Consider the following 57671-nt stretch of genomic DNA (forward strand, 5'->3'; position numbering starts at 1 on the left):
GATGCCGCCCAGTATGCCGCCGGCGTGATTGGACTTGAAGATCGGCCCATCTGGCCCCATGCGCATTTCGTCGGCATTTTCTTCACCGGAAAGTTCGGCCGCGCCGAAGCCTTCGCCGATCTCGACGCCCTTGACGGCATTGATCGACATCAGGGCTGAGGCCAGCTCGGCATCCAGCTTGCCATAAATGGGCGCGCCCCAGCCGGCGGGAATACCCTCGGCCTGGACCTCGACCACGGCACCGATTGAGGAACCGGCCTTGCGGATGCCGTCGAGATAGCCTTCCCACAGGGGGACGGAGGCCGGATCGGGGCAGAAGAAGGGATTGTTATCGACGGATTCCCAGTCCCAGTTGCTGCGCGTGGCCTTGTGAATGCCGAGTTGCGACAAGGCGCCGCGCACTTTGACCTGCTCACCCACTAATACTTGCAGGACCTTCAATGCCACCGCGCCAGCGGCCACACGGGCCGCGGTTTCACGGGCGGATGACCGGCCACCGCCGCGATAGTCGCGCACGCCGTACTTGGCGAAGTAGGTGTAGTCGGCGTGGCCAGGGCGGAACTGTCTGGCGATCTCGCCATAGTCCTTTGAACGCTGGTCGGTGTTTTCGATCAGGATCGAGATCGGCGTGCCGGTCGTGACGCCTTCGAAGACGCCGGACAGAATCTTGGCTTCGTCGGCTTCACGGCGCTGGGTGACAAAACGCGAACCGCCGGGTTTGCGGCGATCCATGGCCCACTGGATGTCGGCTTCGGATAGCGGAATGCCTGGCGGGCAGCCATCGATGACACAGCCGAGCGCCGGGCCGTGGCTTTCACCCCAGGTGGTGACGCGGAAGAGATGACCGAAAGTATTGTGGGACATGGAACAGGCCTGCAGATTTTCACTGGCTTTAGCCGCGTTTAACTGAGGGCGCAATTTTTTTAGTGTGCAAACCGGCAAACAGAAGGCCATATATCGGGCAACTGGTTACGCTCGAAAGTATTAGTATGAAATGGCTTGGTAAAATCCCTTTCTGGCTGAAGACCCTGGCGGCTTTTGTCGCCGGTATTGCCGTGGCGCTTTACTGGGGCAAGGATGCCTTGCCGTTCCTCAATCCGATCGGTGATACCTTCATTCGCGCCATCAAGATGCTGGTCGCGCCCTTGGTTTTTTTCACCATCGCCGCTTCAATCGCACGCCTGGGCCATAGCGAAGACGGAACAGGCGGCCGCGCGGTCAAGCTGGGCGCCCAGACCATCATCTGGTTCATGATCACTTCGGCCATCGCGGTCTCGGTGGGCCTGGCCATAGGCACTTACTTTCAGCCGGGCGCGGGGTTGGCTGGCCTGCCGCTGGTCGTGGAGGCGCACGATCCAATTCCGGGCCCGGTCGAGGTCATTACCGGCATCGTGCCGTCGAATATCTTCAAGAGCTTTGCCGACGGCAAGATACTCAGCATCGTCTTCTTTGCCATTCTGGTGGGGGCCGCACTGGGAGCTTTGGGCCAAAAAACCAAGGCCTTGTCGGATCTGGTTGAACAAAGCTCTCAGGTCATGTTCAAGCTGACACGCTGGATCATTCAATTGACTCCGATCGGCGTGTTCGGTCTGATCGGCTCCGTGGTGGCAAGCTACGGACTGGAGGCGCTCAAGCCGTTGATCCCCTATATAGGCCTGATCTATCTCGGTTGCCTGACGGAGATTTTCATCGTCTATCCGGTCCTGCTGAAGCTGCATGGTTTGCGCGTCACTGGTTTCTACAAGGGTATCTTCACGGCTCAGCAGACGGCCTTCTTTACCTGTTCCTCGATCGGCACCCTGCCGGTCTCGCTGGCGGTGGCGACAGAAAACCTCAAACTGCCGAAATCCTACGCCGGTTTCGCCCTGCCACTGGGCGCCAATATGAAAATGGATGGCTGCGGCGCCATCTATCCGGCGATTTCGTCGATCTTTATCGCCAACTATTTCCATATCGTACTGACGCCGCAGCACTACCTGCTTATCGCCCTGGCTTCGATCCTGGGATCGCTGGCGACCGCTGGCGTGCCGGGCGTGGCGACGGTCATGCTGACGGTGACGCTGTCTACCGCCGGCCTGCCGCTGGAAGGCCTGGCGATTCTGGCGGCCATCGACCGTATCCTTGACATGATGCGCACGGCGACCAATGTCACCAGCCAGCTTCTGGTCTCCACGATCGTGGCACGTGAAAACGGCATGGTCGAGAAGGACTCCCCCTTGCTGACGAAGCCGGCCAAGGCGGTGTCAGTGGCCGAAATCTAGAGCGGTATGGCGCTTAGGGGGTGACGTTGAACGCCATCCGCATCGAAATTGGCCGGATCGAGCCAGGCCTCCAGCCGTGCCTGGACCTGCGGCCATTCCTCAACTATGACTGAATACCAGGCTGTATCGCGGCGATTGCCATGGCTGATCTGATGGTTACGGAAAACGCCCTCGAACTGAAAACCCAGCCGCAGGGCGGCATGATTGGAAGGGATGTTGAGCTGGTTGCATTTCCACTCATAGCGCCGGTAGCCATGATCGAAGGCGTGTTTCATCATGAGGTACATGGCTTCCGTTGCCACGGTTGAACGCTGCAAGGCGGGGGAGAAAGTCACGCCGCCGACCTCGACGCTGCCGTGCGCCAGATCGTAGCGCATGAAGCTGGCATAACCGAGTGGCGTCTCATCTTTCAGGATAACAAAGGTGTGGAAGTCTCTGTTTTTCTGGTAATCCTGAATACTGGCGTCGATCCCGGCAGCGGAACTGAAGGGGCCGTAGGGCAGGTAACTCCACATCCGGCCGTCATCTTTCGCGAAAGCGGCGTACAGTCCTTCGTCATGGGATATATCGTAAGGCACGACCTCGCAGGTCCGGCCCTTAAGCCTTGAGTCCGGCAGACGTTGGCAGGCCTGCCAGTCGGGCAGGGCCTTACCGGCCGGATTGCCGAAACGGTCATGCTGAAGCCCAAGCGACGGACTGAAACGATCGTAGGTTAGTGACATCTGCGGCTCCCGGTGATGTGCTGCCCTATTGGCACACGGAACCGCCGCGCGAAAATCGTTTTTTTGTTTTGAATTACGATGCCCAGCGCTGGCGGAAGTCATCGAGGACATGTCCGGCCGGACGAACCGCGTCGGCGCAGGCCTCCAGCCGGACATGCAGGTCACCGGCGGGAGCCATATCCGTCGCGGGCAGGCCCAGGCCTTTCAGGCACAGGCTGGCGCCCGACTGGCTGCGGGGCGCGATATGGATGGGGTGCGGCGCATGGGGCGTATCGATCAGGACCTGACCACCCTGGCGGAAAATGCGGTTTTCCAGCCTGGCTGTCATCCAGATGTCATGGCCCCAGACACGGCAATCGCTATCGGTTTGGATCCGGATACGGAACAGGCGGTTGATACCGGCCGCACAGGCAAGGCTAATAGTCGTACCGTCACGCAGGCCTGCCGGTACGGTTAGACGGAGTTGCTTGGTCTGGATGAGTGAGGTCAGTGCCTCGTCCGCCGCGGCAAACTCCAGCGCCGGGACTTCCACGGTGACGCTGCCGCCGAAAAGCGCCTGATGCAGGCTGATAGGCAAGGGACAGGCATCGCTATCCAGGGCACTGCCGATATTAAATTCCTGAGACGGTTCCGTGATTTGACTCGATGTCCTGGGAGACGCTGTTAAAAGGTCACGTGCCAGGATCAGGCGCCGCAAACGGGCATCGGTGCCACCGTTCAGATCGGGATGGGCCTGTTTCAGACGCTGGCGAAAAGCGGTACGAATGGCCTCGGCGTGCGCCGTGCTTTCCAGCCCAAGTTCTTCGAGCGCCTCGGCCCTTGTTTTTAACCCCGACATCTTGAAGTTCAGGCCTCCGAAGTCCATTCTGAAACGCATGGAGCCGGCGCTGATTTTCAGCGCCGCATGACAAAAATTAATGCCCGATTATCCTTTTCAAAGTCTTAAGGCCGCTATGACCGATTCGCTGATCCCGCCTAGCCCCTCCGCCGATGAATATGCCGAGGCGCATGCAGCGCATGTGGCGGAGATCGATTCCGGTGAGCCGTTTGCCCTGTTCGGTCAATGGTTGAAGGACGCTGCCGCCAAAGAGCCGAACGACCCGAACGCCATGGCCGTCGCCACGGTAGATGCCGATGGCCTGCCGGACGTGCGCATGGTGCTGCTCAAGGATTTCGATGAAGCGGGATTTGTCTTCTATACCAATACCTTGAGCGCAAAAGGTCAGCAATTGTCGCAAGACCCGAAGGCGGCCCTGCTGTTTCATTGGAAATCCCTGCGACGCCAGGTACGCATTCGTGGTGAGGTCACGCGCGTCAGCGACGCTGAGGCCGACGCCTATTTCCAGAGCCGCGCGCGGCAAAGCCAGATCGGCGCCTGGGCGTCTGATCAGTCACGGCCGCTGGAAGACCGCTTCGCCCTGGAAAAGAAGGTGGCGGAATACGGCCTGAAGTTCGGTCTCGGCAAGATCGAGCGTCCATCGTACTGGACCGGTTTCCGTGTAGCGCCACTCAGCATCGAGTTCTGGCGCGACAAGCCGTTCCGCCTGCATGACCGGCTGCAGTTTCGCCGCGATACGCTGAGCGGCGGCTGGACGCAAAGCAAGCTGTATCCGTAATTACCAGTTCGCGGGATTGGTTTGGTAGTAGGGGCGGATATCGATCACCCGCATGCCGGCGCGATGAGCCGCTTCCACGCCTTCGTCAGTGTCTTCATAGACCTGAACGAAACGTGGCTTTATCCCCAAACGGTCCGCAGCGATCAGGTACAGGTCCGGGGCCGGTTTGCCGACACCAGAGTCTTCTATCGTCACGATCGTATCCATCAGGTCATGGACGCCGATAGATTTGAGGGTGGGGACCACGATATCCCTTTGCCCGCCAGAGGCGACGCCCAGTTTCAGCTTACCGTGGGCATTGCGCAAGATCTCATGCGTATAGGGAATGGGGCGAACTGAACTCAGATATCCGCCAAAGGCGACAGCGCTGCGGCGGGCCACATCAGCATCGTCAAAGGCCACGCCTTTTACTTCGGTCAGCGCCTCCAGCAACTGGTAGCGCGACAGGCCCAGACGCGCCTGGTAAAATTCGGCCTCAAATGTGACTTTATACTCAGCCAGAATATCGCGGAAGGCGCGGAAATGTGCGCCAAACGTATCGGCCAGGGTGCCGTCGCAATCAAAGATGATGGCCTGGATATCGGCGGGCAGGGAAGAGGCAGTTGTCATGGCCTGTCATCTGGTGGACAAGGCGGTGCAGGTCAAGCCTAATCGCTTGCCATCAAGGCAAAAGCGGCTTAGCCGAAGACGGTTTTTTGTATTTATCGGGGAAGCGTTGCGTGTCCTTAGGTCAGGTTCTGGAATATCTTAGCGAGGGCGCCGACGAGGTGATCGAAACCTCCTGCGCGCAGATCGTGTTGAAGGGGGACAAGGCTTACAAGATCAAGAAAAGCGTCGATTACGGCTTTCTCGATTTCACCACGCCTGAAAAACGGCGGACGGCGCTGATGCGCGAGCTGCGTTTTAATCAGCGCCTGTCGTCCGATATCTATCTCGGTGTCGAGGAACTGACCGGCGAGAGCGTCCTGGTCATGCGTCGTTTTGATACGGCCGGAGTCCTGGGCGAGCAAAGCGTCCGAAATCCCGACTGGACGCCCGATCTGGACGTGATGCGCGATCTGGGGCACTCGATCGCGCGTTTCCATGCCGCATCAGAGGTCTGCCAGGACGCACAGCACAACAACAATATCTATTATGTCATCGACTCAAACTGCAGGAATATCGAGGTCTTCAGGGAAGAACTCGGCGCCGTGGCGGTCGATGCCTATGACACGGCCATGCGTACCGCTTACGCAGCCCTGGAAGCAGACGTGCTGAAACGGTTCGCGGAGGGCCATGTCCGCCACTGTCATGGCGATTTGCACCTGGGGAATATCCTGATCGAACACGGCAAGCCCGTGTTGTTTGACTGTATCGAGTTCAATGATCGCCTGAGCCAGATCGATGTGCTGTACGACCTGGCCTTCCTGCTGATGGACCTGTGGGTGAGGGGGCATGAGGCGGCGGCCAATCTGGTATTGAATGTCTGGCTTGAACAGGCGGCGCGCCTGGAGGATGAGGCGGAAGCCGTCTACGCCGGCCTGAAGCTACTGCCGCTCTATATGTCGATGCGCGCGGCGGTGCGTTGTCATGTCAGTGCCAATTCGGCGAATGATCCGCATGGCGGTATGGAGAGGGCCCGCATGTACCTGCGGGCAGCTCAGTCCTTCCTGGACATGCGGCCGCTGCAGATGAAAGCCATCGGCGGCCTGTCCGGTTCCGGTAAGAGCACGCGGTCGCGCCGTGAAGCGCCGGGGCTGGGGCGGGCGCCGGGAGCGGTCGTTCTGCGCAGCGATGAGATTCGCAAGCGCCTGTGGGCCTGCCCGGAATTTGAAAGCCTGCCAAAGGACGCCTATACGCCTCAGGAAAATGTCCGCACCTATGAGCATATGTTCGCGCTGGCGAAGCAAGTGCTGGGCACAGGCCAGTCCGTAATTCTTGACGCCACCTTTCGGGACGCAACCTGGCGGGACCGTTGCGCCGAGGTGGCGCAAGGGGGCGGTGCGGCCTTTTCCGGACTGTGGCTGGATGTGACGGCAGATATTCGCGGGCAGCGGGTCGCCTTGCGCGAAAGGGATGCGTCCGATGCCACTCCAGATATAGCTGAGGGGCAGCAAGCTGTTGATCCATCTCAGATTTTGTGGCAGATTGAAAAGGCCTGAAAGCGGACCGTCCATGACTTTCCGGCAGTTGAATATTCATCCGTGCGTCAATGAAATTTCGCGTTTTGAAGGTAAGGCCGTGACGCCTGGACTTCAGGCAGTAGTCTGCGGCGCGATCAAGGCAGATGTTGCGGTGTTACGGGAGGTGCCGAGTGTCGGAACCATTTAACGAAAGCAGGCCGCTCGAACCGCCTTCATCTGCGGCGCCGAAAAAGGGCGGTTTCGCCTTTGCTCACCTGGCCTTCATGGTGTCCGCCATCACGGGCCTGTTTCTGCTGGGCACGATGATGGTGACGCATCTCGGCTATATCAGCCTAGACCTGGGCTTCAAAACCCTGACACTGGGAATCGGTCCGCGAATGGCAATGGTGTCCCTGGCGGTGGCGGTTCTTTCGCTGCTGATCTCCCTGTTCAAGTGCCCGACCCGGCGCGCACCCTGGGCTTTCGCCGCCGTGCTTCTGTCCGGAGGTATACTGGGTGGTTTTGCTCTGTATCACAATGCGCTGAAGGACTATCCGCCCATCGCCGATGTCGCCACTAACTGGGATCGCCCCTTGAGCTTCTCTGAAAAGATGATGGCGGAAAGGGGCGCCGATGCCTTGCCGATCGAGGATCTGCCACGTGTGCCGCGCAATGAATCCCTGGACTGGGGCGGCAAGACGGTGGCCGCGATTAATGAGGCGACATGCCCGGCCGCCAAGACCATTCCGGAACATATCATCACCGAAGACCAGATACCGGCGGTCGTGGCGGCGCTGAAGGGGATGCATTATACGGTCCTGGGCACATCGCCGTGGCGCATCGAGGCGACCTACCAGGACAATTTCTACGGCTTCAAGTCTGATGTGGTCATCCGCATCGATCCGCGCAGTGTCGATGTGCGCTCCGCCAGCCGGTATAATATACCCGATCTGGGTGCCAATTGCAGGCGCGTGACGGAAATCATACAGGCCATTCGCGCCATGCCTGTAACGGGTAGCTGAATACGGTATGGCCTATCCCTTGCTGCCTGCATGTCTGAGGCAGGAGCAAAGTCGTGGGCAACAGGCATTTTCTATATATTTCAAAGCGTTTTCAGCGCCTTGCCGCTGCGTTTATTAGTCTTGCTTTGATACATGTCCTGATCGCCGGCTGTATGCCGCAAACGCAGGCGCCGCAAAGCCTGCGCGTTTGGGTCAGGCATTGAGGCCAAAAGGCAACGAATCTGAAATTGGATGTCGTTTGGCTTAAAAAGGGGGAGGGGAAAAAATTTTGCGCCGCAAAATTTGGTAACGCAATTCTTCTCTGTTTTTCTCATATTGAGGAAAATTTAACCGTCAAGCGGAGGCGCTAAATTTCTCTTAATTTTTCAATTAATACTTTGATATGCAAGCATATTATGTGGAATTTAAGGGCTTCAATGTCAAGATTGAAAGAGATTAAATCGCCCCGAGGGGAAAAGTATCCAACATGTTGTCAAGGTTTCGGCTGTGACTTTATTGGAACAGGTTTCAAATGATATAGACAAAAATGTGTCGCGTGATTGACGGATTTGCGACGGCGGTCTTTAACTTCATTAACAGCGTGTAATGCTGGAAACTGCGGTGGGTGCGCCTACACCCTCATGTAACCCGGAGAAACAAGTGAAAAAAACATCTTTGCGATCTGGCCTCTTGGCCACGACGACGATTTGCGGTGCAGCTTTGTCGACGCTGGCGAGCGGTGCCCTGGTGGCGACCGTCGCCACCCTGCTCCCTGCTGCGGCCCAAGCCCAGGACTATACATCGGGCGCCGTTGCAATATTGGTCGACGATTCATCTGGCGCTCCTGTTGCTGGCGCCACGGTAATCCTCAAGTCACAAGCTCAAGGTATCAGCAAGACCCTGACGACTGACTCCTCGGGCGCGGCGACGGCCATCGGCCTGACGCCGGGTGAATATGATGTCACCGTTACGGCCAATGGCTTTGATGCTTATACCGGAACGGCCACTGTCATTGTGTCGCAATCGGTTAGCTATACCTACGCCCTGAATACCACTGGGGCGGCTCAGACTGTTATCGTTAAGGGAAAGCGCGTTCGTCAGGATTTCAATAAGACGACGACCGGCCTGCAGGTCGACCTGACGACCCTGACCTCACAGCAGCCGATTGGCCGAAGCATCGAAGCCGTTACGCTTCTGGCTCCGACGGTCGTGAACTCGACGGCGTTTGGTGAGCCCTCGATCGGTGGTGGTTCGGCGGCTGAAAACGCCTTTTACATCAACGGTCTGAACGTCACCAACCCGGATACCTATGTCGGCGGCGCGCAGGTGCCGTTTGATTTCTACAAGACGGTCGACGTTCAGACATCAGGCTCGCCGGCAGAATTTGGTCGCGCCACGGGTGGTGTTATCAACGCCACGACCAAGAGCGGCACCAACGACTTCATGTTCGCGGTTCACGGCAACTTCGCGCCGGAAAGCCTGCGCTCGGACCGCTTTGCACCGTCCAATACCACTAATCCGGTTAAGTTCCGCTCGGATGACGCCAATTCGATGGTGTTTGAATCGGGTGGTGCGTTGATCAAGGACAAGCTGTTCCTCTACGGTCTGGTGCAACTGCAGGACACCAAGTCGCAATTCTCCAGCTGGTCGAGTGGCTATCTGGAGCAGGACGAGAGCAAAGATCCGTTCTATGGCCTTAAAGCGGACTGGTATATCACGTCGGATCAGCACCTTGAGCTGACCTATTTCGATACTACCTCGACCATGAAGCAAACACGCTATGCCTATTCGTGTTCCTCCATGCAATTCACGCCTGGTCAGCCGACACCAGCTGGTTTTACGACTTGTAACCCGGACGGTTCGGACGCCATCATCGATTACTCGAAGGGTTATGGGGCGACGACCAAGACCGGCGGCGCCAACTGGGTTCTGAAATATACCGGTAATGTCACCGATTGGTTCACGATTTCGGCGGCTTATGGCGACACTAAGAACGCTAACGATTTCTCGTCCGACAACCCAAATGATTCTTACTCCGCCGAATATCATAGAGGGTACTTCCTACGGACCTCGACGAACCAGCTCTACAGCGCCGGTACGACGAAGGACGATTGGGAACGCAAGTTTTATCGTGCTGACGGTGATATCCGTTTCCAGGGCCTGGGCAAACACCACATCCGTTTTGGCTTCGATCACGAAGATCTGAGCATGACCAAGACGACCAAGCTGCCGGGCGACCAGCCGATCCGCTATCTGCTGCTGCCGGATTACAGCTACGGTTATATCATTTATGAAAGCCTGGGCGGTAAGGTCAGTTCCAAGGATACGGCCTACTATATCCAGGATTCGTGGGATATCAGCCGCACCCTGAACCTGCAGATCGGGTTGCGTAATGACGACTTCCAAAACTACAACCTGTCTGGTCAGCGTTTCCTCAACCTAACGGGCAACGTGGCGCCGCGCCTTGGTGTCAGCTGGAAGCCTTCTGAAGATTCCAAATGGCGCTTCTCGGCCTATTACGGCCAACAATATATCCCGCCTGCCATGAACCTTGGCTTCCGCGGCAAGGATTATTACTTCGCCAAGTACTTCCTCGTCCCGGGTTACGGTACGGCTGATCAGGGTTGGACGTTTGACGAGAACGGCATACCAACCTCGATGGGCGATCCTTTGAATGGTTCCTACAGCAATTGTCCGGAGATCGATATCAGTGGAGCGCCGGGCAACCTGGGTTCGACGACGGATACGGCCTGTACAGTATATGGTAACGGTACGCAGGAACCGGCAGCGGCCAAGGCAGCTATCGGCCTGAAGGCCACACGTGAGACGGAAGTCAACCTGGGTGCTTACTTCCAGGCAAACGATGAATGGTCGTTCGGCCTGACCTTCGTCAATCGTACGCTGGACCGTGTTTCGGAAGACACCGATTTTGCGCCACAAATCAATCAATATTGTGCTGACCATGGCATGACCTGCTCGTTCTCCAACGAGTACCATGTCTGGAACGTCGGTGACTCTGTGACCATCAATACGTTTGAAGCCCTGCCAGATGGTGAAACGCAGATTACGCTCACGAACTTGGGTTTCCCCAAGCCGAAGCGTAATTACTGGGGCCTGACTTGGGACTTCAAGCGTGCGTTCGACGGCAAGTGGGGCATTCAGGGCTCTTACACCTTGTCCCGCTCAACGGGTAACTACGAAGGTACAGTTCTCTCAACGGGTAGCGGCTCCGGTCAAACGGATGCTGGTTCGACAATGTTGTACGATTATGTCGGTCTGTCCGACAACTCCAGCGGCATCCTGCCGAACAGCCGTGATCATCAGCTGAAGGTATGGGGGTCCTATGCCATCACGCCGGACTTCCTGATCGGCGCGAATATTCAGGTCATGTCTCCCTATCACTACTCTTGCTATGGCCGCTATCCTGACAAGTCGAACCCGGCCTATGGCTATGGTCACTATAGCCACTACTGCCTGGTTTCCGACGGTGCAGGCGGTTATAAGTACGTAGATGCTCCGGCAGGTGAGGGCGGTGAATCGGATTGGACCAAAACGGTCGATCTGTCGCTGCGCTATACATTCCCGCATCCGATTGCAGGCGGCAAACTCGTTCTGCGGGGGGATATATTCAACCTGTTCAACGACAAGGAAGTTCTGCAACAAAACAACTCGTCTGATGCTGCCTACGGAAAGCCTAATCCGTTGTATGGTACGCCGACCGTCTACAATACCTCGCGTTATATGCGCGTCGGTTTTGATATGACGTTCTAAGACAAAAGAGAAGACAGAATGGGCGGTGGAAGGCAACTTCCGCCGCCTTTTTTATTGAGGTCGATTGATTGTTAAGGGCTGGCTCGATAGCCTTAGAAATAAATCATGCTGCTGCGCATTCCGGCGTGTCGGCTGTGTTGAAATAAGAGAATGGGAACGTATGAGTTTTCAACCGCGGTTTACGGAAATCATTGCTGCAAGAAAGAACCTCGATCGACGTGGCGCAGCACTGATTATCAAACAGGATCTGGAAGTCGGGCCGTCCTCAGGGGCGTTCTGGCGTGAAATAGGGCAATATGCCTCTCAACTGGGGGAGCAAACCCTGGCGCTGGAAGCAGCTAAAAGATTTGCGGCTACGTCTCCGCAGGAGATGGATTACGCCTTTTACTATGCGCTGACCCTATCCCGTTATGGTAAGCACGATTTGGCGCTGGCACAGATGGACAGACTGCCGGTAAAAGATCAGGGGCATCCGGCTGTTCTGCATTTTCGTGCCATGACGGCGACTCAATTGGGGGATTTCGAAAAAGCAGAGAGCCTGGTGCGTCAGGCGCTTGCCGTGTCGCCGGCGCCGGTCCAGTGGTTGGCGCTTTCTGTGGCTAAGAAGTTTAAGGAATTCGATTCCGATATCGTAGCCATGGAATCTATTTTACCTCGCGTTTACAATGCGCCACCAGCCGTAAAAGCTCAGTTGCTTTACTCTTTGGGCAAAGCTTATGACGACGCAAAAAAGCTGGATAAGGCTGCCGCATTCTATGCCGAAGGTGCGGCGCTTATGCGTGCCGCGGCGCCTCCGCCAGATATGAATGAATGGCATGAACTAGTCGATGGCCTGCTTAAAGAGTATACTGTAGATAATCTGGCACAGCTCAGGCCATCAAAAGCGGATGGTCGTCGGATGCTTTTTGTAACAGGATTTCCCAGATCCGGCACGACCCTGGTTGAGCAAATATTGACCAGTCACTCCGAAGTGAGTGCCGGTTCAGAGCTTAATGAAATCCCGGTTGCCTTGATTCCGGCAGGTGATCCTGCGGATATGGATGATGAAGTTCTGACGGCGGAAGCTAATGGGCGTCGTAATAAATTTTCAGGTCAGCTCACCATGGAACTGGCTCTGGATTACCAATCCCGTTCCGCCAGTCCTGATCCTTGGGGCGACTTAGGACGTGATTACTTGCATATGGTGGAAGACCGGTTTGGTTCAGAAGGCTACGCGGTCGATAAAACCTTGAATCTAGGCAGTTTCATGGGGCTGACCCTGCATATGTTGCCAAATGCTAAGGTCTTTTGGTTGCGCCGCAGGCCTGAAGACTGCGCACTGTCCAATTACCGCCTTTACTCTCAGCTTGGCACCTTGCCTTGGAGCTATAAGGCCGAAGACATCGCGGAATTCTTCAAATCTGAAGATAAATTATATGCGCATTGGTCAAAAATGTACCCAGATAGAATATTTACTGTACCGTATGAAGAATTGGTGTCGGATCCGGAAACATGGATACGCAAGATGTTGGATTTTTCAGGCCTGAAAGAAGAGTCGCAAGTCTTTGAACCACATAAATCTACTCGGGCAGTATCGACAGCCAGTATGGCCCAGGTACGGTCACCCATTTCAACAGCACGCATTGGCGCTGCCGAAGCGTACAAGGATTTCGTTGCTGCATTCCGCCGCGCTTATTACGACTAAACAAAAAAGCCCGCCGAATTCATCGGCGGGCTTTTTTGTTATCGCACTGTTGCCTGGTAAGCTTCCGGCGCCAGGACGCTGGCGCCTTGTTCGCGCAGACGTTCGTCGCGGACCTGGGACATGATAGCTTCGGCCTTCGGATCGCTCATGGCCCAGCCCAGGAAGGAGAGCGCCTTGAGGCCGCTCATGCCCATCTGTACGTTTTGCTTCGAGGCGCCAAACAGGCCCGGCTCGGTGTCGTAATTGACCAGCCGCACCTCAGCCTTGCTGTCGATCTTGGCCAGGGTTTTGGCCACTTCGACGGCGTCATAGAAACCGCCGAGCTTGTCGACCAGCTTCAGACCGAGCGCCTGTTCACCAGTCCAGACGCGGCCCTTGGCGATATCGCGGACCGTGGCTTCCGGCAGCTTACGGCCGGCAGCGACGTGGGCGACGAAGCCGTTATAGATTTCGTCGATCCAGCCGGAAAGGGCAGCACGCTGCGTGGGCGAAAAGCCCTGATTTTGGCTGAAGGCCTGGCTGTAGTCGCCGCCAACCGAGATATCGCGGTTGTCGACACCGAAGCGAGCCAGGGCGTCACCGATGGCAAACTTGCCGCCGAACACGCCGATCGAGCCGGTGAGGGTACTGGGATTGGCGACGATGGACGAGGCACCGGAGGACACCCAGTAGCCGCCCGAAGCGGCATATTCGCCCATCGAGACCACCACCGGCTTGCCAGCGGCTTTAGCGGCTTGCATGGCCTCGGCGATCTGCTCCGAGGCAGTATCCGAGCCACCGGGAGAGGATACGCGGAAGATGATGGCCTTGACGCTCTTGTCCTTTGCGGCCTTGTAGAAGGCACCGGCGATATCGTCGGAAATCATGTTCGGATCGCTGTTGAAGCCGCCGCCGCTGCCGGCACGGCCGGTCATGATGGCGCCTTCGCCGTCGATCACCGCAATGGTCTCGCCGGAGGCAGAGGGTGTCAGGGTGCGTTCGTAATCGGCGATGTCCATGACCTTGGCGCCATCGCCGGCGCGTTTGACGGCGGCGTCCTGAGCGTCCTGCACCTGCCCGAGCTGATCAATCAGGCCGAGCTTGAGCGCCTGTTCGGCGCCATAGGGACCGGCTTCGAGGGTGGTTTGCAGTTTACCAGCATCGGTGCGGCGGTCGGCGGCGACATTATTGATCATTGAGTGATAGATGCTGTTCATCCAGCCAAGCGTGGCTTCACGGTGCGCCGGCGTGTAGTCGCTGTAGAGATAGGGGTTGACCGCGTTCTTGAACTCATAGCGCTGCTCGTATTCGGCCTTGATGCCGTACTTGTCGAAGGCGCGCTTGAGGAACATGGTCGAGGTGGCGATGCCGGTGACCTGGAAGGAGGCATGGGGCTGCATCCACAGATTACCCGAGGAGGCACCCAGCATGTAGGAGGCCACCACCATCGTATCCGGGTAGAGGCCCTGGCTGTGGGCGATCACCGGCTTGTTGGCACGGCGGACATAGATGATAGCGTCGCGGATTTCCTCGGCGGCGGAGGGCGAGATGCCGCCTTCCGGTAGGCGGATGAAGACGCCCTTGACGTGAGAATCGTCAGCTGCATGGTGCAGGGTGGTGACGATATCCAGCGTCGACAAACCCTTGCCAGTCAGGAAGGAGAGGGCTGAATTGCGGCTCTGGTCGGTCATTTTCTGACGCAGATCGAGCGACAGGACGACGGCATCCGGCACCTTGGGCTTGGCGGCAGAGGCGATCATGACCACGGCGCCGATTGGCAGGGCGACAAAGACGATCAGCAACGCCACGACGACAGCGGCCAGCGTAATAAAGAACTGTTTCATGCGTAACCCAAGGCCCCCCAAAGATATCTGGACCATAGCATAGCTTTTAATACAGTCAGGTCAAATGAAGACCTTGTCATAACGGGATTTGAAGCAGGTATTAAAACTTGATACGGCCAGGACGTTTTTGCGTCGACGGACGGTCGTGGGCATGGGCGGCACTGCCTTGGCAGTGCGGACAGGACACACCCTTGATATAGCTGGCCTGCTGCTGGTCTTCGGCGGTCAGGGCGTGGTCACAGTGCAGGCAGAGCACCGCGGTTTGTGAGGGCTGGAGGCGATGATCGACGGCGATGCGCTCGTCGAAGACGAAGCATTCTCCTTGCCACAATGACTGTTCGGCCGGTATGTCCTCGAAATATTGCAGGATACCGCCCTTCAGGTGATAGACATCTTCGATCCCCTGGTCGATCAGCCACGAGGTATATTTCTCGCAGCGGATTCCGCCGGTGCAGAAGGTGGCGACCTTCTTACCTTTCAGCAATTCGGCATTATCGCGCGTCCATTGCGGCAGGTGCTTGAAATTGGGGATGTTGGGGTCGATCGCCTTCTCGAAGGTGCCGAGATTGACCTCGTAGTCGTTTCGCGTATCGATGATGATCACATCGTTGCGGGTAATCAGGGCGTTCCAGTCGCGGGGCTCGACATACTGGCCGAAATACTTCATGGAGACCGGCTCGCCAATACCGATGGTCTCCTTCTTCAGCCGCACACGCAGCTTGCCGAAGGGCTGGTAGTCGGCATAGGATTCCTTCCAGGTGATGGGCGCGCCGACCAGCTCGTTCTGCAGATAGCCGAGAAAGCTGTCTATGGCCTCACGCGAACCAGCCATGGTTGAATTGACGCCTTCGGCCGTTATCAGTAGAGATCCTTTGATGCCGAGGCCGTTCAAGCGGTCATAAAGCGGCAGGCGCATCTCTTCGAAGTTCGGGAAATCGAAGAAATGGTAGAAAGCTGCGATGACAACAGGGAGCGGGGTTTGCGCGGTTTCGAACATGTCGCGCAGGTATCATATTTCAGAGATATCGCCAATCCCGGATAAAGGCCGCCTGGCCGTAGCGGTGGCCATCCGCGTCGACGACATTCCACAGGACGGTGTTTTGAATGTCAAAACGCCGGCCGGTGCTTGAAATGCGCACACCGCAGTAATGATCGACCCAGCCCCTGGCCAGGGCCGCTCTCAGCAGAGCATCGCGGTCGGACTGGATGTCGCCGGCGGATTCGGCGCTGAGGCGGGAGGGCAGACGGGTGAAGCCGTCCCAGTCCATTTCCCACAGCCGGAGCGCTTGTGCATTGGCATAACGAAAGATGGGATCGGCTTATATGCCATGCGAAACGATGGCCTGCGGTGCATTGAACATGGCTTGCGCCAGTTCTACGTCATCCAGATCATCGGCATCCGTCGTTCCCAGGAGCGACTCACCGGCAAATCGCCGAAAGCTGTTGGCCATCAGTCGGTTATAGAGGGAAACGTTGGGGTTCAGGTGCACAGGCATGACTTATCAGGTCGTGAAAGCGACAAAAAGCAACGAATTTGCCCAATGATCCACAATAAAGCCGCGGGAGGGGGCCTGAGCATGCGAAAAAGTTGTTTCAGGGGATTGCTTTGGGCAAAACCTTGCGCTATCTCCACGCCTCTCGCGGCGACACGCTTCGCTGGCGAGACCAGCTTCTGCTGGGGAATGGTGTAATGGTAACACTCCGGTTTTTGGTACCGTCATTCTAGGTTCGAGTCCTAGTTCCCCAGCCACGCTCCTTTTTCTCCTTACTCTTCAAAAACATTAAGAAAAATAGCCTATTGTGGTCCGTAGTCGGTACATATGGGCAGGCCAAAGGCGCATCTAAATCTCCCTGAATACATGGCCAAGGTTGGTGCGGACTATAAGGTGAAGCGGCCCATTCCAGATCACGTTTGGGCTGGACTTCCTAGACTCAAATGCAAGGCCCGCATTAAGGTCGTTTCCCTTGATGCCGATGAACAAATCGCAAAACGGAAATTCCTTGCTGTAATTGAGGAAATCGAAAAATGCATCGAACGGTCGGAAATCAAAGCGCCCATGTCTGGCTCTCGGTCGGAGCCAAAGCTGTATGAGCCGAAGGAGATTACGCGTCGCGACAGGTCTCGTGCTTCGTGAAACTTTTGTTAAATATTGGCGCCCGTGTGTTCGGCCCACGTCCTTCTCAATGGGACGAGCAAAGTCCCTCGCTGACACAAGGGATTCAGACACATGAAATTTTCCAGCCATAAGGCCATGCTTCTCGCCACGGTCATGACTGCGGGCTTCGGCCTGTGCGTGCCGGTTTGGGCGCAGGACGCCGTCCAGACCACGGGATCGCAAGAGCAGGACAAGAGCACCACGGTCGTCGTTGTCGGCAAGCGTGCCGATGCCTCGCGTCTTCAGATGAAGAGCGACAATGTCGTCAGCGTCATGTCGTCGGACGATCTGGAACATACAGCGGTTCACAACGTCGCCGAGGCGCTGGCTCTGCTGCCGGGCGTAACCGTCACCAATACCGGGAACTCCTTCTTCGGCGGCATCGACGGCGCGTCGCGCGGCGAGGGCATGTTTGTCGGTGTGCGCGGCATGAACACGGAATTCACCCTGGCCCTGATCAACGGGAGTAATGTGGCCCAAGGCATGCCCTATTCCCGTCAAGTGCAATTGTCGCTGCTGCCGCCGTCGGGCCTGAAGACGATTGTCGTCAATAAAAACTCGACCGCTGAAATGGATGGCGACGCGATCGGCGGTACGGTCGATTTCCGCACACCGACCGCCTTTAATTTCAAGGACAACTATGCCTCTGTCACCGTATCGGGCCGCTTAGAAAGCCGCGCGCGCGATTATGGCGATGATGGCCTGGGCGGCGGCCTGTCCGCCGAGTTCGCCCGCAAGTTCGGCCAGAACAAGCAGTTCGGCCTCTATGTCAGCGCCTTCTACGACAAGCGCAACTTCACCAATTCCGAGGCCGCCGGCGTGATGGCGGCGCAGAATGACGGCGGCTGGGGATATCTGCATACCTCCGACAGCGCCGGTGAAAATCCGGCGAACGGAGATGCGGAAGCCAATCTCGTGCAGACCGGTATCAATCTCGGTGTGTCGGAAGGTTCCACCAAGCGTTACGGTGGCAACTTCTCGCTCGACTGGCGCGTTGACGATGACACCAGCCTTTACCTGCGCGGCTCTTATGCGCGCGCCGACACCGAACAGAATTCGACACTCGACCAGTTCGTCAACAGCCAGTCGCGCGTTTATAATTCGAGCACCGGGCTTTATGATCTGAGTCTGACCTCCTCGTCGGTGCGCGTCTGGTACGAGACCAACCCGGAAAAGGCCGATCTGAGCACCCTGACCTTCGGTGGCGTCAAGAAGGCTGGCGCCTGGACCTTCTCGCCGTCGCTCTTCTACTCCCAGGGTAATAACGACCGTCCGAACCACATTGAAGCGTCCGAACGCAACAACCAGTCGGATAATTACAATTCCGGTACGACCACGCCCTACAGCGGCCTGTTCATCACCTATGACAGCGACGGCTATGCGATCCCGTTGCTGACCGCCGCGCAATCCGATCTGGTCAACAATTCCAGCACGGCACTGATCGCCCGCCGTGCCGGCCAGCTGACGCGTTCGTTCTCGGGGCAGGAAAAGACGGGTTTCAAGTTCGATGCCCAGTATGATTTCACTTCTGGCTCGCTCCAATACATCAAAAGCGGCGTGAAATTCGTTTCCAGCCGCCGCCTGGTGGAAAGCCACGACTGGACCAATGATCATATCGGCAATCTGCTCGGCGAAGCGGGCGTGACCTGGGCAGATCTCGGCATTACGGACGGGTATTACAACTCGGTCTATCCTGGCCTTTATGACAATATCCGCGTCCCCAAGGTCAACCAGCAGGCCCTGCTCGACCTGTTCTACAAGTATTTCGACGCCGCCTCGGCCAGCACCGACCTGTGCTATCTGAACTGCAATACGCTCAAGGGGACGGAAAACGTCAGCGCCGCCTATGTCACCGGCAAGTACGTCTTCGGCAATCTGGATGTCATTCCGGGCCTGCGCTATGAACATACCGATATCCATAACACCTACTGGGACAACGACGCCGAGGCCTTTGCCTCGAACGAGACCCAATATAACGAGTGGTTGCCGAGCCTGTTCCTCAACTATCGTCCGCAAGGCAATGCGGTCTACCGCGCCTCGGTTACCCGCGCCTATATGCGTCCGGCCCTGGTGCAACTCGGCAATGGCGTGTCGACAAGCGGCGAGGGCGGCGACAGCCTGACGGTGACCCAAGGCAATCCGGACCTCAAGACGCTGAAGTCGTGGAATTATGACGCCTCGGCGGAATGGAGCAACTCGCAGGGTGGCTACGCCATGCTCGGCCTCTATTACAAGAAGCTGTCGGATTACATGTATGATAACGGCTCGACCCAGGTCAATTCGGGCGGCGATACGGTGGCCGGCGCCACTTATAACGGCGTCACCTATGAAAGCGTCACCTATGTCCACCCGACCAATGGCGGCGACGGGCATGTGGCCGGCATCGAGGCGCAGCTCTACCAGAAGTTCACCCTGCTGCCGGGCTGGCTGTCGGGCTTCGGCGCGGGCCTCAACCTGACGAAGCAATGGAGCCAGGTGGATATCGGCGGCGGCGAACGCCATCGCGTCCAGAACTCGCCGGACTTCATGGCCAACCTCAAGCTCAACTATGTCTATGAGCGGCTGTCGGTGGACCTGAACTACAACTACGTCGGCGAAACGGTGCTGTCCTACAACACGGTCGCGGGGCTCGATATCTGGACCCGTCCGACCCGTCGCACGGACCTGCACGCCGGCTACGATGTCGGTCATGGTGTGACGCTCGACCTGTCCGTGTCCAACCTGTTCAAGGACTATGGCTACTGGTCGCATGTCGGCAAGAACTCGCTGGCGATCTCGGATGTGGTCAATTCCGGTTCCACGACCCTGCTGAGCGTAAAGTACAGCTACTGATGCGCGTAAGGTCCGGCGCGGCGGAGAGTCCGCGCCGGATTTTTTTCAAAAGGACATGTTCATGAAGTCGGCAATCCGTCTTGCCGTCCTGCTCGCGGGAACCTTGAGTGGCTTTGCCGCCCATGCCGCCGAACCATCGGCGCATTATCGTCAGCTGATCGTGGCGGCGCGTCACCTGGACGACAGGGCGCTGCGCGAGGCCACTCTGGACGGGTTGTCCTCTCAGACCTGCATCCAGCACCGCGCTCGTCTGTCTCCGGACGATAAGGCGGAAATCATTCACACACTCATCGCATCAGGCTTTGTGTCCGCGGATCCGTCCGTTCCGGAAGGCGTGTTCCCGGCGGTTCGCGACGAAGGCAGCGCCTGTCCGCGTCTGTTGCAGGATTTTACCGCGGCGCCGGGCGGCAATACAGGCTCGCATCATGACTGGCCAGGCGGTCTCGTCGCCCATGAGGCCTTCAATCTGAAGGTGGCCATGGCCCTGACACGGCTATACCGGCAAGAGGGCGGCGAAACCATTGATCCGGATACGGTCAGTGCCGCAGTCTTATGGCATGACTGGGCCAAGGCGCTGATCTTCACCTGGAAACCCGACGGCAGCCTGCCGGAAGAGGTCCAGATCGCCGGCACGGGGGCGCACCACATACTGGGGCTGGCCGAAACCCTGTCGCGTGGCTTGCCGCCGGAAGTGGTCGTGGCGCAGGCCTGCGCGCATAATGCAGACCAGGTCCGGGTGCTGAACTGGATACGGGCTGCGGCGATCATCGCGCGCACGCCGCCGGAGGTCGTGGCGCGCCTTGAAGCGCAGGCAAAGGCGGGGCCGTCACGCGCCTGCCTGATCGACAACGCCGCCGACGCCAACTGGGTACATGCCGAAGCCGCCGTGCACAGCGCCGATGGGGCTCTGCGCGAAGAAGCCGCGCATTTCGGTTATGATCCGGATGACCAGGCACGGTATCGCACAGCTTACCGCAACCCGGTATTGCGGGAACTGGGCGCGGACCGGCTCCAGGCCCTTCGCCAGACGCGGGGGGAAGCGGGTGTCCGGCGCGCGCTTGAGAGCCTGCGATGCAAAGGTGTCATGTAATCAATAGCTGTATTTGAGACTGAGCACGATGCGGCGACCTGAATCGACGATATCGGACAGGGCCAGGCTGTGCTTGCCGACATGCGCCCAGTAACTGTAGGCGCCGCCCAGATTGCTGACGCTCAGGTCGAGACGGCTATGGGCAGACAGCCGGCGCCAGGCGCGCAGGTCACAGCGTGTCAGCGGACGCACCCAGGTATTGTCCCAGGTGCCGTCGACGCCGAGGCTGTCATATTCGGACAGATAGGCGCCTGTATGATTGCAACTGACATATATCGCCTCTGCATTTCGGCTGTAACCAAGCACCAGATTGCCAAGCCAGTTCGGCGCGCTCTGCATTGGCATGTTGTGACCCAGGCTGTCGCTGCCGAGATCGACATGCGTGAACTGCCGGCTGAGATTGAGGTCAAGGCTCAAGCGTCCGCCCGGATCAAATGGCGCCGGCCAGACCGCCCGCCACTGGGTCTCCAGGCCCGAGACGAAGCCACGGCCGCCATTGCGCGGTGTCACAATCTTCGAGATGGCATCATCACTAACAGTGTCCCCGCTGATCGTGCTGCCGGCTTCATAGAGATAATGATCGAGCTGTTTGGCGTAGGCGGACAGGGTGAGAGTTGCGTCCGGCGTGATCTGGGTCTGCACGGACAGGTCAAGATTGGAGGCATCCACAGGCTTCAGGTCGGGATTGCCGCGCGTGATTGTCGTGACGCCTGAGGCATCGGTTTCGATGCGCACGCCGCCGCCCAGTTGCAGGAAAGCCGGGCGGTTATAGGACCGCCACACGGCGGCGCGCCACAGGCTGCGGGTATTGGGCCTGAAGTTCAGGGTCAGGCTGGGCAGGAGTTTGTCATAGCGCGTCCTTGACTCCGCCCAGTGGCCGAGCGCGTCCGTGTCATCGGTCACGGGCAAGACCCAGAAGGTGTTGCGGATGTCGGTGTGCTCGAAACGCAGGCCGGTCGTCATATCCCAACGATCGTGATAAAACCGGGCTGTCACATAGGCCGCGTCCACGTCCTCGGTACCTTTCTGCGTATTACAGTTGAGGTTGTTGAGGTAGAGGCTGCCACAGGTATCGAAGCTGGCATCGGACAGATATTTATAGAAGTTCGCGACCAGGCTGTCGTGGTTCACCTTCGGCAGAGACCAGTTATACAGGCCGGGAAAGACCGAACTGTAGGTCCCACCGACGAAGCCGAGGTTGTCCCAGGTCACGCCGGCCTGGGCCAGCAGGTTGCCGTAATAGTCGTTTGTCCAGTCACGGCTGGTGACGTCGCGTGCGCTGCGCGAAATCTTGACGCCGAAGCCAATCAAGGGGGCATCAGTGGCTTGCGGCGCAAACAGCGTGTCAAAAGCCGCGCCATACCGATCCTGTTCACTGTACTGGACAGTGAGCTGGCCAGCGCGCCGCGCCAGAAGGGTGGCGCCCGCCGTATTCAGATCGTTGTATACGGCTTGGGTCAGGTTTGGCACTGGCAGGCCGTTTTCGTAAGTGACCAGAAGGCCGCTGAAGGCGCGTGCGCTGTTGCCCTGGTTATACGCGTCGTTCTGGTCGATCCGCGCCGAGGCCTCGATATGATTGGGCCGGGCACTGCCGCTGTGACTGTAGAACAGGGAGGGGGAGAACCGCCAGCCTGCCCATGTCTTTTCCGCGCCGAACTTTACGGCAGACTGGGTGATGCGGTCCGGATTGGTTTCATACCACACCCGGGTAGACAGGCCGTTGACCGACAGGTGATACAAGCCATCATCGCCCTTCGCATAGGTGTTGCCGGTGCTGACGATCTGGCTGAAGGTGGAGTTCTGCTCTGTATCGGCGCGCGCGGCGGTGGCGTGGAGATAGAGACGCAGATCGTCGGCGCCGCGCCAGTCGAGGGCCAGGCTATGGAACCAACTCGTGCTGGTTCCGGTGGAAACGCCGGCGTTCAGGCTGGTCAGGGTCAGGTTGTCCTCAGGCCGGGCCGGGTTGACCGCATGGCCCTCTGAATCGGCGGCTACGGCGTAAGCCCAGCCATTGTCGTTCTGCGCCCCCATAATACCGGCCAGCTCGGAATTGGTGTAGGGGTGGCGCTCATAGCTACTGCTCAAATAGATGCCGAGCCTGCCGCCGAACGCGTCACGGGTGCGGGCCAGCTCGAAACTGGCACCGCCGCCGAAAGCCGTGTCGCCATAATCGCCGGCGCGCGTATTGAGGCGGCCCGAGAGGTTCAGGGCCGTGTAATGGCCGCCGCTGAAATCCGCCGCCTTTGGCGTTGTGAAGTCGATCGCCGCGCCGATGACGTCCCCGTCCTGATCGGCCTGTCCACTCTTGTAGACGGTGACGGTCTGGAAACTGTCGGCGGGCAACAGATTGAGTTGCACGCCGCGCGAATAGGGCAGGCCCTGGGCCAGGGCCACGCCATTCATCATGGTCAGGTTGAACTCGGTATCCAGACCACGAAACGCGGTGAACATGCCTTCGCCGCGTGAAGCGGAATCGATGCCTCCGATGAAGGAACGGCCGGTATTGAGCACCGTCATGCCGGGGATCGTGCCCAGGGTCTCGCTGATATTCTGGCTGACCCTTTGCCGCGTCTCCGCGCGACTTAGGCTGTACGCGTTCCCGGCGGGGACGCCATCGGCCGAGCCGGGGGCTTCAAATGAAGGCCGACGGGCCGTCACCACCACTTCGGTGATCGGAGGAGCGGTTTCTTCGGCTTCCTGAACGCGGGCAGGCAGCACAGGCGCGGCAAGGGCGGATGAACAGGCGGGCGCCTTGGTTCCGCGACGGTCCTGCCTTGTCTCCGACCGTGCGATGATCAAGGTGCCGCCGTCCACCCGGCGCGCCTCCAGTCCGGTTCGCGCTAGCGCGCGGCAATAGGCGGACATCACATCGAAATGCCCTTCGACAGGTGCACTGGTCAGACGGGACGTCATGGCGCCTGAAAACAGGATCTGCACATGTCCCTGACGCGCGATCTCGCGTAGCGCCTGATCAAGGGGGAGGGCTGGGACGTTGAAAGGGGCTGAAAAGGCCGGTGAGACCACAGACCACGCCGTCAGGATCAGACAGACCGAAGCCGGCCAGCGGCGTACAAGCTCGCGCATTCATCCGACCTTGAGGTAAAGAACGGGCGATACCTAATGGATGCAGATAAGAGATTTATGACAAGTCGGGTGCTTTCATCTGTTTGTCATAAAAACAGTTATTTTGGCGGTTATCGGCGGGCCTTGCGTCTGAATCTTCTGAGACGCGGAAACCTGATGTTTGACTGTGGAAAAATGCGAGTAGGCGGTTTGGCGATGGTGTCGCTGACAGAGGGCGATGAGGCGGTCAATGCGGCAATGCACACCCTTATGGCGCGCTTCGATTCCCGCCTGCGCCGTTATCTCGGCCGCGCGTTGGCGCCGGCGGATGCCGAGGACGCCCTGCACGATATCTATGTCCGCCTGGCCCGGCAGGCCCGTCTGATCCCGCCGCCGGATTTCAACACCACCTATGTGTTCAAAACAGCCGACAGCGTGCTGCATGACCTGTACCGACGTCGTCGATCGCACAATTATGGGGCGCATGTCGAATTACCGGAGGAACTCGCCGCGCGCACGCCGTCGCCGTTCGACGAACTGCGCTGGCGGCGCAATGTCGATCTGTTGAAGCGCGCAATCGCCGGTCTTAACCGCGAAGAACGCCTTGTCCTGATGATGCATCGTGTCGAAGGGAGGAAATTAACCGAAATCTCGCAAAAACAGCGCATTCCCCTGCGCACGGTGCAGCGTCTGCTCGCCGATGCGCTGGCAAAATGCCGTGATAAATTGAAGGACAGCGGATGGTTCGAAATATAATCCCGCTCAACAGGCCGGAACCGGACGGAAAAGAAGAAACTGATGCTGTATGGGAGGCGATGGGCCTGCTGACGGTGGCGGATTTTGCCGCAGTGGAGCGCAAGAGCCTGGCCGCGCGTCGGGTGATGTGGTCAGGTCTGGCTGCCTGTCTGGTGCTGGGGGTTTTGAGCGTCTATGCCCTCCAGCGGCCGGATGTCTATACAAGCGGCATCGGTGAGACGCGGCGTGTCGCCCTGGCCGATGGTAGCCATGTGACCCTGAATACGGGCTCGCGTCTGGAGGTTCGGCTGTCGAAGCATCGGCGCGCCGTGACCCTCAGCCGGGGGGAGGCCTTTTTCGAGGTGGCTAAAACTCCGGATCACGCGCCATTCGATGTCATGGCCGGCCGGGCGCATATCGTCGTGACCGGCACGAAGTTCAATGTGCTGCGTCAGGCCGGCGCCACCGATATCGACCTGCTCGAAGGCCATATCAATGTCGATTCCAGAGGGCAGAACGCGGCGCACCTGTCAGCCGGGCAGGCCGTACATGTCGACGGGCAGGGACGGCTTGGCCCCTTGGGGACCGCGCGCACGGCCTATGTCGATGGCTGGCTGCATGGCCGCGTCAGCTTTACGGCGACCCGCCTGGATCAGGCCGTCGCGGAGATGAACCGCTATAGCCCCCTGCGCCTGAAAATCGCCGACCCGGCGCTCGCCGATATGAAGGTGGACGGTGATTTCAACGCTGGCGACACGCAAGGCTTTGCCAGGGCGCTGAACGCCTTGCACGCCGTCTCCGTGCGTCAAGAGGGCCAGACCTTGGTTCTGGGCGGTTAAGTGGCTTGTTATTCCGGTGTTTCCCTGATTCAGCTGTTTCTTGTTTGAAGGTTTTGCTCATGCGTTTTCCCGCGTTTCTGGCTTCGGCCGCCGTCCTGGCCTTATCTCCGTCCCTGGGCTTGTCGTCCATGGTTTGGGCGCAAACGCCGGACCCCTTGCCGAAGACGATCAATGTCAAGACCAATATCTACTATTTCCAGGGGGAGCAGGCCCTGGCGGAAGCTCTGAAGCGCACCCCGAATACCGGCCGGGCGAAGAACATCATTCTGTTCATCGGCGATGGCATGGGAATCAACTCGGTGACCGCCGGACGCATCTTCGCCGGCCAGCAGCGCGGCCTGGATGGTGCGAGCTATGAGTTGTCCTTCGACAAACTGCCCTACAGCGGCTTCTCTAAGACCTATTCAACCGACAGGCTGGTGACCGATTCCGCCAATGGCATCTCGGCGATTACCACCGGCGTCAAGACGATCAACGGTGCCATCGGGGTCGACGGTACGGTCGTCGGGCCGCGCTGCCGGGGCTCGTTGAAGGCGCGCGTGCCGACCCTGGCCGAAGAAGCCAAACTCGCCGGGTTGTCCGCCGGTGTCGTCACCACAGCCGGCATAACCGACGCCACGCCCGCAGGGGCCTATGGCCACACGCCCTATCGCGGCTGGCGGGCCGACAGCGATATGACGGCCGAAGCCATCGAGAACGGCTGCATCGATCTGGCCCGGCAACTGGTGGAAGCGCCGGCTGCCATCCGCATGGATGTGGCTCTGGGCGGTGACCTGACCAAGTTCGTGCCGGATAATGATCCGCGCAAAGGCAATCGCGCCGATGGCCGCGACCTGACTGCGGAGTGGCTGAAACAGACGCCCACGGCAACATACGTTACGGGCGCCAAGGATCTGGCCGCTATCGATCCGACGAAAACTGACCACCTGCTCGGACTGTTCGCCGATGGCGATTTGCCGTCGCCCGTCGATACCGCCGAGCATTACGACGTGCCCACCCTCGATGAAATGACCGCCAAGGCTATCGATGTGCTGGCGAAGAATCCAAAGGGCTATTTCCTGCTGGTCGAATCCGCTTCCATCGACAAGTGGCACCACCAGAACAATGCCTATCACGCCCTGACGGATGTCGATGAACTGTCAAAAGCGGTGCAGGTGGCCATGGACAAGACCGATGCCGCTGACACGCTGATCATCGTCACGGCCGATCACAGTCATGGTCTCGTTCTGACAGGCGGATCGACGCGCGAAGAGCCTATTATGGGACTGGCACGTAACCATGGCAAGGACAGCCTCGATGGCAATGGACAGCCCTATACGACGCTCTCCTATGCCACCGGGCCCGGCGGTCCGAAGGGCGGCCCGGGCCGGTCTGCCCCGACGGAAGAAGAAGCGACGAGTCCCGGCTATACGCAACCGGCCCTGGTCTATACCGACAGCGCCCAGCACGCCGGCGAGGACGTACCGGTCTATGCTGGCGGTCCCCAGGCGCACTTGCTGAGCGGTACGATCGAATCGAGCTTCATTTATCAGGTGATGGCCCACGCCCTGGGTTTTAAATAGGTGATTCAACGCCCCCTCGGAGTTCTCGGTCTGACCTCAGGCGACAATGAGTGTTGGTCCGGCGGAGGACGTTGAGGGGCGGTTCAACCGCTTTCTGCTCAATTCGATTGAGTTGTGTCCATGCTCCCATTTGAAGGTGGCGAGCCTCCCAAAGGTGCTGTTTGGATGCCATGTGGGACAAGTATCGGCATTCGCAATGTCTGCCGCCAACGCCGCTGAAAAATCGTCCAACCGAATTGCTTCGGCGGGCAGAATGCCCGGCTGATCGACATCATCGCTGGGTGCGTGATAACGGTTTGCTCTCCACTCATGCTCAAGCCGGAAGGCTTCAGTTTCAGGGGTAAAGCCGAATTTGATAGCGAGTGAGGGGATGCCAACACGTACAAAACTGTATTGGTGCCTGCGAACGAAGCTGTTTCGGTTGGGCAGAGGGGCGGGAAGCAGTGATAAGCCTTGTTGGGTGGCAACCGAGCGTGCTGTCTCACCTAAACGGCTTTCCTGATCGCCTAACGTCAGGATGCTCTTTAGAGGCCAGAGTGGCAGCAAGGTGTCGAAGTTGATGTCGGCAACAAGACTTTGCCGGGGTACTGTCGGTCATGTTCCATCATCCTCGCAATTTCTTTGGGCGAGCGGTTGCGGAAATGATGACGCAGCAACCCGGATTAGCAGCAAACCATCTGAACACGAGTTCGAAGGCGCCAACGGTGACAGCACTTCGGCCTGTAGCCCAACTGGTCAAGCCTGTAGCCAGCGGCCATGACGCTTAAAGTGCTGGCCTGGCCGATCATTCCACCTGTCTCCCCCTAAAATATATCTGAAACCAACTCCGAATACCCAACTAGGTTTTGTTGACAAATGTAGCCGGCACGGCCGAATGCCATATTATAAATTGACGTAAGCCCACGCTTTTTACGTCTATATCGGCCATCAACGGAATTACTGCACTAAGAATTTGAGCTAACGTCGGACAGTTGTCCCCTCATAGCAGGTGAGCGCCTATTGTGATGACGAACACTTAGTTGCCGAAGGTCGCCATCAGACGTTCCGAGTTGTGCTTCGCCTCTACTTCTACGCACGCCAAATTTTCTGCAATCAGTTTCCGCGCGTAAGCAAACGCAACGCCTATCCCCAGAAGGACAGGGCCATCGAAGCTGGCATCGCAGACCAGCCAGGCCAAATTACACAAATGACCGGTTCGTAATTGCGCACTATGTCGACCCGCATTTTCGATAATCACGACCGGGGTTTGCGGCGAACGACCGGCCCGCAGAAGGCTAGCTTCGATATGAGTGGCGTTGTGCGACGACATATAGAAGACGAGCGACGCCATCGGATCGCTGATGCTCTCGTCGCGCAGGTCGATCGCGCCATCCTTTGTGCGGCCGGTCAGGAAAGTGACCGAGCGCGCTTCGCCACGATGGGTCAGCGGAAATGAAAACTGCGCGGCAGCAGCCGAGGCGGCGGTAACGCCCGGCAGGGTTTTGTGACCAATGTCGTGAGTATCGAGGTATTGGCGTTCTTCCTCGACACGCCCAAAGACCGACGGATCGCCGCCTTTCAGCCGCACTACATGCAGGCCCTTCTTTGCCAGCCGAACCATCAGTTCATTGGTCTTGTCTTGTGAAACACTCAGGCGGTCACCGCGCTTGCCGACACAGATCTTGACGCATTTCTGTGGGGCAAGCGCCAATATATCTTCTGAGACCAGGGCATCATAGAGCAGGGCCTGTGCCAATTGCAGAGCTTTCAGTGCGCCGAGCGTCAGGTGGTCGGCATCGCCGGGACCAGCACCCACCAGGGATACGAAACCATTAGGCGGCATGTGCGGTCTCCTTTGCGTGTTTCAGCAGGCATTGCTTCAGTTCGCCCTTGCACGAGCCGCAGGCCGTGCCGGCGGTTGTGGCTTCGCCGATGGCCTCGACCGTGAGGGCGCCATCGGCGATGGCGGCGTTGATGGTCTTTTCGCCGACGCTGCGACAGGCGCAGATGATCCGGCCCTTGTCCTGAACGCCGGGTACGCGGCCGATCAGCAGGGCGGCGCGGTCCTTGCTATCGAGCACCAGGTCGCCGAAGCGTTCGAGCAGCCAGTCGCGCGGCGGCAGGCGCTTGGTGACGGGCGCGATGAAAATGACGCGGGTCAGGCGGCCATCTTCGATCCGGACACGGCGTGTCAGGCCGGTGGTTACATCGTCGAGGCTCTGGGTGATCTCGATCCCGGAAATATCCATCGGCGCGATACCGGCGATCTCGAAGCAATCGGCAAAGGCGTGACTGGAGCGACGCCAGACAGCCTCACCGAAATCCGGCAGTTCGCCGTCGAAATCGCGCGGGGCCATGATGAAGCCGTGCCAGGCTTCGTTATAGGCCGCGACCCGCGCCGGTGTGTGCTTGAATTCCGGCTGGCCGGACATCGGATCGACCGCCGGATTGACCAGCGCATTGGCGCGGCCGAAGGGGGCGAACTGGCGCGTCCAGTGCATGGGTACGCTTAAGTTTGCTTCGCGCACATCGTCGGTGACACGAGCCTTCAGGATGGCCTCGCCAAAGGCCGTGGTCACAACGGCTAACCGACTGTCCTTGATGCCGAGGCGTTTGGCATCCTTCGGGTGGATATCCAACAGGGGTTCGGTGATGTGGCGGTTTAGTTCCGGCGCCAGGGCTGTGCGGGTCATGGTGTGCCAGTGATCACGGACTCGGGCACTGTTCAGACTGAAAGGAAAGTCCGGTGTCGGCAGGTTGGCCGGACCGGTGGCCTTGGGCGCGATCAGGCGGGCACGGCCATTCGGCGTGGCGAAGCGGCCGTCGGCGAAAAGACGAGACGTCGAGCCGGTCTTTGTCACTGGCCAGCGGGTTGGCGTGAGCGAGTCATAGGCCTCACGATCAAGCGCAGTCAGGCCTTCGAGATTGAGGAAACGCTGTCCGGTGTTTTCAAAGGCGGTCAGGCCGGCGTGTTCAGCGAAGACCTCGTGCGGGCTTTTCCAGCCGAAAGCCTTGTCCCAGGCGCTGTTCATGCGGCGGGCAACGTCCGCGACGATTGCCCAGTCGGGACGGACGCTTCCAGGCAGGGCGGTCATGCGGCGCTGGCGCGAGATCACGCGTTCGGAATTGGTGACCGTGCCGTCCTTCTCGCCCCAGGCCGCGGCCGGCAACTGGATATGCGCCATGTCCATGGTGTCGGTGCGGGCAATGACATCAGAGACCACGACAAGTTCGCAGTTGGACAGCGCCTCGTGGATGCGGTTGCCATCGGGCATGGAAACCATCGGATTGGTGGCCATGATCCAGATCGCCTTGATCTTGCCGGTGCGCACGGCCTCGAACATATCGACCGCCTTCAGGCCGGGCTTTGGCGCAATGGTGGGTGACTGCCAATAACGCTGGACCAGTGCCTTAGACGCATCATCGAAGTCCATGTGCGCGGCCAACATATTGGCCAGGCCGCCGACCTCGCGACCGCCCATGGCATTGGGTTGTCCGGTGATGGAGAAGGGGGCGGCACCTGGCTTGCCGATCTTGCCGGAGAGCAGATGGGCATTGATCAGGGCCAGCCCCTTGTGGACGCCCTGGCTCGACTGGTTGGAGCCCATGGAAAACAGGCTGACCGTCTTTTCGGTATGAAGGAATGCGTCATAGAAGGTCTTGAGGTCGGCCGGCGAAATGCCGCAGTCATTGGCGATGGCGTCCAGACTCTGGTCATCCTCGCAGAGTGCCGCCATCAGGCGTGAATAGCCTTGCGTATGCTGGTCGATGAAGTCGTGATCGACGGCATTGCGCGCAATCAGGTGGGCGCAGAGGCCGTTCCAAAGCCGTACATCGGTCTGCGGGCGGATCATCAGGTGCAGGTCGGCGGCCTTAGCGGTATCGGTGCGCTTAGGGTCAATGCAGACACGCATCTGGCCGTCTCGGGCCTCAATGCGACGATAGAGCACCGGATGGGTCCAGGCGGCGTTATGGCCGGAAAAGACCAGCAGGTCTGCCAGTTCGAGATCTTCGTAGGTGCCGGGCACCAGATCGGCGCCAAAGGCCTGCTTGTGCGCCGCCACTGCCGAGGACATGCACAGGCGCGAATTGGTATCGACATTGGCCGTGCCGATATAGCCCTTGGCCAGTTTGTTGACGGCGTAATAATCCTCGGTCAGTAACTGGCCGGAAACATAGAAGGCGACCGCATCGGGGCCGTGCTCGGCGATGATGGCGTTGAATTTATGCGCCACGGCATCGAGCGCTTCGTCCCAGCTTGTTGCTTCGAAACCGTTGGGGGTACGCATGCGCGGCTCAAGCAGCCGGCCTTCGAGGCCGAAGGTATTACCCAGCGCAGTGCCCTTCGAGCACAGGCGGCCTTGGTTCGCCGGGTGGTTTTCGTCGCCCTTGACCGACATGCGGCGACCGCCGATCAGTTCCGCCTTCACACCGCAGCCGACCCCGCAATAGGGGCAGGTGGTTTTCATCGTGACGGGCGGCGTGGACTCGAACATTATTATGCGTTCACTCTCAGAAGTTCAGACCCAGGAGGATACGGCCATTGTCGATCCTCAGTGGCACTGTAGGGGTGCAGCCCTTGCCGGCATCGGCGCCCAGAGCTTCGCCGCTTTCCAGCGAGATCGACCAGTTGTGCAGCGGACAGGCGATGGCACGGCCGTGGACAATGCCCTCCGACAATGGCCCTCCTTTATGCGGGCACTTGTCGAAGATGGCATAGTATTCGTCGGCCACCGTGCGGAAGACAGCGATGGCGCCCATGACGGTCTCGACGCGGCGCGCACTTTGCGGGGCAACCTCAATGGCCGCGCCGACATCGGTCCAGTTGATGATTACATTGGCATTCATTCGGCGGGCTCCGGTTGAGTAAAGCCTTCGCGCAGATCGGCGAGGGGCGAAAAGACCTTGGCAGGTTCGGATTTTGGGGCGTGCTCGGCCCACGGATCGACCTGATAGACAGCCTGCGATTCGAGGAAGCGGGTGACGAGGGCAGCGCGCATCTCCGGCTCGGCCAGGCCGTCCTTGACGAATTGCAGCCCCATCCGTTCAATCCACGGCGCGGTGCGTTCGAGATACCAGGCGTCCTCGCGGTAGAGCTGGACAAAGGCCATCGACCATTCCAGCGCTTCCTGTTCGGTCGCCACCTTGGTCAGCAGGTCGGTGCCGCGCAGATGGATGCCGGCATTGCCGCCGACATGCAGTTCATAGCCTGAGTCAACGCAGACCACGCCGAAGTCCTTGATGGTGGCTTCCGCGCAATTGCGCGGGCAGCCGGAGACGGCCATCTTGAATTTGTGCGGCATGTAGCTGCCCCAGGTCGCCTGCTCCAGCTTGACGCCGAGCCCGGTCGAATCCTGTGTGCCGAAGCGGCACCATTCCGAACCGACGCAGGTCTTTACCGTGCGCAGGGCCTTGGCGTAGGCGTGGCCGGAGACCATGCCGGCGGCATTGAGATCGGCCCAGACGGCGGGCAGGTCTTCCTTCTTCACCCCGAACAGATCGAGGCGCTGGCCACCGGTTACCTTGACCATCGGCACGTTGAATTTGTCGACCACATCGGCTATGGCGCGCAGTTCCTTCGCGCTGGTCAGCCCGCCCCACATGCGCGGCACGACGCTGTAGGTGCCGTCCTTCTGGATATTGGCGTGGTTGCGCTCGTTGACGAAGCGCGAGCGCGGATCGTCTTTATACTCGCGCGGCCAGGCGCACAGCAGGTAGTAGTTCAGCGCCGGGCGGCAGGAAGAGCAGCCATCGGGCGTCGTCCATTTCAGCGCCTGCATCACATCCGGAATGGTTTGCAGTTCAAGGGCGATAATGGCCTTGCGGATATGCTGGTGGCCATGTTCGGTACATTTGCACATCGGCTTCGGGCCGGTCTGGGCCTTGAAGCTGTCCCCCAGGGTGCATTTCAGCAGGCTTTCGACAATGCCGGTGCAGGAGCCGCAGGAGGCCGAAGCCTTGCAGTGGCCGCGCATCTTGTCGAGCGTGTCGTTGCCGGACGCAATCGACGCCACAACCTGACCCTTGGATACGCCATTGCAGCCGCACACTTCCGTGTCGTCGGGCCATGCCGCAATGGCGTCAGAAGGGTCCTGGCCGGCCAGGGCATTGGTGACAGCCTGGCCGAAGATCAGCGTGTCGCGGATCGGCGCGATATCCTCTCCCTTCTTCATCAGGTCGAAATACCAACCGCCATCGGCTGCTTCGCCAAAGAGGACAGTGCCCACCAGCTTGTCGTCCTTGATGACGATGCGCTTGTAGACGCCGCGGCCGGGATCTCGGAAGACGATGTCCTCGCAGCCTTCGCCGCCACTGAATTGACCGGCGGAATAGAGATCGACGCCGGAAACCTTGAGGCGTGTCGCCATCTGCGTACCGGCATAGGCATTATCGACATTCTTTTCGGTCAGGACATCGGCGAGTGTGCGGCACATGTCCCAGATCGGCGCCACCAGGCCGTAGCACTGGCCACGGTGCTGGGCGCATTCACCGATGGCGAAGATCGACGGGTCGGAGGTGCGCATCTGGTCATCGACCACGATGCCGCGCTCGACCAACAGGCCGGAGGATTTCGCCGGCTCGACATGCGGGCGGATGCCAACCGCCATGACGAGCAGGGAGGCCGGAATGACGCGGCCGTCTTTCAGCTTCAGGCCCTCGACATGGGTTTCACCTAGGATGGCTTCGGACTGGGCGTTGAGCACCGAGATGACGCCGCGATCGAGCAGGGCCTTTTCCAGCAGGCGGCCGGCGGCCTCATCGAGCTGGCGCTCCATCAGGACATCGACGAGATGGATGACGGTCGATTTCATGCCGCGCTTGGCTAGACCATAGGCGGCTTCAAGACCGAGCAGGCCGCCACCGATGACGACCGCTTCGCCGCCGTTATTGGCCGCCTGGGTCATCAGGTCGACATCCAGCAGGTCGCGGAAGGCGACGACGCCATGCAGGTCCGAACCGGGCAGGGGCAGGCGGATCGGGTCCGAGCCCATGGCCAGGATCAGCTTGTCATAGGCGATGGTCTGGCCGTCGTGTAGCACGACATGTTTCGCCGCCGTCTCGATCGATTGCACCCAGTAGCCGAAGTGCGTCTTCACGCCATTTGAATCATACCATTCTTGGCTATGGGTGACGATCTGTTCGAAGGTCTTTTCGCCTGCCAGCACTGGCGACAGCTGGATGCGGTCATAGGTGGCACAAGGCTCGGCGCCGATGATCGAAATCTCGAAACGGGTGTCATCACGCTTGAGGATTTCCTCGACAATGCGGCCTCCGGCCATGCCGGCGCCAATAATGACGAGACGCTCTTTCTGTGTGGTCATTACTCGAACCCTTTTGAGCAAAAAAAAGAGCCCCGAACCACGCCTTCCATTGCTGGAAAGCTGGTTCGGGACTCCATTGTCCTGATGGTGCGCCGCGGAAACCGCCATTGGTTTCAGAAGCGCGAATATATTTGATCGACAGTGATCAGATCTTTGAGGTTATGCCGATTGCGAAGATTGTCAACACGGAAATTAGGGTTATTTGAGTTTGTGCATTGCGAAGTTACTGGCTCAAATTTTCGCATCCACGGCACCGAAGACATGCCAGGTGGTTCGCCAGCGCTTCTTGACATAGGTGAGGCCAGCCAGCGCCACCAGGGCCAGTCCGGCGAAGCCCAGCAGGCCGATCTGGTAGGAGCCGGTGGCCTGCTTGGCGAGGCCGAGCGAAGCGGCGAGGTAGAAGCCGCCGATGCCGCCGCACATGCCAACCAGGCCGGTCATGACGCCCATCTCGTTGCGAAACCGCTGCGGCACCAGCTGGAAAACCGCGCCATTGCCCATACCCATGGCGCCCATGCCGAAGATCAGCACGCCTACGGCGGTCCAGATGGTCGGCATACCGAAGCTGAGCACCACCAGGGCCAGCGCCGCCACCGAATACATGATGGACAGGGTTCGGATACCGCCGATGCGATCGGCCAGGGCGCCGCCCACCGGACGGACCAGAGAGCCGGCGAAGACGCAGGCGGCGGTGAAGAAGCCGGCATGGATGGGATCGATACCGTATTCGCTGTTGAAATAGATGTTTAGCGAGGAGGACAGGCCGACAAAGCCGCCGAAAGTCACGCCATAGAAGAACATGAACCACCAGGCATCCGGCGATTTGAAGATGTTGAGATACTGCGCCGTCGTCTTGGCGGGCGGCTGTTCCGGCGAATCCTTGGCCAGCAATTGATAAATGACAAAAGTAATGATCAGCGGAATGGCGACCAGACCGAATACCGAAGTCCAGCCGAACATCTTGGCCAGGGTCGGCGCGAACAGCGAGGCGAAGACCGTGCCGGAATTGCCGGCACCGGCGATACCCAGCGCGACCCCCTGATATTTCGGCGGGTACCAGCGCGAGGCCAGCGGCAGAGCGACGGCAAAGGAGGCGCCCGCCATGCCGAGCACAACGCCGAGCGCCAGGACGCCGCCATAATTATTGATATGCAGCAGCCAGGCGGCCAGCAGGCCGGCAATGACGATCAACTGCGCGATGGTGCCGGTTGTCTTCGGGCCGATGCGATCGACCAGGAATCCATTGACCAGGCGCAGTAGCGCACCGGACAGGATCGGCACCGCGACCATGAAGCCCTTTTCAGCCGGTGTCAGGCCCAGGGTCTTGGCGATCTGTACGCCGAGCGCCCCCAGCAGCACCCAGACCATGAAACTCATGTCGAAGTACAGGAACGAAGAAAAGAGGGTAGGGGTATGCCCCGACTTGAGGAAATCCTTGCTGATCATTGTGTGGTCCGCTGGCTGGAGGCGAAAAAAAACGTCCCAGGGCGTGACCTCGACGCATATGCGTGCGGAAGCCTGTCCTGAGACGTCATTGTCTGTGAGATCGGCTTCAGCACCGCCATTGGCGCGGAAAGACCGGGAGCGCAGTCGCCATTGACCGCAAGCTAACGATCGTTCGGAAACGGAGTTACGTCAATTGCGCGGGCCTCTTATTGCGCTGCGATATAAACGCTGCGACGGAAATGTCACGAATGGTGCTCCAGAAGGCATTTCGGGACAATTTTGAGCGAATAGGCAAAAAGCAATCATGTGGTTTCAAATGAAATCACAATTCTGTGATATCAGGCGCAACGGAAGGCGCCGCCATCGAACAACTGATTGGCGGGCATGACAATATTATTTGGCTTTCCCTGAATTTCCCAGCCCGCCACCTGGCCGCCCTCGGTCTTTTCGTCTGCTACAGGCACGTTCAGTCCCAGCGGCATGGCGGCTTCGCGCCACAGGTCCGGGCGATAGATATGGCGGGCCAGTTGGTCGAAATCATGTTCGGCCGTTAATAAACCCCAGCGCACCATCTGGCCCATGAACCATTTGGCGTGGCTGATCCACGGGAAGGTAGCGGTCTGCGGATCGAAGGTCAGGCCACTGGTTTCCAGCGCCAGGTCGATGGCCTTCCACGGCGCATTGACCGAGCCCCGACGCGCCAGGATGCGGATCAGGTCTTCGCGGTGCGCCGGCTCGCTGGCCCATTGTCCGGCACGCAACAGGGCGCGGGTGAGGGCGATCGTCGCCGCCGGATTGGATTCGGCCCAGGTGGCACGCACGCCCAGCACCTTTTCCGGTTTGAGTGTCCAGTAATCTGGATCGGAAAACAGAACCTCGCCGTCGCCGTTCAGTTGCGCTGCCTGCGGCCAGGGCGAACCCGCGCAGAAGCCATCTATCACGCCGTCCTTGATCATATCGGCCATGCGTGACGGTGGCACCACCAGCCATTGCAACTGCCGTTCGGGATCGAGACCGGCCGAGGCTGCCCAGTGGCGCAGGACGAAGTGGTGCGGCGACCAGGTGAAGGGCACGGCGAAGACGAGCCGTCCAAGGCCTTCCTTGCGCCGGCGCTCGACCTCGCGCGCCAGCAACCGAGCGCTCCCCAAGAGGGAGGTGTCCAGCTTGCCGCCGTCCTCCAGCCGCGCCTTGAGCTTGGCTGAGACCAGCACCGAATTGCCGTTGGCGCCCAGGGCCATGGGGGCAATGATCCGGCCCATCGAAGGCCCCAGCCCAAGGGCGGCCGCGAAAGGCATCGGCGCCAGGATATGGGCGGCGTCGATCATGCCGTAGGCCAGCTTGTCGCGAATGTTCGACCAGTTGGCCTCGCGGATCAGCGTCACGTTCAGGCCTTCGCTGTCATAGAAGCCAAGCGCCTCGGCGACCAGAATCAGTGCGGCGTCATTCAGTGGGCTGTAGGCGATTTTCAGGTCAGTCATTGGGCGTCACCAGGTTTCAACAGATCGCTGACCGCCAGGATATCCGCGGCCACGGCATGAATAGGTCGGCCCGTATCCATGGCATGCTTGCGCAAGGCCTTGTAGGCCTCGTCTTCAGAGAGGTTGCGCGAGGCCATCAAGACGCCCTTGGCACGGTCAATGGTTTTGCGGGCGGCGAGATCGGCCTTGGCCTTGTCGAGATCCTTGCGCAGGGTCTGCGTCAGGGCAAAGCGCTGTGCGGCCACGGTCAGGATCGAGGAAATGCGTTTTGGGTTATAGCCATCAACGATATAGCCGGCAACGCCGGCCTCAAGCGCCCTGGCCGTGGCGTTATCGTCGGAGCGATCGACAAACATGACTACCGGACGCGGCACCTGTTCATTGGCGACCTGCAGGGCCTCCAGCATGTCGCGGTCGGGGCTTTCACAGGCGATAATCACCATGTCGGGATCGAAATCACGCAGCATGCGCAGCTCAAAGTGCGCGAAATGGCGAATGACGGGCTGCTGGTCGGTATTGTCCGCGCGGATGCCATCGGCCACCTCTACCGCACGCGTCTGATCAGGATCGATGATGAGGACGTTCATACGGTCCGGTCACGCCTCCAAAGTCACAAAATAAAAAACCGCCGTCAGCCAACCGGACATCGTCCGATCAGGTGAAGGCGGCGTTGCCCGTACCGCGCGCATTCGTCATTGAAGCGCTGGTCGACATGAGCATGCGAAAAAATGAAACAGTGCGCAAGTGCTGCGTTGCAATATTTCGCTCACCTGAAGTTAAACCGTTATCGCAGTCGTTATGCCGCGAAAGGTTTGCTGAATGACACTATGGTGCCAATGAACCTGGCAGAGGAATATGCAGACTTGAGTTATGTGAACATGCCTGCTTGCGGGGCGGTTTAGCTGCGCCTTCAGAAATGTCCGGATTGGGTGCACAGGAGCTGAACCAGGTCGACCGCGTTTGGGGGAAGGCGGAGTTGCCGTGCGTGAAAATACATCGTCAGTGAAGTGCTTGGAACGGAAGCGAAATCGGCCTTGACATGTCAGATTACAAATGTAATCTACATTACAGATGTAATCTTAAGTGCCTTTCGATGTTTAGAACTATAGCCCTGGTCAGCCTCAATTAGCTAACCACCTTACGTGGGGCGGCCACCGTCCCGCTTGTCCAACCATTGATGCCATCACAATAGGTGCACACATGTCCGCAGACCTCAATAATTTGGCCGTAATCGATATCTTCACCGAAGCGGCCTGGCCGATACAGGCCCTCATGCTTATCTTGACCCTCTTCAGTCTCAGCGCCCTGGTCATCGCCGGAATCAAGTTGCGCGGTGAGATCAGCGGTGGCTCTGCGTGGCTGTCGGCCCTGCGCTGGGCTGGCCCCCTGGCCGGTGGCGTGGGGGCTGCTTACATATTTTTATTCTCGTTCGTGGCGTTGAAGCAGAGTGGCGATGTGCCTTTAAGCGTGATGGCCCCTGGACTGGCAGAAGTGGCCTTTGTATTCGGGCTTGGATTATTGTCTGGCGTGATTGCCGTCATCGCCAATGCCGCCATACATGCGCGTATTGACCGCGCCGTACTAGGTTCAAAATGACTCGCCCCCATCTGGCGATCACTGATGCCGAACGCGTCCTAATGGAAATTCTGTGGCGAACCGGCCCCCTTTCGCCCGCGGAATTAATGGCGGCAGTAAAGGCTGTGGAATCCTGGGCGGAGCCAACGATCAAAACCTTGCTGCACCGGCTGATGCAACGCGGAGCGGTCAAGTCCGAAAAGCGTGAAGCCCGGCTGCAATATGTGACGCAGATAAGCCGTGATGCTTATCTTGAGCAACAAGTCGAAGCCCTTGTAGATCGTTTGTTCGATGGCAATCGCCAAGCCTTAATCGCTTATCTAAATCAGCAGGGATAAACGTTTTCGAAATCGGTTGCTGAAGACGCTGGCCGGTTAGGGCGCCAAGGAGCCGAAGCTCATCGTCCGAGCTTGGGATAAAGCGGGCAATCTGAATAAATTACGGCAGCAACTATGTAGTGCTGATTGCCTTGAACTGGAGCACGGTTTTAACCGCAAAATAGAAAGTGGAAACCCCTCCAGGAACCTTTGTCGAGGATTTTAGCTGAGCAGCGCCGTAGTCAATCATTGATCCCGTAAAATCAATGTGTACCTTCTTGGTTTTGGTAAGCTTTTTAGGGTCGTACACGTAATGCTTAAACGCTTTTAGCGCCTCATTGTTTGTTGTTTCATTGGAAATCGACATCGGTATCAAAACCTCGGGACATGTGCTGTCTTCAAGCCACGCGTATTCATCATTGGTTTCGAAATCGCTCGATATCCGGATTTGTTTACCCCGAAAATGATCCGGTGAGGATGCTATCTCGCAAATTGTGTGCAAAGATGCCGGAGGTGAGGCCGCAACTGTGGTACACGCGTTCGATGAGAAGAACCCCGCGGCCAATACGGCAAATGTAATGGATTTACGTGTCATTTCCCTTCTCGCCTCCCTGTATTTGTCACGCATACTTGGTTTTTTTCCCAGAGCGAGTCAATTTGATCATCTCTCGAAGCTTGGTGCTGTAGTCTCCTTTGGGCGCTCGAGACCTGACGGGAATTACAACATTCTCGGCATAGCAGCAGGCGAGCGCTTAGTTACATCGTCAATTGAGACACGTTCTGATTTGGCCTGAAGGCAACGCGCCATATCCGTTCCCATCGGTTAACTCCTGTTACGGTTGCTCTTTCCATCTTTTCAAGAGTTCTTCGAGCTTGTAATCATAGATAGAGTTTCGGGGGAATTTACGTGAGAACAGGGTTGTCATATGTTGCCGGTGCCTTGGCGGCGACGGTACTTTTCACGCACAGCATGGTTTGGGCCGATCCAGCGCCGGTCCCGGCAAAGCCAGAAACGACCAGCGACGACAAGGGCGGGTTGACTTGGTACAAAGCGGAATCTGACCATTTCATAGTTTACAGCGACCAGTCGCGCACTGAAACTGAACGGCGACTGAAGGCATTGGAACAATTCCGATTTTTCGCCACCAAACTGGTGCCTGCGACGCCAGGTGATTTGGTCGAGCCCAAACTTACTCTTTACTTGGTCGACAATAGCCAGTGGCTATCACTGATCGACAGTCGGGACGTTGCTGGTCTCTATATTGCGTGCCGCGAGGGTGTTTCGGCGTTTTCCGCTAATCAAGACGTCTCATTCGACAAAAATTTAAAGATGGATCCGAACCGGCCGCGTCAGGACTTGGGGCAGACGGTGCTGTTTCACGAATATACGCACCACGCTATGTTCCGCAGCGGTATGTCTTCCTACCCGCTTTGGTACATCGAAGGCATGGCTGAGTTTCTTAGCACTTTCACCTATGATGGTCAGAAGGGAGTGATCGGAGACCCACCCTATGCTGACAACTGGGTTTTGACCCAGGTCAACTGGGGGCAATGGGATCACGTTTTGGCTCCCGACGAGCGGTTGTCGAGTGGACTGGCAACCCGCGATGGCGCCGATCCGGTCATATTCTATGCTAAGGCATGGCTATTGACCCATTACATGATGAGCGATCCGAGCCGAGCCAAGTCGCTTCAGGCCTATTTCGAGCAATTGCGTAAAGGTGGAGACCCGGTCAAGACGTTTGCGGCTGCAACCGGCATAGACCCATTGACTGAATTGCCAAAACGCCTCCGCTCCTACAGCCATGCGCTTATACAGTCCGGATACAGCCTCCCGGATATGCCGGATTTCAAAGTAGAGGTCATGCCTATGGAGCCGACGGCCAATACCTATATGATCGCCGCCGCGTCCTTACGAACTTGCCTTCCACCCGCCCGCGGTGAATGGATATTGAAAATGCTCAAGCTCGACGCCAATGCCACGGAGCTGGAAGCGAAGGGAACTGCGGCAAAATCTGATGGGGCGCGCGCCTCTTGGGAACGCCTGAAGGCCCAAGCACCGGAACTGGCGAAAAACGAACAGTATCGCATGGCGGTTGCTTATGGTGAGGTTCTGTATGGGGATCCTAAGGCAGCGCTTGTGGACCTTTCTTCGTTCGGACCAAACAGCGCTCTATATGCGCAGGCACAATATCAGCAGGGCCGCGCATGGCTGGCGCTGGCGACCCGCGCTAGCGGAGCTGAAAGGGCTGAAGACCTGTCACGCGCCGTAGGGCTCCTGGAAAAGGCGTACACTCTGTCACCTGATGACGGTCCGACCCTGTATTTCTTAGCTCGCGCTTATGAAGGTCGGCCAGATTTTCCAAATGACAATGCCATCAATGCGGCGCTGGGCGCTAGCGATGCCATGCCTAGTGTTTACGACTATGCGGCCTATGCAGCGTGGTTGGAACTACTGAAAGGCGACCGCGATTATGCAATGAACCTACTGAGGCCTTTTGGCGAGGACCCACATGCCCGTGATCATGCCAAGTCGGTGACTGAAATAATCTCGGCGATCAGTCAGGGCAAGTCTGCTGCCGAGGTTAAGACAATGATGGATGCCCTCGACAAGAATAACGGCGCCGAAAAATGAATTGACGAGCCCTAAAAAAGTCGAAGTGAGCGGGCTTGATCCAGATCTTGCCCGGTCGTCACGTCGGCCTAAGGGGCGGCCCACTGAATTGGCTGGGATGTCCGCTCTGGAGAGCGTAATCGCAAACTGACACTTGCAGAGTTCTATTTCCGCTATGGGACGCAAAGCAGTCGATTTCCTTAAAGTCAAATCTCCCTTCACATGGCAGAGGTATCCCGCTCCAGCAGCCCCCTAAATCTTCATGCAGCCTAGGGACTATTGGGACAGGCTATGGCCGAGGTTGGGGTTGTGGTAATATCCTGCCTAATATAAATTAGGACCGCAACCAGCTGTGTTCATCCGTCATTAGTTGATGTGGCTTAACTTTTAGATGTTTGTCCGATTATGTGAATAAAATTAAAAGTATTTATGCGACGTACAGACAGTTTTTTTTAATTTAATGATAGTGCGAAATATCTTGCTTGTAAGAGTGGTGTTCATTCTCATATGACGAGAAGAAATTTCTAATTATCAAGTCTGATGTATTTTGTTGAATTTACTTTATTCATTACAGAAATTCAGTTCCGGTACACCAGGTTATCAGGGGGCGGAATATATGGGGGTGAATTATACCATACTGGTTGAGTAGACAATCAGGTGCAAACTTGCCATAGTTGACCAGGGCGACTGGTCCGGAGTGAGGAATGTGTTGCATGCGATTGACATGGATATGGCTGGCGATGGGGATAGCTACCGGTATCACGGGGTGCCAGCGCAGCCAGGTGCCGGCACAGAGTGCCGCTGTCCAGGAAATCGCCTGGCGTGAAGGCGATGTAGACGATGCGCTTGCGGAAGCCAAGGAAAGCGGCAAGCCGATCCTGCTTTACTGGGGCGCCAAATGGTGTCCGCCGTGCAACCAACTCAAAAGCACGCTTTTCAAGGACGCGGCGTTTATCACCCAGACGCGCAGCTTCGTGCCCGTCTATCTTGATGGCGATACGACTGGCGCCCAGCACTGGGGTGAACGGTTCGGCATTCGCGGTTACCCGACCATTATCGTGCTGCGCGCCGATGGTTCTGAAATTACCCGTCTGTCGGCGGCCGGGCGCCTTCCTGAAGTGTTGCGTCTGGCCGCCGGGCGCACGACCTCGATCGATGCCCTGTTTGCCAAGGCTGAGAACCCGGCAACGCTGTCGCCGGATGACTGGCAATTGCTGGCAGCCTTCGACTGGCAGAATGATCCCCGGCACTTCAGCGATCATGCGCGCGCAGTGGCATTGCTCAGCCGGCTTGCGGAAACCGCGCCGGAAGGGCCTGTCAAACGGCGGTTTGCTCTGCTAGCTCTGGCGATAGGCGCTGAGAAGGGAACGGACGGAAAATATATACTGACCCAGGTCCAGCAGACCCAAGTTGCGCAGGTTCTGCCGGCAATTCTTGCCACTCCGGCTGAAGTGATCGTCAATCGTCAGGAACTCAGCTACTGGGTGCCCGCCCTTGTCGCGGCCCTGCCCGACCACGCACAACGTCAAACTCTGGGCGCCTCCCTGATCAAGGCGCTCGATGGCGTCTATGCAGATAATAGTCTGCCATTGCCGGACCGTCTGGAAACGGTCAACGCGGATATCCTTCTCGACAAGGCTGGTATGAAAAAAGTGTCAAAGACTGTGCTGACCAAGGTGAGGGCGCGGGCCGCCTGGGCGGATCGGACGGCAAAAGACCCCATGGTGCGTCAGTCAATCATTTCCAATGCTGCCGATCTTCTGCATGAGGCCGGTGATAATGCCGGCGCCAGGAAATTACTCGAAGGCGAGCTGAAGCGCTCGGCCTCGCCCTATTACTACATGCTGGAGCTGGCCAGCCTGTCCGAGGACGAAAAGGATGCAAAGGGCGCTATCGCCTGGGCGCGCAAGGGCTATGAAGCCTCCGAAGGGCAGGCGACGCGTGTCCAGTGGGCCATCGAGTATTCCGAAACGGTCATGCGCCAGGCGCCGGCTGACAAGGCGGCAGTGGAAGCCAGCGCGCAGGCGGTGATCGACGCCCTGGGGCAGAACACTGGCGGCTATTATCAACGCACGCGCGTCAAGGTCGATGCCTGGGGCAAACTGGTACGGGGGTGGAGCGACGCCCACGATGGAAGCGCCGTCCTGACGCGCCTCAATGCAAAGATGGCTTATGTCTGTACGCGCCAGGGCGAAGAGGCAGCCCGTTGCCGGGACTGGGCACAGACAGCCTGAAGAGGCGTTATGCCGATTTATAGAGTCAGGTCACTGATCGTGAGAACGGCTTGATCGCCAGGGCTGCCGCCATGATCAGGGCAATGCCGATCAGTGCCGCTCAATCCAGTGTCTGGCAATGACCGGGGAGGAATGGCCATATAGGATCAATGATCGAAACGGTCGCGCTAAGCGATCTCTCACTCCGGCCTCTTTGCCTGGAGGCCCATTCCGGGCAGTCATGATAGAGGTGCGCTTCTCAAGCACCTCGGCCGTGCCGCCGAAAGTCACAGCCCAGACAAACTGGTTATGCTCATGATCGGCGTAGGCAAACAACACCTTGAAGCCGAATTTCTGCTGCAGGTGGAAGGCAGGAAGCATTCGCACCCGATGGCGTCGCCGCAATCAGTTTGAGGTGCGGAACAAATGATTTAAATTCATATTTATTTGGTGTGAATTGGTAATCAGGCAATTTGCATGCCGCGTATTTGCGTCAGCCTCAGGCGCCATGTGCCTGGGCATTGAGGGCGGATGTCCGTGAACGGGAACGGCTCCGAATGGATTTAAGGGCAATTCGACACAATAAGGACTTCAGTTTTTGGGAAGGAAGCCGGAGGTAGGGGGCATTCTTGACTCAATTTTTGAAACAGTCTCTTAGGCAAGGCGCGTAATGCGTTGCGTTTTTGAAAGAACGGCGACTTACTAAGGACTACATAATTGACGAGACGTTTCTGCAGGACTCATGACTACACCCAGCCAGCGCATTCTCGTCGTCGATGACGACCCGGAACTGAGACAGCATGTCGCCGAATATCTGTCAGAGAACGGTTTCACGGTTCAGGCTGCCGAGAATGGCACAGCGATGGACAAGGCCCTGGCCGTTCATATGTTCGACGTTGTAGTGCTTGACCTGATGATGCCCGGCGAAGACGGACTGTCGATCTGTAAACGCCTGAATGGGATAAACGGGCCCGGCATCATCATGGTCAGCGCCTCGGGCGCTGAGGTCGACCGGGTGCTCGGGCTTGAACTGGGGGCTGACGATTATCTTGCCAAGCCCTTTAGTCCGCGCGAATTGCTGGCACGCGTGCGCGCCCTCGTGCGAAGGCGGGAAAACGCGGCTCTGGGCGGACTGAGACGCGGCGAGGTTTTCACCTTCTCTGATTTCACCTACGATCCCGTGAAGCGGCAATTGCGGGCTCCCAGCGGCGTGATGGTTCTGCTGACGCTCAGCGAGGCGCTCCTGCTCGGTTTATTGCTGAGCCAGGCACGTACGGTGTTGTCCCGCGAGGCCCTCCAGGCGGTTGAAGTGTCCGGCGGGACTGGACGCAGTGTCGATATCGTTATCAGTCGCTTGCGCAAGAAGCTTGAAATGAACGGTGGCGGCAATCTCATTCGCACCGAACGGGGGCAAGGCTATATACTGGAAGCACAGGTGATACGGGCATGACTGAGAAAAGTCGCTTTCGCCTGCCTGTTGGCGCCCAGGTCTTTATCCTCGTGCTCGTGGCCATTGTGGTCGCGCAAATGATCACGATTTTCGCGGTCAATCTGGCGCCGGTAAAACCACCCCCGCGCTATAATCTGACGGAGCTGGTGACGGCTTTCAATGGCGGCACTGTTGACAATGCCAGGCATCGTGGCCTGAAGCGCCATGTACGGGCTGTCCTGCCAGCGGAATTGCTCGAATACAATAATCCGCGTCTGGCCGCCCAATTAGCCAGCATCATGGGGATTCCTGCTGCGGATGTGCGGATTCATATGCGTGGGCCAGCTGTTCTGGTGGAAGCGACTTCAGGGAGAGGGCAGGGGTTTCGCGGCCAGCCGCCAGGCTCGCCTTCGCCCGGAAGTGGCGGGCCTGAACGCCCGCCCATGCCAGGGCAGGGACCGCCGCCGCCGGGCAATGAGGGGCCTGGCGGTCTGCCGCCTCCAGATAAGGGCGGTAATCTGGCTCCGGGGCAGCCCCCCGAACTGACCCTGGGAGAGTTTATTGCTGCGCGGCATACGGCTGACGGCCAATGGCAGGTGATCGAACCTTATCCGGAGACGGAATGGATCAGGCGCGTGCTCATCTGGGTATTCGGCGGCATGCTGGTAATGGCACCGGCGGCCTGGTGGTTCTCCGGCCAGGTTACCCGTCCTATAAGACGTTTTGCGGATGCCGCCGAGCAACTGGGGCGTGATCCTTCCGCGCCGCCGATGCAGGTTGAAGGACCTGCCGAACTCGGTCTGGCTGCTAAGGCATTCAACCGGATGCAGAATCAGATTCAGCGTTACGTCTCGGACCGCGTCGGAATGGTGGGCGCGATCTCCCATGACTTGCGCACCCCGCTCACCCGTATGCGGTTCAAGCTGGAAAAAGCAGAGGCCCGCCTTCGGGACAGCGTCCTTGACGATGTGGTTCAAATGGAAGCGATGATCTCGGGTGTGATCGCCTTTGTACGCGAGTCGAGCCAGCCGTCGATCCGTGAGCCTCTGGAGCTGACCTCGCTGCTCAGCTGCGCAGTCGATGATCGGCCTGAGGGAGAGGCGGTGTTCAACGTTAGCGATGGTCGGCCTGGCTTTTATGTCCAGGGTGACCCCGTCCACTTACGGCGTCTGTTCGACAATCTGATCGATAATGCGGTCAAATATGGCGGTCATGCGCAGATCGACGTCCAGATGGAAGGCGATGACATCGTTACCTCAATCGGTGATAATGGCCCGGGTCTGGCCGAGGGTGAACTGGATCTGGTTTTCCAGCCCTTCTATCGCGCGCATCAGAATGCCGAGATGAAGGGGGCCGGCCTGGGGCTGGCGATTGCCCGGTCGATTGCCCGGGCGCATGGTGGTGACGTTGTGCTTGCCCGGAAGGAAAGAGGCCTGATCGCCCGGATCAGCCTGCCGGCTTTCAGCAACGCCCGGTAGATACGCACCGCTTGTGGCAAGGCTTTGATTTCCTGTATATTTCATCGCGTTTCTATCTGAAACAAACGCTGTTTTTTCACTCATTATCCCGCCCGATTTCTTCGCTAGCCAAGGCACACACGGTGCTGAAATCATTCGGCTGGAGACGGAAATGGAAGTGAACAACAAACTTGTGGCGGTCAGCGTTGCGGCTTTATGTGCTGTGCTGGCGGCCTGCGGCGGCGGCGGTTCGGGGTCAAGTTCCTCGTCGAGCAGCAGTTCAACATCTTCCTCCAGCTCCAGCAGCAGTTCGTCCAGCAGTTCGTCCAGCAGCTCGTCCTCGAGCAGTTCTGTCTCCAGTTCCGATTGTAGTTCGGAAACCACCCAGGGCGCGGTGTTGACCTGTCTGGCCAATAATTTCCGGGCGACCCTGAGCTCGAGCCAACTGTCATCGGTTAGCTATGATCTGACCTCTGCCAACGCGACGAATTACTGGTCGAACCTGCCTGTTGGAGCAGCCACCCGTCACGGCATTACACTGGGCAGCCTGTCAACTGACCAGAAAACAGCCGTCGATGCCCTGATCAATGCCGCACTGACCAGTCAGGGGCAGACGACAAAAACCGAACTTCTGGCCGCAGATGACTATCTTGCCGATTCGGCCTCCGGTTATGGCTCTGGCCTCTACTATATTTCGTTCCTTGGCACGCCCAGTACGTCGAGCCCGTGGATCATGGAATTCACCGGCCACCACTACACCTTCCTGGCCAGCATCAATGGCGACTATGTCAGCATGACGCCGAACTTTGTCGGCGTCGAGCCGGTCACCTGGACCAGTTCAGGCACGACCCATACGCCGATGGCTTCGCGCCATGACGCACTGCTCGCCATGTTGAATGGTCTGAGCTCTACCGAGCTCGCCTCGGCCAAACTTTCCCAGGCCTATGACGATCTGGTGGTGGGACCGCAAAAGGATGGCAATTTCCCGACAACGGCCTCCGGCCTGCTGGTATCCAGCCTGTCCTCGACTAAGCAGGCTCTGGTGAAGGCCGCTATCCAGTCCTATGCCGGCGATGCCAATGGCACTGGCCAAAGCGACGCCTACACGACGGATACCGCCCTGGCATCGACCTACATCTCGTGGGCCTCCTATTCCGACCTTTCGACCAAGGGCTCCTATGTGCGCATCGACGGCCCGCGTGTCTGGATCGAGTTCAGTGTTCAGAGCGGCATCGTATTCAGTGCCAATCATTATCACAGTGTGTGGCGTGACAAGACGGAAGACTACGGTGGTAACTTCTCTTTTTAAAAGCACGAACGGCATGCGTTATCTTGCCGTTTTGCTCGCGCTGGTCACGACCCTCTCATCGTTGATCAGCGCGAAACCGGCGCATGCTCATCCCATGCCGCAATCTTTTGTGGAAGTCCGCGAAGTGCCATCGGCCTGGACGCTGTCCCTGAGGCTGCCGGCCGATCGTCTGTCGGCGGCCTTCATTCAGGCCGGGCTTGTCCCGGACCCCGGCCCGAATTTCACGGTTTACCCGACGCTTCGTCCAGAGCAGGTGAAGGCCTATGTTCAGGACCATATCGTGGCGCGTAGTGCGGCAAACCAGCCATGGTCGGAACAGGTGACTGTTGTGCGCGGTCCCACGCCGAAAGTTGATGAATGGCAGGTCAATGTGCGTCTGACGCCACCCGCCGGTATTGCCGCTTCAAACGGGTTTTCGCTGGATTATGAAGTGATTGGCCGGGAAATCGCCACCCATTCCGCCGTGGTCTCGGTCGTCGAGGACTGGTCAGGCGGGATGGTGGCCCAACACACCCGTATCCTGGGTACTGTCGGCGGTGAAAAACTGACCGTCCAGATCGTTCCGCAACATGGCCAGATATGGAAAGCCTTTGTCAGCATGGTTCGGCTTGGCGCCCAGCATATCGCCGAAGGAACCGACCATCTCCTCTTCCTGCTCGCCCTGCTCTTGCCAGCGCCGCTTCTGGTGGCGGGGAAGAAGTGGGGCGAATATGGCGGGGCGTCCTACACGTTCAAGCGCCTGTTGAAGGTCGTAACCGCTTTTACACTGGGGCATTCGGCCACACTCATTCTTGGGGCCTTCGGCGGACTGACCGTGCCGCAGAAGCCGGTGGAAGTGCTGATCGCAGTGTCCATCTTCTTTTCGGCTCTTCATGCCTGGCGGCCGATGTTCCGGGGCAAGGAGCCCTGGATCGCGGCCGGTTTCGGCCTGATCCACGGCATGTCCTTCGCCACAGTCATTTCGTCTGTCGGGCTTGATGTCTGGCAGAAGGTGACGGCTGTTTTCGGTTTCAACCTGGGCATCGAACTGATGCAGCTTCTCATCGTGGCGCTGGTTGTGCCGTGGCTGATCCTGCTGGCGCGTGCACGGGCTTATAGACGGGTTCGTCTGACAGGCGCCGTGCTGGCTGCCGTTTCCTCTGTCGCCTGGGCGATTGCCCGGATCAATGGGTACGCCAACCCGGTCTCGGAGCTGATGGATGCCATGCTGGCTCATGCCGCCTGGGGACTTATCCCATTGGCCATTGCGGCTGTGGTCCTTTTCCTTGTGAAGCGACGGCCGCAAGGGGCTGAAACCTCACCGGCCGAGTAACTGTACGCTCCTCGTCAGACATGCCTGCCTTCCGCCCGAATTGACCAGAGTACTTGCCAGACCTGTCATCGACCGAACCTCAGGCCGCCATCCTGGCGGTTCAGAATAGGCCAGGCAGATACGGGAGTATGAACATGCGGTTAGACGGTGTGGATCCACGGATGGGGATATCCGCTGCGGATCGAGAGCAAAGACTAAGATCTATTCCGGTGCGTATGGAACGAGGGAGCAACCAGGTGGGCCTTCTCGTTCTGGGCAGATTGGCGGTCTGCGGTATCGTAGTGATCGGGCTGTCATCCCCACCTGCGAAGCACATGCGCGCTGCCACCGCTACGATTCCGTCCCCACAGAGGGCGGTTCCACTTGTCGAAACGATGCCTCAGGCTGCTGCTGGACCGCTCGCGAATGAGGAGGGGGGGCTTTCATCCGCCCTTTCGACAGCTGTTCCGGCTATGGCGCCAGTAACGGTGTCGCCGGTAACTGCCTCCATGAATACGACCCTTGCAGCTGTGGGGGCGGCGCATCAGCCTGTTCTCATCTATGATAGCAGTGCGCCAACTTCGTCAGCACGTACCGAGCCACAGGCGGCTGGCGGTCAGGCGCTAAAGACAGCCAATGCGAATGCGCTATTTGCCCTTAAGATGGAAGGCGATAAGGTGGCGCGGGCGACGTCGGTTGGCGATCAATCCAAACTGCTCTTGCAAGGCACAATGATTGCCGCAACGCTGGAAACCGCTATTAATTCCGAACTGCCTGGATACGCACGCGCGGTTGTGGCGGCGGATGTCCGCAGTGCCGATGGCACGCAGGTGCTTATCCCGCGAGGCAGCCGGCTGATTGGCCAGTATAAGAGCGCCTTGTCCACCGGCGAAACCCGCGCGTTTATCATATGGGACAGGGTTCTGCGCCCGGATGGCGTGTCGGTGAGCCTCGCTTCACCGGCGACTGATACCATCGGTCAGGAAGGGGTGACTGGCAAGGTTCACAATCATTTTGCCGCTCGCTACAGCGGCGCAATCATGCTGACCGTACTGAACGGCCTGGTTGGTAGCCTGACCGACAGCGACAGCTCGTCGACGACGGTCGTCATTTCGACCTCAGGGTCATCTGGTCAGAGCAATGGAACATCGGTTGTATCTTCAGTCTCCCCGACAGTGAATGTCAAAGCGGGCGTTCATATCCAGGTTTTCCTGGCGCGTGACCTGACCTTTGAAACGGAATGACCATGGAAAATAAAGTCAGTCAGAATGACTGCGCGGGTAGCACTCCTGGAATGCCCATGTCTGAAATGGTCGGATAAATGCCATTTCAGACTAAGGATAAGGGATGTTGCCGTTCTCGTTTTCGATAAGGTCAACGGGCTGGACGTTGCCGGCCCGGCACATCTTGTCGCTACGTCTGGATGCTGCTCTTGTGGCTTTAAGTGAATGCATCGGTGCGGTCGAACAGGTAGCGGCCGAAATTGCCAGCAAGACAATGGCGGGATAGTCAGTTCCGTACCATCGGTGTATCGGTGCTTTTCAATATGCCGGATAAGCGATCGCGGTTGTTGGCGCCGTCAGGTCCCGGCGCTTGAAATAGGTCACCAGAAGGCGCTGCAGTCCCTTGATGTCGCGGCTTTGCCAATGCGCCTGCAGGGCCTCGAATTCGGCCCTCAGATCGCGCGGTGATGCACCTTCCCGCGGTTTCTGGTTAAAGACATGCGTCTTTATGATGGCAATGCTTTGTTGCAGCATCACGCTTCCCGACGTGGCCTCGATCTCGTTGAACAGCTGCATTGTGGCAGCCTTGATATTGATCGTCGCGGGACGGTCAGTCAATTCGGCAACGGTGCTGGCAGGTTCGTTCATGATCAACAGCTCCGGTTTAACGGCGGAATGACACGACAACAGCCATCTTGGCATTCGTCAAATCCAAATCGCCAGATCACCAGAAAAGTGACTTCAAAGCGCAGCGATTACCGTTATGCAGGTCCCGATCATAACAGGACTTAACCTTAACGCAGGGCCATAAGGTCCGTCTTCAGGCGCAGGCTCACCACCACGGCATCGTTTATATCGGTGCGGCCATAGGGATTATGAACATATTGCAGGTCGGGCTGCACAGAGAGACCATCGCGGATATCCCAGCGATAGGTCAGTTCATAGGTGATCTCGCGCTTCAGCGTTTCGCCGGTCGAGGCCTGGTAAGGAACGCCGAAATGGGCGACAGCAACGGCGAAGCCCAGTTGGTCGGTCGCGTGGTTTTTGAGCGGGCCGGTGTAGACCAGACCGCCACCGATATAGTCGGCGATGGACATCAACTGGTCATCTGCCATGCCGGCGCGCACCCAGCCTTTCAGACCGTGATCATCGCTGCCGGTCAGGGTAAAGCCGCTCTGGACATAGGCGCCGCCATTGTCATCGGCCGTGCCTGTGCCATCGAGGCGATCCAGGGTGGCGGTGTTCTTCCACGCGCCGAGTTTCAGGAAACCGCCGTTGAAATCATACTGATACTCGCCGACCCAGTGGCTGCCTTCCTGGGCGGACAGCTTGATATATACGAACTTCTTATCGTCATAGGGATCGCCCGGCACGCCATCGAAGACGCCGGCGCGAAAAGTCTGGTGCGGCGTAAGGCGCCACTGGCCGACGAGGCCCAGGCCTGTGGTCGGGAATATGGAGGGGCCGGTCTGCGAATAATCGATGCCGATGCCGTGCGAAGCGTTGAGAAACACCGAAGCATTGTCCTGGACATCGAAAATGCCATTGAGATTGATGATGCCGGCCATGACATAGGCCTTATCGTCGCCAAAGGTCTTCTTGCCGTAGGCTTCGAACAGTCGCCAGCCATCGGGGCAGTCGATATTGGAGGTCACCTGCACATCGCCAACGCGGTGAGCCGAGAAGTCATCGCCGAAATCACCCAGTACGTAACCGAAGGCTTCCCAGCCGCTGTCATTCTGCCAGTGCGCGGTCAGATCGATATTACTGAGGCCGCTGGAGCCGACATCGAGTCCGCCCTTGACCACGGAATCGACCTCTGTCGTCAGCACCACGCCGGTTTCGATCTCGCCGGCATGCGCCTTCTGCGACAAGACAGCCGCCAGAACCAACAGACCGATGAAGCCATAGAAGCCAAAGGCGGAAGACTGACGATGGGGGCGCAGAGATGACATGAAATCACACGGGTAAGCTGTTACTTTCCCTGTATTATTTCATAAAATACCTACCATTCGGTGAACGGCGTTATCCGTCCCAGCCATCGCCTTGCGGATCAGGCGTATAGGGCAGAAGGTCGCGGGTCATGAAGACGACGTCGAGCCAGCGGCCGAACTTGAACCCGGCGCGCGGCAGATTGCCGGTATGGTCAAAGCCGCAGGCCTTGTGGACGCCGATAGAGGCGAGGTTCTCGCTGTCGCCGATAACGGCGATCATGCTGTAAAGGCCGCGTTCGGTGCATAGGTCCATCAGCCTGATCAACAGGGCCTTTCCTATGCCGCGCCCGGTGGCTTCCGGTGCCAGATAGATGCTGTCCTCCACGCCGTATTTGTAGGCAGGTCGGGTGCGGAAGGGCGCGGCATAGGCATAGCCAAGCACCTGACCATTCTCTACAGCTACAAGATATGGCAGGTGCAGAGCTTGCACATTGGCGAAGCCGGCCAGCATTTCCTCGCGCGAAGGGGCTTCCAGCGCGAAGGTGCCGGTGCCGTGATCGACATTCCAGGCATAGATGGCAGTGATGGCGGTGAAGTCGTCTTCTGTCGCTGGTCGGATATCAAACATGGAACTCTATATTTTTTGCTGTTGGGCCCAGATGGCGAAGGCATAATCGAAGGCGATCTCCTTCAGGAAGTCGAAACGGCCCGAAGCGCCGCCGTGACCGGCCTCCATATTGATCTTGAGTAGCATGGGGGCGCCGGAGGTCGATTTTTCGCGCAGCTTCGCGATCCATTTCATCGGCTCCCAGTAGGTGACGCGCGTATCGCTCAGGCCGCCGGTGGCCAGGACCGGCGGGTAGGGCCTGACATCGATATTATCGTAAGGCGAGTAGGAGGCTATATATTGATAAGCTTCTTCGTCATCCAGTGGATTACCCCATTCCGGCCATTCCGGCGGGGTGAGCGGCAGAGAGGTGTCGCTCATGGTGTTAAGCACATCGACGAACGGCACTGCGCCGATAACACCGGCCCACAGGTCCGGGCGCAGGTTGGTGACCGCCCCCATCAGCATGCCGCCGGCCGAGCCGCCATAGGCGACGATGCGGCCGCGCGTACCGTAACCGGCATCGCACAGGCTCTCGGCGCAGGCGATGAAGTCGGTGAAGGTGTTCTTTTTCTTGTACTTGCGGCCATCCAGGAACCAGCCATAGCCTTTTTCCGAACCGCCGCGGATATGGGCAATGGCATAGACCCAGCCGCGATTGACCAGGCTTAAGGAGCGGATCGAGAAGCCGGGGTCCATCGGCATGCCGTAGGAGCCGTAACCATAGAGCAGGAGGGGCGCCTGGCCGTCGAGCCTGGTATCGGCCTTCATCAGGACCGTGATCGGTACGCTCTCGCCATCGGTCGCCTTCGCATAGAGGCGGCGTGCGACATAGGCCTTCGGGTCGTGGCCGGAGGGAATAACCTGGACCTTACGCAGGACCTGTTCCCGCGTCTCCATATTGTAATCGAAGGTCTGGGCCGGCGTGGTGGGCGAGGTATAGCTGTAGCGCAGGATGTCGGTGTCGTACTCGTAGCCGCCGGAAGCGCCGAGGCTGTAGGCTTCTTCCGCCACCGAAATTTCGTGCTCGGACATGTCCGACTTGCGGGTGATGACGATACGGGTATTGGCGTTTTCGCGTTCGACGCGGATCATGTGGCGCTTGTAGACGCCGGAGCCCGTAATGTAGACACCGGGGCGATGCGGCACGAGGCCTTTCCAGGTGGCGCGTGAAGGCGTGTCTGCGGTCGATACCATCAGCTTGAAATCGACGGCGTTATCGGCATTGGTGCGGATGATGAAGCGGTCATCCCAGTGATCGATATCGTATTGAATGCCTTCCTGGCGGGGTTCGACAACGAAGGGAGCGGCTTCCGGTGTCGCGGCAGGCACCAGCCAGGTTTCCGAGGTCTCGTGATTGCCGGCGCCGATGCTGATAAAGGCGTCGGAACTAAGCGTGCCGATGCTCAGGAAAAAGCCGTCGTCCATCTCCTCATAGACCAGCACATCCTCGCCACCCCGGGCCGGGCGGCGGTAGACCCTGGCCGGGCGAGAGTTTTCATCGCGCCAGACCCAGAAGATATATTTCGAATCCGGCGAGAAGGTAAAACCGCCCTCGCAGCTTTCGATCGGGCCGGGCAGGATGTCGCCTGTCGCCAGGTCCCTGACATAGATCGTGTAGTATTCGGAGCCCTGCGTATCCTCGCCCCAGGCGAATAGCGCGTGGTCGGGGCTGTGCTGGGCGTCTGAGGTTTCATAGAAGTCCGTGCCCCTGGCCCTTTCGTCCTCATTGAGCAGAATCTGTTCGGCTGTGCGGGTTGCCTCTGTCGTCGGCAAGGGGGTATCGAAGGCGCCGGTCGTGCGCGGGCGGCGCGCAATGATTGGATGCTGGGCGCCGGTCTCAAAGCGCGAATAATATTCCCACCCGCCATCCGGTGAAGGCACGCTGGCGTCGTCTTCCTTGATGCGGCCCTTCATCTCGGCGAAGAGGGTCTCCTGAAGGTCTTTCGTGCCGTCCAGAAGCGCGGTCGAATAGGCGTTTTCCTCGGTCAGGGCCGCCTTGATATCCGCCCGGATCAGGCCCGGATCACGCAGGACCGCCTGCCAGTTGTCATCCTTCATCCAGTGGTAGTTATCGACGCGCCTGTGGCCCAGCTGTGTGATTTCAAAAGGCTTTTTCGCCGGTAATGGCGCGACGGGGGCAAGGGCGGCGGTCTTGGCAGAAGCGGACAAAGCGTTTTCCTTGTCAGAAGGTGGGGGCAGACGGTGTGGCGGCAAAAACAGCCTGGGTGATAAAACTGGTACCCAGGGTCGTCAAAATGAAATTTCTGCGATCAAGGTGGCTTTTCATATCCAAGTTCACCTGACAGATTGTTTCAGCGACGAGACGGCGCACGGTTGGGGTAGAGGATTGACCCATTCGGTAAATGCCGTCAAATGGCTTCGGCTGTGATTTTAGGTTTTTGGGGGGAAAAGCTGATGATGGATGTTGACCTGACCGTAGCCCTGATCAAGGCGACCGTGCAGATCGATCAGCCGATCAGCGATTCCAAGCGGATGGTCGGCACCGGATTTCTGGTGTCCGTCCCCAGGGCCGACGGCAAGAGCGAGGTCGTTCTGGTCACCGCCGCCCACGTTTTCGAGAAGATGCCAGCCGCCGATGTGCGCATTGGCTGGCGCGTGCAGGGCGTGCAGGGCAACTGGAGTTACGTGCCTTCCAACATGACCATTCGCACGGCTACCGGCCCCGTCTGGTATCAGCACCCATCGCAGGATATTGCCGTCATTCCGGTCGATGTGCCCGAAGGCCTGCGCGATTCTGCCATTCCGGCCGCCTGGCTGGCCGATGACGCCACCTTCGCCGCTGAACGCGTCGCCGCCGGTGACGAGATGATGACCCTGGGTTATCCGCACGGGCTTTCCGCCAATGTGGCCGGTTTCCCGATCCTGCGCGCCGGACGGCTGGCCTCGTGGCCGGTGGCGCCCTCCGATTCCTATCCGACCTTCCTGATCGACTTGACCGCCGTGCCTGGTAATTCCGGCGGGCCGGTCTTCATGACCTCGCAGGAAGGCAAGGGCCATACCTTTATTGCCGGCGTGCTGATCAAGCAGGTCGAGGATGACAATCAGCGCCTGGAACTGGGCGTGGTGACGGATGCGGTCTTCGTGCGCGAAACCATCAACCTGATGCTGAAGGCGCAGGGCGCGGGGATCAATCCGGTGGCCAGCCTGAAGCCGGCCGCCCCGGCGCCGATGCGTCTGCCGGGCGGCGCCACCACCGATACCCAGGACATGACGCGCCGCATCACCAGCTCCGCCGGTCAGGCCGCTAAGCCGTCCGAAGGCGAGGGCGGCACGCAGGTCACGCCGGATGACAAGACGGCGAACTAATCGAGGCTGAGAGTCAGGCCATCCAGTACGGCATAGCCTGAACGAATGGCCGCTAGATGGGCCGGCGCATGGCTCAGCACATGGGCGAAGAAGACGCGCATCAGCTTGATACGGTCGCTCAGCCAGGCCTTGTCGCCGCTGTCCAGTTGGTTATGCGCGGCCACCGCGCCCTTCAGCAATAGCCATCCGCCGACCAGATCGCCGCAAAGCGTCAGATAGGTCGTGGCGGCGGTGGCGACGTCAAGCGGGGACGCCGGTTTCTGTGCCAGCAGATGGTCGGTGGCCGCTGAAAAAGCCGCCAGGGCCTGCTTCAATGCTTCACAATCCGCTTTGAAATTTTCCGGCAAACCACTGTCCAGAAAGGCTTTTATATCGGATTCCAGTTCTTTCGCAGCGATGCCGTCGCTGCCCAGCTTGCGGCCGACCAGATCGGCGGCCTGGATGCCGTTGGTGCCCTCGTAGATCGGTGCGATACGCGCGTCGCGGTAATATTGCGCGGCGCCGGTTTCTTCGATGAAACCCATGCCGCCATGCACCTGTACGCCTGTGGAGGCGACTTCGACGGCGCGGTCGGTGCTCCAGGCCTTGGCGATGGGGACGAGGAAGTCCTCGCGACGCTTCTGGCGCTCGACATTGTCACCGCGTTTGACGGCATCAATGGCCGAGGCGGTCAGCAGGCAGATGCCGCGCGCTGCCTCGACCTTGGCCTTCATTACGGCCAGCATCAGGCGCACATCGGGATGATCAATAATCGGGGCATAGTCCTGGCCGGTGATCAGGGATTTGCCCTGACGGCGTTCCAGCGCATAGCTCTGCGCCTTCTGCCAGGCGGCATCGGCCAGACCTACGCCCTCGAAACCAACGGCGAGACGGGCGGCATTCATCATGGT

At 58.6% G+C, this 57671-nt stretch carries 41 protein-coding genes, 1 tRNA gene and 2 pseudogenes (2 of these 44 running past the window's edge); 22 read left to right on the top strand and 22 right to left on the bottom strand.

The window, feature by feature from the left end:
- Positions 1 to 864, bottom strand: partial view of a chorismate synthase gene (aroC, locus tag QM647_RS11560; protein ID WP_414995662.1) — the 5' portion only. It extends 243 nt beyond the left edge of the window; only the first 864 of its 1107 coding nucleotides appear in the window; it begins with the start codon at positions 862 to 864; its stop codon lies beyond the left edge, outside the window.
- A gap of 125 nt (positions 865 to 989) precedes the next feature.
- Here aroC and QM647_RS11565 point away from each other — a divergent pair, with 125 nt between their 5' ends.
- Positions 990 to 2261: a dicarboxylate/amino acid:cation symporter gene (locus tag QM647_RS11565; protein WP_414995663.1), complete on the top strand. Its 1272-nt coding sequence runs from the start codon at positions 990 to 992 to the stop codon at positions 2259 to 2261.
- Here QM647_RS11565 and QM647_RS11570 read toward each other — a convergent pair.
- Positions 2258 to 2983: a GNAT family N-acetyltransferase gene (locus QM647_RS11570; RefSeq protein WP_414995664.1), complete on the bottom strand. Its 726-nt coding sequence runs from the start codon at positions 2981 to 2983 to the stop codon at positions 2258 to 2260. The genes QM647_RS11565 and QM647_RS11570 overlap by 4 nt on opposite strands.
- Positions 2984 to 3056: 73 nt before the next feature.
- The gene (locus QM647_RS11575; RefSeq protein ID WP_414995665.1) at positions 3057 to 3848 is read right to left on the bottom strand and encodes a DnaJ C-terminal domain-containing protein; all 792 of its coding nucleotides are present in this window, start codon (positions 3846 to 3848) and stop codon (positions 3057 to 3059) included.
- A gap of 88 nt (positions 3849 to 3936) precedes the next feature.
- Between QM647_RS11575 and pdxH the strand changes: the two genes are divergently transcribed.
- Positions 3937 to 4599, top strand: coding sequence for a pyridoxamine 5'-phosphate oxidase (pdxH, locus tag QM647_RS11580; protein ID WP_414995666.1), 663 nt, complete (start codon positions 3937 to 3939; stop codon positions 4597 to 4599).
- On the opposite strand, the gene QM647_RS11585 is transcribed toward pdxH, so the two are convergent.
- Positions 4600 to 5208, bottom strand: a complete 609-nt coding sequence (locus tag QM647_RS11585; protein WP_414995667.1) for an HAD family hydrolase — start codon at positions 5206 to 5208, stop codon at positions 4600 to 4602.
- A gap of 110 nt (positions 5209 to 5318) precedes the next feature.
- Between QM647_RS11585 and QM647_RS11590 the strand changes: the two genes are divergently transcribed.
- The 4 genes from QM647_RS11590 (at position 5319) to QM647_RS11605 (ending at position 13157) form a co-directional block, all read left to right on the top strand.
- Complete coding sequence (locus QM647_RS11590) at positions 5319 to 6740, top strand: AAA family ATPase (protein WP_414995668.1); 1422 nt, start codon at positions 5319 to 5321, stop codon at positions 6738 to 6740.
- Between the two features lie 152 nt (positions 6741 to 6892).
- The gene (locus QM647_RS11595; RefSeq protein WP_414995669.1) at positions 6893 to 7723 is read left to right on the top strand and encodes a DUF1499 domain-containing protein; all 831 of its coding nucleotides are present in this window, start codon (positions 6893 to 6895) and stop codon (positions 7721 to 7723) included.
- A gap of 699 nt (positions 7724 to 8422) precedes the next feature.
- The gene (locus tag QM647_RS11600) at positions 8423 to 11473 is read left to right on the top strand and encodes a TonB-dependent receptor (RefSeq protein WP_414995670.1); all 3051 of its coding nucleotides are present in this window, start codon (positions 8423 to 8425) and stop codon (positions 11471 to 11473) included.
- Between the two features lie 160 nt (positions 11474 to 11633).
- Positions 11634 to 13157, top strand: a complete 1524-nt coding sequence (locus tag QM647_RS11605; protein WP_414995671.1) for a tetratricopeptide repeat-containing sulfotransferase family protein — start codon at positions 11634 to 11636, stop codon at positions 13155 to 13157.
- Positions 13158 to 13195: 38 nt separating this feature from the next.
- On the opposite strand, the gene sppA is transcribed toward QM647_RS11605, so the two are convergent.
- The 3 genes and pseudogenes from sppA to QM647_RS11620 form a co-directional block, all read right to left on the bottom strand.
- Complete coding sequence (sppA, locus tag QM647_RS11610) at positions 13196 to 14980, bottom strand: signal peptide peptidase SppA (RefSeq protein ID WP_414995672.1); 1785 nt, start codon at positions 14978 to 14980, stop codon at positions 13196 to 13198.
- Between the two features lie 100 nt (positions 14981 to 15080).
- Entirely contained in the window at positions 15081 to 15977 is an 897-nt protein-coding gene (locus QM647_RS11615; RefSeq protein ID WP_414995673.1) for a rhodanese-related sulfurtransferase, read from the bottom strand.
- A 19-nt stretch (positions 15978 to 15996) separates the two neighbouring features.
- Positions 15997 to 16476 (bottom strand): annotated as a pseudogene (locus QM647_RS11620) (MEKHLA domain-containing protein).
- Between the two features lie 180 nt (positions 16477 to 16656).
- On the opposite strand from QM647_RS11620, the gene QM647_RS11625 reads away from it, so the two are divergent.
- The 3 genes from QM647_RS11625 to QM647_RS11635 all read left to right on the top strand — a co-directional run bounded on the left by QM647_RS11625 (position 16657) and on the right by QM647_RS11635 (position 21058).
- Positions 16657 to 16730: transfer RNA gene (locus QM647_RS11625), tRNA-Gln, on the top strand.
- 478 nt (positions 16731 to 17208) lie between these two features.
- Positions 17209 to 19968, top strand: a complete 2760-nt coding sequence (locus QM647_RS11630; protein WP_414995674.1) for a TonB-dependent receptor — start codon at positions 17209 to 17211, stop codon at positions 19966 to 19968.
- Positions 19969 to 20029: 61 nt separating this feature from the next.
- Positions 20030 to 21058, top strand: a complete 1029-nt coding sequence (locus QM647_RS11635) for a hypothetical protein (protein ID WP_414995675.1) — start codon at positions 20030 to 20032, stop codon at positions 21056 to 21058.
- On the opposite strand, the gene QM647_RS11640 is transcribed toward QM647_RS11635, so the two are convergent.
- Positions 21059 to 24142 carry a TonB-dependent receptor gene (locus QM647_RS11640; protein WP_414995676.1) on the bottom strand — a complete coding sequence of 1028 codons (3084 nt, stop codon included), beginning with the start codon at positions 24140 to 24142 and terminating at the stop codon, positions 21059 to 21061.
- Between the two features lie 36 nt (positions 24143 to 24178).
- On the opposite strand from QM647_RS11640, the gene QM647_RS11645 reads away from it, so the two are divergent.
- The 3 genes from QM647_RS11645 to QM647_RS11655 are packed head-to-tail and all read left to right on the top strand — an operon-like array spanning position 24179 to position 27257.
- Complete coding sequence (locus QM647_RS11645) at positions 24179 to 24877, top strand: RNA polymerase sigma factor (protein ID WP_414995677.1); 699 nt, start codon at positions 24179 to 24181, stop codon at positions 24875 to 24877.
- Complete coding sequence (locus QM647_RS11650; RefSeq protein WP_414995678.1) at positions 24862 to 25695, top strand: FecR family protein; 834 nt, start codon at positions 24862 to 24864, stop codon at positions 25693 to 25695. Before QM647_RS11645 ends, QM647_RS11650 begins: the two co-directional genes overlap by 16 nt.
- Before the next feature lie 59 nt (positions 25696 to 25754).
- Positions 25755 to 27257: an alkaline phosphatase gene (locus QM647_RS11655; protein ID WP_414995679.1), complete on the top strand. Its 1503-nt coding sequence runs from the start codon at positions 25755 to 25757 to the stop codon at positions 27255 to 27257.
- A gap of 36 nt (positions 27258 to 27293) precedes the next feature.
- Here the strand turns inward: QM647_RS11655 and QM647_RS11660 are convergent.
- The 8 genes and pseudogenes from QM647_RS11660 to QM647_RS11695 form a co-directional block, all read right to left on the bottom strand.
- A pseudogene (locus QM647_RS11660) lies at positions 27294 to 27827 on the bottom strand (M28 family peptidase); the annotation flags it as partial.
- A gap of 445 nt (positions 27828 to 28272) precedes the next feature.
- Positions 28273 to 29079, bottom strand: coding sequence for a uroporphyrinogen-III C-methyltransferase (cobA, locus tag QM647_RS11665; protein WP_414995680.1), 807 nt, complete (start codon positions 29077 to 29079; stop codon positions 28273 to 28275).
- Positions 29069 to 31732 (bottom strand): molybdopterin-dependent oxidoreductase, encoded by a 2664-nt coding sequence (locus QM647_RS11670; protein WP_414995681.1) that lies wholly within the window; start codon positions 31730 to 31732, stop codon positions 29069 to 29071. Before QM647_RS11670 ends, cobA begins: the two co-directional genes overlap by 11 nt.
- Positions 31733 to 31748: 16 nt before the next feature.
- The gene (gene nirD / locus QM647_RS11675; RefSeq protein ID WP_414995682.1) at positions 31749 to 32084 is read right to left on the bottom strand and encodes a nitrite reductase small subunit NirD; all 336 of its coding nucleotides are present in this window, start codon (positions 32082 to 32084) and stop codon (positions 31749 to 31751) included.
- A complete protein-coding gene (gene nirB, locus QM647_RS11680) occupies positions 32081 to 34558 on the bottom strand; it encodes a nitrite reductase large subunit NirB (protein ID WP_414995683.1) in 2478 nt (825 codons plus the stop codon). Before nirB ends, nirD begins: the two co-directional genes overlap by 4 nt.
- A gap of 231 nt (positions 34559 to 34789) precedes the next feature.
- Positions 34790 to 36004 (bottom strand): nitrate/nitrite transporter, encoded by a 1215-nt coding sequence (locus QM647_RS11685; RefSeq protein WP_414995684.1) that lies wholly within the window; start codon positions 36002 to 36004, stop codon positions 34790 to 34792.
- 338 nt (positions 36005 to 36342) lie between these two features.
- Positions 36343 to 37482, bottom strand: coding sequence for an ABC transporter substrate-binding protein (locus QM647_RS11690; RefSeq protein WP_414995685.1), 1140 nt, complete (start codon positions 37480 to 37482; stop codon positions 36343 to 36345).
- A complete protein-coding gene (locus tag QM647_RS11695; protein ID WP_414995686.1) occupies positions 37479 to 38069 on the bottom strand; it encodes an ANTAR domain-containing response regulator in 591 nt (196 codons plus the stop codon). Before QM647_RS11695 ends, QM647_RS11690 begins: the two co-directional genes overlap by 4 nt.
- A gap of 613 nt (positions 38070 to 38682) precedes the next feature.
- Here QM647_RS11695 and QM647_RS11700 point away from each other — a divergent pair.
- Positions 38683 to 39078 (top strand): hypothetical protein, encoded by a 396-nt coding sequence (locus tag QM647_RS11700; RefSeq protein ID WP_414995687.1) that lies wholly within the window; start codon positions 38683 to 38685, stop codon positions 39076 to 39078.
- A complete protein-coding gene (locus QM647_RS11705) occupies positions 39075 to 39395 on the top strand; it encodes a BlaI/MecI/CopY family transcriptional regulator (protein ID WP_414995688.1) in 321 nt (106 codons plus the stop codon). Before QM647_RS11700 ends, QM647_RS11705 begins: the two co-directional genes overlap by 4 nt.
- A gap of 112 nt (positions 39396 to 39507) precedes the next feature.
- Here the strand turns inward: QM647_RS11705 and QM647_RS11710 are convergent, their stop codons facing one another.
- Entirely contained in the window at positions 39508 to 39969 is a 462-nt protein-coding gene (locus QM647_RS11710) for a hypothetical protein (protein ID WP_414995689.1), read from the bottom strand.
- 312 nt (positions 39970 to 40281) lie between these two features.
- Between QM647_RS11710 and QM647_RS11715 the strand changes: the two genes are divergently transcribed.
- From QM647_RS11715 to QM647_RS11745, 7 genes are all read left to right on the top strand, one after another.
- Complete coding sequence (locus QM647_RS11715) at positions 40282 to 42009, top strand: hypothetical protein (RefSeq protein WP_414995690.1); 1728 nt, start codon at positions 40282 to 40284, stop codon at positions 42007 to 42009.
- A 719-nt stretch (positions 42010 to 42728) separates the two neighbouring features.
- Entirely contained in the window at positions 42729 to 44222 is a 1494-nt protein-coding gene (locus QM647_RS11720) for a thioredoxin family protein (protein WP_414995691.1), read from the top strand.
- A gap of 721 nt (positions 44223 to 44943) precedes the next feature.
- A complete protein-coding gene (locus tag QM647_RS11725) occupies positions 44944 to 45651 on the top strand; it encodes a response regulator (RefSeq protein WP_414995692.1) in 708 nt (235 codons plus the stop codon).
- Entirely contained in the window at positions 45648 to 47108 is a 1461-nt protein-coding gene (locus QM647_RS11730) for an ATP-binding protein (RefSeq protein WP_414995693.1), read from the top strand. Before QM647_RS11725 ends, QM647_RS11730 begins: the two co-directional genes overlap by 4 nt.
- 157 nt (positions 47109 to 47265) lie before the next feature.
- Positions 47266 to 48396, top strand: a complete 1131-nt coding sequence (locus QM647_RS11735; protein WP_414995694.1) for a DUF3500 domain-containing protein — start codon at positions 47266 to 47268, stop codon at positions 48394 to 48396.
- Positions 48397 to 48409: 13 nt separating this feature from the next.
- Positions 48410 to 49708, top strand: coding sequence for a HupE/UreJ family protein (locus tag QM647_RS11740; RefSeq protein ID WP_414995695.1), 1299 nt, complete (start codon positions 48410 to 48412; stop codon positions 49706 to 49708).
- Between the two features lie 488 nt (positions 49709 to 50196).
- Positions 50197 to 50931 (top strand): TrbI/VirB10 family protein, encoded by a 735-nt coding sequence (locus QM647_RS11745; protein ID WP_414995696.1) that lies wholly within the window; start codon positions 50197 to 50199, stop codon positions 50929 to 50931.
- 297 nt (positions 50932 to 51228) lie between these two features.
- On the opposite strand, the gene QM647_RS11750 is transcribed toward QM647_RS11745, so the two are convergent.
- The 4 genes from QM647_RS11750 to QM647_RS11765 all read right to left on the bottom strand — a co-directional run bounded on the left by QM647_RS11750 (position 51229) and on the right by QM647_RS11765 (position 55623).
- On the bottom strand, positions 51229 to 51558 hold the full coding sequence (locus QM647_RS11750; protein WP_414995697.1) for a hypothetical protein: 330 nt from the start codon (positions 51556 to 51558) through the stop codon (positions 51229 to 51231).
- Positions 51559 to 51704: 146 nt separating this feature from the next.
- Positions 51705 to 52865 (bottom strand): carbohydrate porin, encoded by a 1161-nt coding sequence (locus QM647_RS11755; protein ID WP_414995698.1) that lies wholly within the window; start codon positions 52863 to 52865, stop codon positions 51705 to 51707.
- 70 nt (positions 52866 to 52935) lie between these two features.
- Positions 52936 to 53472 carry a GNAT family N-acetyltransferase gene (locus tag QM647_RS11760; protein WP_414995699.1) on the bottom strand — a complete coding sequence of 179 codons (537 nt, stop codon included), beginning with the start codon at positions 53470 to 53472 and terminating at the stop codon, positions 52936 to 52938.
- A 6-nt stretch (positions 53473 to 53478) separates the two neighbouring features.
- Entirely contained in the window at positions 53479 to 55623 is a 2145-nt protein-coding gene (locus QM647_RS11765; RefSeq protein WP_414995700.1) for a S9 family peptidase, read from the bottom strand.
- A gap of 246 nt (positions 55624 to 55869) precedes the next feature.
- Between QM647_RS11765 and QM647_RS11770 the strand changes: the two genes are divergently transcribed.
- A complete protein-coding gene (locus QM647_RS11770) occupies positions 55870 to 56781 on the top strand; it encodes a S1 family peptidase (RefSeq protein WP_414995701.1) in 912 nt (303 codons plus the stop codon).
- Here QM647_RS11770 and QM647_RS11775 read toward each other — a convergent pair.
- Positions 56778 to 57671, bottom strand: the 3' portion of a protein-coding gene (locus QM647_RS11775; RefSeq protein ID WP_414995702.1) for an acyl-CoA dehydrogenase. 861 nt of this gene lie beyond the right edge of the window; only the last 894 of its 1755 coding nucleotides appear in the window; its start codon lies beyond the right edge, outside the window — the gene reads right to left on this strand; its stop codon occupies positions 56778 to 56780. The two genes, QM647_RS11770 and QM647_RS11775, sit on opposite strands and share 4 nt — an antisense overlap.

It is taken from the genome of Asticcacaulis sp. (genome assembly GCF_047605585.1).
In the GTDB taxonomy this organism is placed as follows: Bacteria; Pseudomonadota; Alphaproteobacteria; order Caulobacterales; family Caulobacteraceae; genus Asticcacaulis.

Coding starts and splice junctions, on each gene's coding strand:
- QM647_RS11700 (WP_414995687.1), top strand. CDS start 38,683: ATGTCCGCAGACCTCAATAATTTGGCCGTAATCGATATCTTCACCGAA.
- QM647_RS11690 (WP_414995685.1), bottom strand. CDS start 37,482: ATGACTGACCTGAAAATCGCCTACAGCCCACTGAATGACGCCGCACTG.
- QM647_RS11755 (WP_414995698.1), bottom strand. CDS start 52,865: ATGTCATCTCTGCGCCCCCATCGTCAGTCTTCCGCCTTTGGCTTCTAT.
- QM647_RS11745 (WP_414995696.1), top strand. CDS start 50,197: ATGAATACGACCCTTGCAGCTGTGGGGGCGGCGCATCAGCCTGTTCTC.
- nirD (WP_414995682.1), bottom strand. CDS start 32,084: ATGAATGCCAATGTAATCATCAACTGGACCGATGTCGGCGCGGCCATT.
- QM647_RS11670 (WP_414995681.1), bottom strand. CDS start 31,732: ATGTTCGAGTCCACGCCGCCCGTCACGATGAAAACCACCTGCCCCTAT.
- QM647_RS11750 (WP_414995697.1), bottom strand. CDS start 51,558: ATGAACGAACCTGCCAGCACCGTTGCCGAATTGACTGACCGTCCCGCG.
- QM647_RS11710 (WP_414995689.1), bottom strand. CDS start 39,969: ATGACACGTAAATCCATTACATTTGCCGTATTGGCCGCGGGGTTCTTC.
- QM647_RS11760 (WP_414995699.1), bottom strand. CDS start 53,472: ATGTTTGATATCCGACCAGCGACAGAAGACGACTTCACCGCCATCACT.
- QM647_RS11725 (WP_414995692.1), top strand. CDS start 44,944: ATGACTACACCCAGCCAGCGCATTCTCGTCGTCGATGACGACCCGGAA.
- QM647_RS11720 (WP_414995691.1), top strand. CDS start 42,729: ATGGGGATAGCTACCGGTATCACGGGGTGCCAGCGCAGCCAGGTGCCG.
- cobA (WP_414995680.1), bottom strand. CDS start 29,079: ATGCCGCCTAATGGTTTCGTATCCCTGGTGGGTGCTGGTCCCGGCGAT.
- QM647_RS11565 (WP_414995663.1), top strand. CDS start 990: ATGAAATGGCTTGGTAAAATCCCTTTCTGGCTGAAGACCCTGGCGGCT.
- QM647_RS11615 (WP_414995673.1), bottom strand. CDS start 15,977: ATGTTCGAAACCGCGCAAACCCCGCTCCCTGTTGTCATCGCAGCTTTC.
- QM647_RS11655 (WP_414995679.1), top strand. CDS start 25,755: ATGCGTTTTCCCGCGTTTCTGGCTTCGGCCGCCGTCCTGGCCTTATCT.
- QM647_RS11695 (WP_414995686.1), bottom strand. CDS start 38,069: ATGAACGTCCTCATCATCGATCCTGATCAGACGCGTGCGGTAGAGGTG.
- QM647_RS11650 (WP_414995678.1), top strand. CDS start 24,862: ATGGTTCGAAATATAATCCCGCTCAACAGGCCGGAACCGGACGGAAAA.
- QM647_RS11630 (WP_414995674.1), top strand. CDS start 17,209: ATGAAATTTTCCAGCCATAAGGCCATGCTTCTCGCCACGGTCATGACT.
- QM647_RS11635 (WP_414995675.1), top strand. CDS start 20,030: ATGAAGTCGGCAATCCGTCTTGCCGTCCTGCTCGCGGGAACCTTGAGT.
- QM647_RS11705 (WP_414995688.1), top strand. CDS start 39,075: ATGACTCGCCCCCATCTGGCGATCACTGATGCCGAACGCGTCCTAATG.
- nirB (WP_414995683.1), bottom strand. CDS start 34,558: ATGACCACACAGAAAGAGCGTCTCGTCATTATTGGCGCCGGCATGGCC.
- QM647_RS11640 (WP_414995676.1), bottom strand. CDS start 24,142: ATGCGCGAGCTTGTACGCCGCTGGCCGGCTTCGGTCTGTCTGATCCTG.
- QM647_RS11770 (WP_414995701.1), top strand. CDS start 55,870: ATGATGGATGTTGACCTGACCGTAGCCCTGATCAAGGCGACCGTGCAG.
- QM647_RS11570 (WP_414995664.1), bottom strand. CDS start 2,983: ATGTCACTAACCTACGATCGTTTCAGTCCGTCGCTTGGGCTTCAGCAT.
- QM647_RS11575 (WP_414995665.1), bottom strand. CDS start 3,848: ATGGACTTCGGAGGCCTGAACTTCAAGATGTCGGGGTTAAAAACAAGG.
- sppA (WP_414995672.1), bottom strand. CDS start 14,980: ATGAAACAGTTCTTTATTACGCTGGCCGCTGTCGTCGTGGCGTTGCTG.
- QM647_RS11605 (WP_414995671.1), top strand. CDS start 11,634: ATGAGTTTTCAACCGCGGTTTACGGAAATCATTGCTGCAAGAAAGAAC.
- QM647_RS11730 (WP_414995693.1), top strand. CDS start 45,648: ATGACTGAGAAAAGTCGCTTTCGCCTGCCTGTTGGCGCCCAGGTCTTT.
- QM647_RS11740 (WP_414995695.1), top strand. CDS start 48,410: ATGCGTTATCTTGCCGTTTTGCTCGCGCTGGTCACGACCCTCTCATCG.
- QM647_RS11585 (WP_414995667.1), bottom strand. CDS start 5,208: ATGACAACTGCCTCTTCCCTGCCCGCCGATATCCAGGCCATCATCTTT.
- QM647_RS11685 (WP_414995684.1), bottom strand. CDS start 36,004: ATGATCAGCAAGGATTTCCTCAAGTCGGGGCATACCCCTACCCTCTTT.
- QM647_RS11645 (WP_414995677.1), top strand. CDS start 24,179: ATGGATGCAGATAAGAGATTTATGACAAGTCGGGTGCTTTCATCTGTT.
- pdxH (WP_414995666.1), top strand. CDS start 3,937: ATGACCGATTCGCTGATCCCGCCTAGCCCCTCCGCCGATGAATATGCC.